Below are 57044 nucleotides of genomic sequence, written 5' to 3' on the forward strand. Positions count from 1 at the left end.
CGCCACCCCCCTCGAGGGGGCAACACCTGCGGCCCGGCAAAGCCGGTTCCGCGGTGAGTCCAGGTTCTCCCCCAGGCTTCGCGCACTTCGTGTCGCTTCGCCACCCCCCTCGAGGGGGCAACACCTGCGGCCCGGCAAAGCCGGTTCCGCGGTGTTCCTGGCGAAAACCGGCTACCCGCTGCGCTTCAGTCTGGCCGCGGGCGGCACCGCCCCCTGCTGCTTCGCCGCTTCGCGCAGCAGTGCGGCCATCGCGGCGCGCAATGCCGAGGGCTCGGCGTCGCTGCGCTGCAGCAGGCCGACCGGTTCTTCCGTGCCGGCCGTCTCGATGCGCAGCCGCACGAGGCGCCCTTCCGTCAGCTCGCCGCGCGCGGCGCCCAGCGGCGTGATCCACACCGCATCGGACACCGCCACCAACGCGCGCGCCACCGCCACGTCGAGCGTCTGCAGCGCGTTGGCCGGCAGCACGAGGCCGCGCGCCGAGAGGAAACTCTCGGTGTTGTGGCGGGGGATCGTGCCCTCGCCGTACACCACCAGCGGATAGGCCAGCACCGCCTGCACCGACGCCGCCTTGTGCGCCAGCGGATGGCCCGCGCGCACCGCGAACACCAGCGCCTCGGTGTGCAGCAGCTCGAAGCTCAGGCCGCCCATCAGGCGCGGATCGCTCATGCGGCCCACCACCAGGTCGAGCTCGCCGGCGCGCAGCTCGTCGAGCAGCGCGGCGTTGGCCGCGCTCTTCACCACGATCTGCACCGAGGGGCGGCTGTCGCGCAGCCGCGCGAGCGCTACCGGCAGCAGGGCCGGCGCCACGCTGGGCAGCGCGCCAATGCGCAGCCGCTCGATGCGCTCGCCCGCCACCGGCGCCACGGCCTGCGCGCTGGCGTCCAGCGCCTCGAGCACGCGCAGCGCATGCGCGAGCAGCTGTTCGCCGACGGCCGTGAGGCCCTGCACGCCGCGACGGCCGGCCTTGCTGCGCTCGACCAGCCGCGTGCCGGCGATGGCCTCGAGCTCGGAGAGCGTCTTCGACACTGCCGGCTGGCTCAGCGCCAGCCGCTCGGCGGCGCGCGCGAGGTGGCGTTCCTGCGCCACCGTGACGAAGCAGCGCAGGTGCCGCAACTGCACGTTGCGCACGAAGTCCTGGCGAAGATCGGTAAGGGGGTCTTTCAATTCCTGATGGTTATTGAAAACGTAGCAATCTTCAATTTACATCATCGGATGCCGCTTCTAAAGTGGCAGCTTCCGGATTCGTCCCACGACAGGAGACAACGTTGACCAAGAGCCAAGATCCCCGGGGCCCCTCGCCCACCCTCACGCCGCGCGACTGGGATGTCCACCCCAGCTACATCTACCCCGGCTACAAGTCGACCGTGAAGCGCGGCCCGCAGAAGCCGCTCATCCCGCTGAAGGCCTCGCTCGGCGAGCTGCAGCAGCCGGTGTACGGCCACGACAGCATCGGCGAGTTCGACCACGACCTCACGCGCAACGCGCGCAAGAACGGCGAGCCGCTGGGCGAGCGCATGATCCTCACCGGCCGCGTGCTCGACGACCGCCGCCGCCCGGTGGCCAACACGCTGGTCGAGCTCTGGCAGGCCAACGCCGCCGGCCGCTACGTGCACAAGGTCGACCAGCACGACGCGCCGCTGGACCCCAACTTCCTCGGCGCAGGCCGCTGCCTGACCGACAGCGAAGGCCGCTACCGCTTCCTCACCATCAAGCCCGGCGCCTATCCGTGGGGCAACCACCCCAACGCCTGGCGTCCGCAGCACATCCACCTGTCGCTGTTCGGCCAGAGCTTCGCGAGCCGCCTGGTCACGCAGATGTACTTCCCCGGCGACCCGCTGCACCAGTACGACCCGATGATCACAGGCACCCCCGAGCGCTATCGCAACCGCCTGATCGCCGACTTCAGCCTCGACATCACCGAAGAAGGCTACGCACTGGGCTACCAGTTCGACATGGTGCTGCGCGGCGCCGACGAAACGCCGTTCGAAAACCGCTGAGCCAGGAGACACACACCATGCTGATGACCGCACTGGAAGCCGACTTCGGCCAGACCCCTTCGCAGACCGTGGGCCCCTACTTCGCCTACGGCCTCACCGCCACGCAGTACGGCTATGACTTCGACCAGCCCTTCGACGCGGTGCTCGCGCTCGACAACGCCACGGGCCAGCGCATCCGCCTCGAAGGCCGCGTGCTCGACGGCGACGGCAACCCGATCAACGACGCGCTCGTCGAGATCAGCCAGCCCGACGGCGAAGGCCGCTATCCGCAGACACCCGAAGATGCGCGCGCCATCGGCTTTCGCGCCTTCGGCCGCGTCGGCACCGGCACCACCGAGGGCAACCGCTTCGTGTTCCACACGGTGAAGCCCGGTGCCGAGTCGCCCGGCGAGGCACCGCACATCAACGCGATCGTGCTGATGCGCGGCCTGCTGCTGCATGCCTTCACGCGCATCTACTTCAGCGACGAGGCCGAGGCCAACGCGAAGGACGCAGTGCTGCAGAGCGTGCCGGCCGAGCGCCGCCACACGCTGATCGCCCAGCGCGTGGAGCAAGGCGGCGCCATCACCTACCGCTTCGACATCCACATGCAGGGTGCGGACGAGACGGCTTTCTTCGACGTCTGATCCTCAGGGAAATCCCGGACACAAAAAAGCCCGCGTCGCGGGCTTTTTGTTTTCTGGAAGCGCTCGGCTTGCTTATTCAGCGCCGTGGTGAATGCGCGACTCGGGCACCGTCTTCAGTTCGCCCGGCAGCGAGCTGATGTAGCTGGCCAGCGTCTTGAGTTCGGCGTTGGTGAACTTCTTCTCCTCGACCTGCTGGCCCATCACCGCGTTCGAACGGCCCAGGTGCGGGTTGTTCTTCACGCGGTACGACTTCAGCGCGACGAACAGGTAGTCGGCATGCTGGCCGGCCAGCTTGGGCACCGTGCCATCGTTCGGCGTGTTGAAGTTGGCGCCGTGGCACTTGGTGCAGCTGTTGTCGGCGTTGCGGGTGATGAGCGCCTCGACGTTGGCCGGCGTGGGCTTGGCCAGCGTGGCGGGCGGTGCGCCGCCGTCCTTCAGGCCGAGTTGGCTGTAGTAGGCGGCGACGTCGGCGATGTCCTGGTCGGTGAGCGTGTCCGCGATGGCGCGCATGGTGGGATGCTTGCGGTCGCCGCCCTTGTATGCGGTGAGCGCTGCCGTGATGTAGGTGGCGCTCTGGCCAGCGATCATCGGCACCTTGTGAATCTCCGGGAAGCTGGCCTGGTAGCCGATGATGCCGTGGCAGCCCACGCACATCTGCACCTTCTTTGCTCCGTCCTGGGCCTTGCCAGTGACTTGTTGGGCTTCAGCCGAGACCGTCACGGAAGCGACAGCAAGGGCAAACATCGTGGTCAACAACTTGTTCATTTTGCGCGCACAATCTCGTGGAGAGTACAGTTTTTCGGATCAACATTCGATTATATGCAGGGGTCCCCTGGAACCCTGTGCAGGCCAACCCTGAGGCTGCACGACGCACATCGGGTGTGTTCTTTTCTCCACCCCCGTCCTCGTTCCATCCGTTCCATTCATCGCACTCATGAAATTCCAGGGCTCAGACAACTACGTCGCCACGCAGGACCTGATGCTCGCGGTCAACGCGGCCATCACGCTCAAGCGCCCGCTGCTCGTAAAGGGCGAACCCGGCACCGGCAAGACCATGCTCGCCGAGGAAGTGGCCCAGTCGCTGGGCCTGCCGCTGCTGCAGTGGCACATCAAGTCGACCACCAAGGCGCAGCAGGGCCTGTATGAATACGACGCCGTGAGCCGCCTGCGCGACTCGCAGCTCAAGGACCTCGACGGCGGCGAGCGCGTGAGCGACATCAACAACTACATCGTCAAGGGCGTGCTCTGGCAGGCCTTCACGGCCGACCAGCCGGTGGCGCTGCTGATCGACGAGATCGACAAGGCCGACATCGAATTCCCGAACGACCTGCTGCGCGAAATCGACCGCATGGAGTTCTACTGCTACGAGACGCGCGAACTCATTCGCGCCAAGCACCGGCCGGTGGTGTTCATCACCTCCAACAACGAGAAGGAACTGCCCGACGCATTCCTGCGCCGCTGCTTCTTCCACTACATCAAGTTCCCCGATGCCGAGACGATGAAGCACATCGTCGCCGTGCACTTCCCCGGCCTCAAGCAAGAGCTGCTCGCTGCCGCGATGAAGACCTTCTACGACGTGCGCAACCTGCCCGGCCTGAAGAAGAAGCCCTCCACCTCCGAGTTGCTCGACTGGCTCAAGCTGCTGGTGGCCGAAGACATCCCGCTCGAAGCACTGCAGAGCAAGGACGACAAGGTCGCCGTGCCGCCGCTGGTGGGCGCGCTGCTGAAGAACGAACAGGACGTGACGCTCTTCGAGAAGCTCGTCTTCATGCAGCGCAACAACCGCTGAACCCATGAGCGGCCAGAAACACTCCACCAGGCAGCTCATGAAGCTGGGCATCGCCCAGGCGGTGCTGTTCATGGTGGGCGCGATGCTCGGTCGCGGGCTCGGGCTGCTGCTGGGCCTCGACGCCTTCGGCAGCGGCGAATACAACAAGCGAGAGCTCTTCGGCATTGCGCTGATCGGCCTGGGCGGAGGTGCCGGTGCACAGGCCGCGCGCGTCTGGTACGTGCACAAGTACGGCGATCCGCGCGGCTGAAGAATCACGAAGAGAAGGTGCTGAAGATGGCGTTCGTCGAACCTGTCACGCTGAAGGCACGCGGCCTCGCGCTGGTGCCGCTCTCGCTCGCGCACGAAGAAGGCCTTCGCGCCGCGGCCGCCGACGGCGAGCTGTGGAAGCTGCGCGTGACCTCCGTGCCCGAGCCGCGGGACACCCGCGCCTACATCGACACCGCCCTCAAGACCGCCGACCGCTTCGCCTTCGCCGTCACCGACGAGGCCACCGGCACCGTGCTCGGCAGCACCAGCTTCCACGACATCCTGCCGGCCGTGAAGCGCGTGGAGATCGGCTACACGTGGTACGCCGCGCGCTGCCAGCGCACCCACGTCAACACCACCTGCAAGCTGCTGATGCTCACGCATGCCTTCGACGCGCTGGGCTGCAACACCGTGGGCTGGCGCACCGACAACTTCAACTTCGCCTCGCAGCGCGCCATCGAGCGCCTGGGCGCGAAAAAAGACGGCGTGATCCGCGGCCACGCGATGCGCCGCGACGGCACCATCCGCGACACCGTCATGTACAGCCTGCGCGCAGGTGAATGGCCCGAGGTGAAGGCGCAGCTGCTGTATCTGCTCGACAAGCCGCGCGGCTGAAAGAAACACAAGGAGCGCCCCATGCTCATCGACTTCTTCTACACCCTGCGCTCGGCCAAGCTGCCGGTGTCGGTCAAGGAATACCTCACGCTGCTGGAGGCCCTGCAGGCCGACGTGGTGGGCCCGAACTCCGACGGCGCCTACGGCATCGACGACTTCTACTACCTCTCGCGCACCGCGCTGGTGAAGGACGAGAAGCACTACGACAAGTTCGACCGCGCCTTCGCCGCCTACTTCAAGGGCGTGGAGATGCTGACCGACTTCACCAAGGAAGTGCCGCTCGACTGGCTCAGGAAGACGCTGGAGCGCGAGTTCACGGCCGAAGAAAAAGCCAAGATCGAGAAGATGGGCTGGGACGAGCTCATGGAAACGCTCAAGAAGCGCTTCGAGGAGCAGAAGGAGCGCCACGAGGGCGGCAGCAAGTGGATCGGCACCGGCGGCACCTCGCCCTTCGGCAACGGCGGCTACAACCCGCAGGGCATCCGCATCGGCGGCGCGGGCAAGAACAAGAGCGCGGTGAAGGTGTGGGACCAGCGCGCCTACAAGGACTACGACGACACGCAGGAACTGGGCACGCGCAACATCAAGGTCGCGCTGCGCCGGCTGCGCAAGTTCGCGCGCGAGGGCCATGAGGAAGAGCTGGACCTCGACGACACCATCCACTCCACCGCCGCCAACGCCGGCTTCCTCGACATCAAGATGCGGCCCGAGCGCCACAACAACGTCAAGGTGCTGCTGCTGATGGACGTGGGCGGCACCATGGACGAGCACATCCAGCGCGTGGAAGAACTGTTCTCGGCCGTGAAGACCGAGTTCAAGCACCTGGAGTTCTTCTACTTCCACAACTGCGTCTACGACTTCATGTGGAAGAACAACAAGCGCCGCTTCTCCGAGAAGTTCGCCACCTGGGACATCCTGCGCAAGTACAACAAGGACTACAAGCTCATCTTCGTCGGCGACGCGACCATGAGCCCCTACGAGATCCTGCAGCCCGGCGGCAGCGTCGAATACAACAACGAAGAAGCCGGCGCCGAGTGGATCCAGCGCCTCACGCACACCTTCCCGAAGTTCGCGTGGATCAACCCCGAGCCGCAGGGCGTGTGGCAGTACCGCCAGAGCATCGCGGTGATGCAGCAGCTGATGTCCAACCGCATGTACCCCCTCACCCTGCGCGGGCTCGAGGAGGCGATGCGCATGCTGTCCAAGTAGGACGATGCCGCCGATCCTGCGGGGCCTTCGGGAACCGGCCGGGCTTGCTGTCAGAATCCGCCCATGGTCAGGGCGGTTACTGTTTCCTCGCCGGCATGGTGGCCGGCTTTCCTTTTGTTCGGCGTCCTGCTCTTGCAAGGCTGCAGCCTGCTGCCGAAAAAGGAATCCGCCGACGAAAGCAAGCCCGTGTCGGGCCTCGTACGCAGCGGGGTGGCCGAGACCGGCACTGCAGGGCCGGAGAAGGACGGCAAGGATGACGGCAGGAAGGAAGCCCGCAAGCGCGACGCCTTCACCGTCGACGTGCGCGGCCCCGAGGCCGTGCGCGACTACCTCCGGCTGCACCTCGAGATCCAGCGCTACCGCGAGCTCGACGACCTGGGCGCCACCGAGATCTCCCGCCTCATGGTGGCCGCCGAGGCCAACGCCCGCGAGCTGCTCGGCACGCTCGGCTACTTCACTCCCACGCTGACGCTGGAGCTCAACGAGACGCCGCAGGGCGAGAAAGCCCCGCGCGAGGTCGTCATCAACGTCTCGCCCGGCGAGCTCACCAAAGTGAGCAACGTGCAGATCAGCTATGCCGGGCCCATCGCCGACGACCCGGCCGCCGAATCGCAGCGCGACACCATCCGCACCGCCTGGGCCCTGCGCGCCGGCCAGCCCTTCACCCAGCAGGCCTGGGACAATGCCAAGACCACCGCACTGCGCAGCCTCACGGCCAGGCGCTTTCCCACAGGCAGCATCGCGATCAGCCGCGCCGAAGTGGACGCCGACCGCAGCGAGGCGCGCCTGAGCGTCACCTACCAGTCGGGCCCGGCGTACAAGTTCGGCCCGCTGGTGCTGCGCGGCATCCAGCGCTACGACCCCGACGGCGCGCGCCGCATCGCGCGCCTGCCCAGCGGCCAGGACTACGACCAGCAGAAGCTGCTCGACGCCCAGCAGCGCCTGGCCAGCAGCGGCTACTACGACTCGGTGTTCCTCACGCTCGACACCGACAGCGGCAACCCGCTGGCCGCGCCCGTCATCGCGCAGCTGCGCGAGGCGCCGCTGCAGAAGGTGGTGCTGGGCGTGGGCTTCACCACCGACAACGGCCCGCGGCTTTCGATCGACCACGTCCACAACCAGGTGCCGCTGCTGGGCTGGCGCGCCGTCTCGCGGCTGTCGGTGGACAACGACATCAAGTCGCTGTCGACCGAGCTGAAGGCCATTCCCGACGACCGCGGCTGGCGCTGGTTCGCGGGCGCCGAGCTCAAGAGCGAGCAGTCGGGCAGCTACGTGGTCGACAGCGGCCGGCTGCGCGGCGGGCGCAGCAAGTCGGGCGACCACATCGACCGCAGCTACTTCCTGCAGTACGACTACGCGCAGAACCGCGGCACCAATGCACCGCCCTCGGCCTCGGCCGTGACCGCCAACTGGGGCTGGACCGGGCGCTATTTCGACGACAACTCCGCGCCCTCGCGCGGCTACGGCCTCGCGCTCGAAGTGGCCGCGGGCTACACGCTCACCGGCGAGCAGGTGCCCTTCACCCGCACCTACGCGCGCTGGCTCGGCGTGCTGCCGCTGGGCTCGGCGGAAGACAAGGAACTGCGCGCGCGCCGCAGCCGCCTGCAGCTGCGCTTGGAAGCCGGCGCGGTGTCGGCCAAGGACAGCGCGCAGATCCCCTCCACGCTGATGTTCCTGACCGGCGGCGACACCACCGTGCGCGGCTACAGCTACAAGCAGATCGGCACCGTGCGCGCCGACGGCACCACCGTGGCCGGCCGCTACCTCGGCGTGGCCAGCGTCGAGTGGCAGCGCCCCTTCGTCTACAACAACAAGCTCACCGAATGGGAGAGCGTGGTGTTCATGGACGCGGGCGCCGTGGCCGACAAGCCCGGCGAGCTCAAGCCGAAAGTCGGCGTGGGCGTGGGCGCGCGCTGGCGCAGCCCGGTGGGGCCTGTGCAGGCCGACCTGGCCTATGGCGTGGACTCGAAGAAGTTCCGCCTGCACTTCCGCCTCGGCTTCACCTTCTGACGGGACGCGAGCCAGATGCAGACCGACGTTCAGACTCCGCCGACGCCCCCTCGGAAGCCCCCGTCCGGCTCGCGCACGCGGCGCGCGATGCGCGCGCTGGCCTGGACCGTCGCCGGCCTGCTGCTGGCCGTGGTGCTGCTGGCCGCGGGCGCATGGTGGTGGCTGGGCTCGAACACCTCGCTGGCCTTCGCGCTCGCGCAGGCGGCACAGCGGCTGCCGGCCGGGCAGACGCTGGAGAGCCGCGACGTGAGCGGCTCGCTGCGCGCCGGCGGGCGCATCGGCTGGCTCAAGTACCAGAGCGAGAGCATCGCCGTGGAAGTGAACGACGCCACCATCGGCTGGCAGCTCGCGCCGCTGCTGCAGCGCAGGGTGCAGCTCGGCGAGGTGCATGCGAAGCTGGTGCTGATCGAGAAGCGCGGCCCGCCCAGCGACAAGCCCACCGAGCCGCTGGAGCAGCTCGCCCTGCCGGTGGAGGTCGAGCTGCCCTTCCGCATCGACGAGATCCGCTTCGCAGGCCCGCCCGCGCTGCAGGCACTCAACCTCGCGGGCAGCTACAGCTACAAGGCCGCCGAGCATGCGCTGGAGGTCAAGGGCGTGGACATCGCCGACGGCCACTACAGCGCCCGCGTGAAGCTGCAGGGCCCCGCGCCGATGGCCATCGACGCCGCCCTCGACGGCCGCGTGAAGGCACCTCTCGCCGAGGACCACGACATCGACGTGCTGGCCGCCGCCACCGTCAAGGGCACGCTCGCCGGCACCGGCGCACGGCTGCAGGCGGCGGCCGAACTGAAGCCGGCCGAGGAGAACGCCGAAGCGCCGATGGAGGCCAACCTGCGCGCGCAGATCGCGCCCTGGCTGCCCCAGCCGGTGATCGACGCCAAGGCCGACCTGCGCAACGTCGATGCTTCGAGCCTGTGGCCCGGCGCGCCTGAAACGCGGCTCACCGGCACCGTCGAGCTGCAACCCGATGCCGACACCGGCCCCGCAGCCTGGAAGGCCTCGGCCGACATCCGCAACGCCCTGCCCGGCCCGTGGGACAAAGAGAAACTGCCGCTCGACCAGTTGCTGGCCAGGGTCGGCTTCGACGGCACGAGCTGGACCATCTCCGAAGCCACCGTGCGCGCGGGCGGTGGGCGCATCGACGCGGYCGGCAAGTGGAGCCCGGCGCCCTCGCCCTGGCAGGCGCAGGCCACCGTGCGCGGCGTGCGGCCCGCCGCGCTCTACAGCGAGCTTTCGGGCGCGCCGGTCAGCGGCCAGCTCAAGGCCGAGCAGAAGGACAGCACCATCGCCTTCGACGCCAGCCTGCGCGCCGAGGGCGGCGGCGCGGGCAGCAAGGCCCTGCCCGGCTTCGCGCTCGACCGCGCGCTGGCGCAGGGCCAGTGGAAGGACCAGGTGCTCGACCTGCGCACGCTGCGCATCGAGGCGCAGCGCGCCAGCGTCGACGGCCGCCTGCAGGTGCGCGTGGCCGAGCAGGCCGCCAGCGGCAAGCTGGCCCTCGCCCTGCCCGGCGGCAGCGCGCAGGTCGAGGGCCGCATCGCGCCCGATTCGGGCAGCGGCGAATTCAAGGCCGCCATCGACGACGCCGACACCGTGCAGCGATGGGTTCAGGGCCTGCCCGGGCTGTCGAAGGTGTTCGCGAATGCGGGCGCCAAGGGCTCCGCGAAGCTCGATGCCGGCTGGCAGGGCGGCTGGCGCACCATCCAGCGCCGGCTCGAGAACCCCAACGCACCCGCCCCGCGCGGCATCGCCGAACCAAGCCTCAAGGCCGCACTCTCGGTGCCTCGCCTCGAACTCAACCTGCCCTCCGAGCAGCCCGGCGGAACAAGCACCGATATCCAGGTGCGCAACCTGCAGGCCGACCTTGCGGGCAGCCTTGCGCAGGCCACGCTCGCACTGAAGGGCGAGGCCGCCACCGGCACGCAGAAGTTCGACATCGACACCCGCGCCAGCGGTGGCATCGCGGGCGCCGGCCAGTGGCGCGCGGCGCTGGCCAGCCTGAAGCTGCAGGCGCAGGACAGCGCCCGCCCCGGCGCGCCATGGGTGCTGGAGCTGGGCCGCGAGGTCACCGCGACCATCCGGACCGCGAGCGGCACCGCGCCGCGCCTGGACGTGGAAGCCTCCGCCGCCTCGGCCACGCTGCGCGGCCCCGTGCCCGGCACAGTGCGCATCGACTGGCAGCCGCTGCGCTTCAGCCAGAGCGGCGCGGCGCCCAACCGCGTGTTCCGCGTGCAGTCCAAGGGCCAGTTGCAGGGCCTGCCGATGGCCTGGGCCGGTGCACTGGGTGCCAGCGCGGCGCTCAGCGACTACGGCATCAGCGGCGACCTGATGTTCAACGGCGACTGGGACATCGACGCCGGCGACACGCTGCACGCCAAGGCCCGCCTCGCGCGCCAGAGCGGCGACATCCGTGTGCAGGCCGGCGAGGCCGCGCTGGTCACGCGCATCACCAGCACCGGCACAGGCACCGCGAGCGAGCGCACGATGAACTCGGCCTCGGCCAGCGGCGACGCGCCCAGCACCCCGGCCGGCCTGCGCCAGGCCGAGCTGCGCCTGGATGCCGAAGGCGACGCGGTGCGCGCCGTTCTCGCATGGGACAGCGAGCGCGCCGGCAAGATCGACGCGCGGCTCGACACCCGCGTGCAGCAGCGCGCCGGAGGCTGGCAATGGGCGCCCGACGCGCCGCTGGGCGGCGACATCAAGGCGACGCTGCCGAACCTGGGCGTGTGGTCGATGCTCGCGCCGCCGGGCTGGCGCATCGCGGGCACGCTGGACGCCAACGCCACGCTCTCGGGCAACCGCGCCGCGCCGCGCTGGAATGGCACGCTGGGAGCCGACAAGCTCGCGCTGCGCGCGCCGGTCGAAGGGCTGGACCTGCGCGACGGCCGGCTGCGCGCCACGCTCACCGGCGAGCGCGTGGAGATCACCGAATTCACGCTCAAGGGCGGTGCCGGCAGCTCCGCGCGCATCGGCGGCCAGAGCGGCAACCGCAGCACCGCCGCCAGCGAGGCCCGCACCGACGGCGGCACCCTCTCGGCCAGCGGCGAACTCGCCTGGGGCCCGGCCAGCGGCTCGGCCTCCGGCATCCGCATGGCAGTACAGGGCCAGCTGCGCGCGCTGCGCGTGCTGGTGCGCACCGACCGGCAAGTCACGCTCTCGGGCGACCTGCAGGCGCGGCTGGACAACGGCCAGTTCACCGTGCGCGGCAAGCTCAGGACCGACCGTGCCGTCATCATCCTGCCCGACGAGACCGCGCCCAGCCTGGGCAGCGACGTCGTCGTGCGCTCCGCCGCCAAGGACCGCGAGGCCGCCGAGGCGGCGAAGCGCGAAGCCGCCCGCGCCGACGCGCAGGCCGCGAAGCCGCAGACCGCGAAACCGCCGGACATCACCGTCGAGTTCGACCTGGGCGACGACTTCGCGGTGCAGGGCCGCGGCATCACCACGCGCCTCGAAGGCAACCTGGAGATCCGCAGCACCCGGCTCGATGCGCCGCCGCGCATCACTGGCGAGGTGAAGACCGTGAAGGGCCAGTACCGCGCCTATGGCCAGCAGCTCGACGTGGAGACCGGCATCGCGCGCTTCAACGGCCCCTTCGACAACCCGGCGCTCGACATCCTCGCCATCCGCCCCAACCTCTCGCAGCGCGCTGGCGTGCAGATCACCGGCACCGCGCAGTCGCCGCGCGTGAAGCTGTATTCGGAGCCTGCCCTGTCCGATGCCGAAACGCTGTCGTGGGTCGTCCTGGGCCGCGCCTCGGCCACCAGCGGCGGCGAATCGGCGCTGCTGCAGCAGGCCGCGCTCTCGCTGCTCGGCAAGATCGGCGGCGCCTCCACCGGCGGCAGCCTTGCAAGCCGCTTCGGCCTCGACGAACTCGGCTTCAAGGGCCCGGGCGACGGCGGCGACCTGCGCGAATCGGCAGTGACGCTCGGCAAGCGCCTGTCGAAGGACTTCTACATCACCTACGAACGCAGCATCGGCGGCACCTTCGGCACCCTCTTCATCTTCTACGACCTCACGACGCGCCTCACCCTGCGCGGCCAGGCCGGCCAGACCAGCGGGCTCGACCTGATCTACACGGTCAAGTACGACTGAAGCCGGGGGCGGTCTCGCCGCCGACTTCGGCCTTGACCCGCCTCTCGCGCGCGTGATAAGAACCGTGCCTCGCCTTCACCGAGGAGCGACCACGATGAAAAGAGTTGGAGACAAGGGCGAGAGCCTTCGGAACTTTCCAGATGGCTCTCGGACATCCGCCCCGCCGGGGCTCTCGCGCATCGCCCTCACGCGCGGCGCATTGCGCGGCACGATCGCGCTGATCGCGGGCCTTGCGCTCGCGGCGTCCATTCCCTACTGGGGCGGCATGCACTTTCCCGTCACCAGCCTCGTGATCTACGTCGCGGGCATGGTGTTCATCGCGATGCCGCTGTGCCTTTACTACGAGTCGCTGCTCATGGCGCAGGCAGCAGCGTCGACCGATGGCTGCGAAGCGCCGATGCCACGATAGGCATCAACAGCGGCGTCTTGCCCGCATCGAAATCGCGCAGCAGCTGGATGCGCATGCTCGGTGCCCAGAACGACTTCAGGTGCGCGGCGATGGCCTGCGTGGCCGCGCCCGCGTCGCTGGGCGACTGCGCCTGGAAGAAGCTGCCGATCTGGTTGGCCATCTTGACCAGTTGCGCCGATTGATCGTGCTCCATTTGGCTTCCGGGAATTTGTTGGGTTGAAAAGGGAAAGGCTCAGCGCAGCCGCTGAGGGTGGCTGTACACGCCAAGATCCTGCTGCCGCACGAAGCCCACCAGCGTGAGCCCCGCGCGCTGCGCCGTGGTCACCGCGAACGAGGTCGGCGCCGACACCGCCGCAAGCAGCGGCGCCCCGGCCATCGCGGCCTTCTGCACCATCTCGAAACTCGCGCGGCTGGTAACGGCGATGAAGCCGCCGGATGCATCGACATCGTTGGCCGCGAGCGCGCCCACCAGCTTGTCGAGCGCGTTGTGGCGGCCCACGTCCTCGCGCAGCCACATCACCTCGCCGTCGGGCGAGCACCAAGCCGCCGCATGCACGGCGCCGGTGGCTTCCTGCAAGGTCTGCTGCGAGGGCAGCTGCGACATTGCGCGGCCGATGGCTTCGCGTTCGAAGCGCACGGCGGCATCGTCCTGCAGCATGGGCAGTTCGCGCGACACCTGCGTGAGGCTCTCGGTGCCGCACAGGCCGCAGCCGGTGCGCCCGGCCATCGATCGGCGGCGCTGCCTGAGGCGCGCGAAGGCGGCGCTCGACACCTGCATGTGCACCGTGAAGCCCAGCGCCGACTGCTCGGCCTCCACCGAATAGAGCTCGTGCGCCGCGCCGAGGATGCCCTCGCTCAGCGAGAAGCCGAGCGCGAAGTCTTCCAGGTCGAGCGGCGTCGCCAGCATCACCGCGTGCGAGATGCCGTTGTATTCGAGCGCGACCGGCACTTCCTCGGCCACCCAGTCCTGCACGTCGAAGGGCCGGCCGCCGCGCACGCCGTGCACGGGCAGCAACTGCGCGCCTTCGCAGAAGCGGACGGTGTCGGCGGCCTGCATGTTCATGCGGCGGGCACTCCGCTCTTTCCCTGGCTCTTCACTTGGCCGGCACCGTCTCGTTGCTCTGGTGCGAGGCGGCGGCGAGCAGGTCGTGCTGCGTCCGGTTGAAGCGGCTGTACTCCTGCTGCCAGGCCGAGGGCTGCATCACCGGCGCCACCTGCACCGCCGTGACCTTGTACTCGGGGCAGTTGGTGGCCCAGTCGGAGTTGTCGGTGGTGATCACGTTCGCGCCCGACTCGGGGAAGTGGAAGGTGGTGTAGACCACGCCCGGCTGCATGCGCTCCGACACCGTGGCGCGCAGCACCGTCTCGCCCGCGCGGCTCTGGATGCCGACCCAGTCGCCTTCCTTCACGCCGCGCTCCTCCGCGTCGTGCGGATGGATCTCCAGCCGGTCCTCGCTGTGCCACTGGTTGTTCTCGGTGCGCCGCGTCTGCGCGCCCACGTTGTACTGCGAGAGGATGCGCCCCGTGGTCAAGAGCAGCGGGAACCTGCGCGTGACCTTCTCGTCGCTCGCCACGTACTGCGTGACGATGAACTTGCCCTTGCCGCGCACGAAGCGGTCGATGTGCATGGTGGGCGTGCCCTCGGGCGCGTTCTCGTTGCAGGGCCACTGGATGCTGCCCAGTTCGTCGAGGCGCTTGTAGCTCACGCCGTGGAAGGTGGGCGTGAGCGCGGCGATCTCGTCCATGATTTCTTCCGGGCTCCTGTAGTCCATCGGATAGCCCAGCGCCTGCGCGAGCTTCACCGTCACCTCCCAGTCGGCATAGCCGGCCTTCGGCGGCATCACCTTGCGCACGCGCGAGATGCGGCGCTCGGCGTTGGTGAAGGTGCCGTCCTTCTCCAGGAAGGAGGAGCCCGGCAGGAACACGTGCGCGTACTTGGCGGTCTCGTTGAGGAAAATGTCCTGCACCACCACGCATTCCATGGCCATCATCGCGGCGGCCACGTGCTGGGTGTTCGGGTCGGACTGCACGATGTCCTCTCCCTCGCAGTACAGCCCCTTGAAGCTGCCGCCGATGGCGGCGTCGAACATGTTGGGAATGCGCAGGCCCGGCTCGGGGTCGATCGGCACGCCCCATGCGGCCTCGAACGCGGAGCGCGTGGTGCTGTCCGACACGTGGCGGTAGCCCGGCAGCTCGTGCGGAAAGGAGCCCATGTCGCAGGAGCCCTGCACGTTGTTCTGGCCGCGCAGCGGGTTCACGCCCACGCCCTCGCGGCCCACGTTGCCGGTGACCATCGCAAGGTTGGCGATACCCATCACCGTGGTCGAGCCCTGGCTGTGCTCGGTCACGCCCAGGCCGTAGTAGATGGCGGCATTGCCGCCCGTGGCGAAGAGCCGCGCGGCGGCGCGCATCTCGGCGGCTGGCACGCCGGTGACCGCCTCGGTGGCCTCGGGCGACTGCTCGGGGCGCTCGACGTACGACTTCCATTCCTTGAACGAGGCCGTGTCGCAGCGCTCGGCCACGAACTCGTCGGCCATCAGCCCCTCGGTCACGATGACGTGCGCCAGCGCCGTGACCACCGCCACGTTGGTGCCGGGGCGCAGCTGCAGGTGGTGCGCCGCCTGGATGTGCGGCGACTTCACGATGTCGATGCGGCGCGGGTCGACCACGATCAGCTTCGCGCCCTGGCGCAGCCGCTTCTTCATGCGCGACGCGAACACCGGGTGGCCGTCGGTCGGGTTGGCGCCGATCACCATGATCACGTCGGCCTTGTCCACCGAAGCGAAGGTCTGCGTGCCCGCCGATTCGCCCAGCGTCTGCTTCAGGCCGTAGCCCGTGGGCGAATGGCACACGCGCGCGCAGGTGTCGACGTTGTTGTTGCCGAAGGCGGCGCGCACCAGCTTCTGCACGAGGTAGGTTTCCTCGTTGGTGCAGCGCGAGGAAGTGATGCCGCCGATGGAGTCGCGGCCGTACTTGGCCTGCAGGCGCTTGAACTCGCTCGCGGCGTAGTTGAGCGCGGTCTCCCAGCTCACCTCCTGCCAAGGGTCGCTGATGTTCTTGCGGATCATCGGCTTGAGCATGCGGTCCTGGTGCGTGGCGTAGCCCCAGGCGAAGCGGCCCTTCACGCAGGAGTGGCCCTCGTTGGCCTTGCCGTCCTTCCACGGCACCATGCGCACGACCTCGTTGCCCTTCATCTCGGCCTTGAACGAGCAGCCCACGCCGCAGTAGGCGCAGGTGGTGATCACGCTGTGCTCGGGCTGGCCGAGCCAGATCACCGACTTCTCCTGCAGCGTGGCGGTGGGGCAGGCCTCGACGCAGGCGCCGCAGCTCACGCACTCCGAATCCATGAAGGCCTCGTCCTGGCCCGGCGACACGCGCGACTCGAAGCCGCGGCCGCTGATGGTCAGCGCGAAGGTGCCCTGCGTTTCCTCGCAGGCGCGCACGCAGCGGTTGCACACGATGCACTTCGAGGGGTCGTAGCTGAAGTACGGGTTCGACTCGTCCTTCTCGCTCTTGAGGTGGTTGGCGCCGTCGAAGCCGTAGCGCACGTTGCGCAGGCCGGTCACGCCCGCCATGTCCTGCAGCTCGCAGTTGCCGTTGGCCGAGCAGGTGAGGCAGTCGAGCGGATGGTCGGAGATGTAGAGCTCCATCACGCCCTTGCGCAGGTCCTGCAGCCTGGGCGTCTGCGTGCGCACCTTCATGCCCGCCTCGGCGGGCGTGGTGCACGAGGCCGGGAAGCCCCGGCGGCCCTCGATCTCGACCAGGCACAGCCGGCAGGAGCCGAAGGGCTCCAGGCTGTCGGTGGCGCAGAGCTTGGGCACCTGGATGCCCGCATCCACCGCCGCGCGCATCAGCGAAGTGCCCGCGGGCACCGTGACTTCGTTGCCGTCGATCTCCAGCGTCACCTCGCGCTCCGATTCGCGCCTGGGGGTGCCGTAGTCGATTTCCTTGAGATGGTCCAACATGTCCTTAGCTTTCTCTCTGGTCTGGCAAATTCACTACCGCCGTGCGAAGCGCGAACCGGCTTCGTCACACCTGCAGCTCTCGCACCTGGGTCGCGGAACACCGTGGAACCGGCTTTGCCGGGCCACCGATGTTGCCCCCTTGAGGGGGGAGGCGGCTACACGAAGTGAGCAAGCAACGGGGGTGGGCATATCACGCGGCCTTGCGGTCCGGCACGGTGATGCCGAAGTCCTGCGGGAAATGGTCGAGCGCCGAGAGCACCGGGAACGGCGTCATGCCGCCCATGGCGCACAGCGAGCCGTGGACCATCGTGTCGCACAGGTCGCGCAGCAGCATCACCTGCTGCGGTCGGTTCTGGTTGCCGCGGATCTTGTCGATCACCTCCACGCCGCGCGTCGAGCCGATGCGGCAGGGCGTGCACTTGCCGCAGGATTCGAGCGCGCAGAACTCCATGGCGTAGCGCGCGAGCTTCGAGAGGTCGGCCGTGTCGTCGTGCACCACGATGCCGCCATGGCCCACGGTGCCGCCGACGGCCGCATAGGCCTCGTAGTCCAGCGGCAGGTCCCACTTCGATTCGGGCAGGTAGGCGCCCAGGGGCCCGCCGACCTGCACCGCCTTGATGGGCCGGCCCGAGGCCGAGCCGCCGCCGTAGTCGTACAGCAGCTCGCGCAGCGTGACGCCGAAGGCCTTCTCGACCAGGCCGCCGTACTTGATATTGCCCGCCAGCTGCATCGGCAGCGTGCCGCGCGAGCGGCCCACGCCGTAGTCGCGGTAGAAGGCCGCGCCGCGCGCCAGGATCAGCGGCACGCTGGCCAGCGTGATGACGTTGTTGATGAGCGTGGGCTGCCCGAACAGCCCCTCGATGGCCGGCAGCGGCGGCTTGGCGCGCACGATGCCGCGCTTGCCCTCCAGGCTTTCAAGCAGCGCCGTCTCTTCACCGCACACGTACGAGCCCGCCCCCTTGCGCACTTCGAGCGAGAAGCGCTTGCCCGAACGCAGGATGTTGTCGCCCAGAAAGCCCGCAACCTCCGCGACGCTGATGGCCTCGTTCAGGGTCGCGATCGCATGCGGGTACTCGGAGCGCACGTAGATGTAGCCCTTCGTCGCGCCGGTGGCGAGGCCCGCGATGGTCATGCCCTCGATCAGCATGAAGGGGTCGCCCTCCATCGTCATGCGGTCGGAGAAAGTGCCCGAGTCGCCTTCGTCGGCGTTGCAGACGATGTACTTCTGCGCCGCAGCCGTGCCCAGCACCRTCTTCCACTTGATGCCCGCCGGAAAGGCCGCGCCGCCGCGTCCGCGCAGGCCCGAGTCGAGCACCTGCTGCACGATGTCCTCCGGCGCGAGCGCCAGCGCGCGGCGCAGTCCGGCGAAGCCCTCGCAGGCCTGGTAGTCGGTGAGCGACACCGGGTCGGTGATGCCCATGCGCGAGAAGGTCAGTCGCTCCTGCTTCTTCAGGTACGGGATCTCCTCGGTGAGACCGAGCGCCAGCGGATGCCTGCCGCCGGTGAGGAAGCCCGCATCGAACAGGCCCGCCACCTCGTCGGGCGTCACCGGCCCGTAGGCGATGCGGCCGGCGGGCGTGTTCACCTCCACCAGCGGCTCGAGCCAGAACATGCCGCGCGAACCGTTGCGCACGATCTCCAGCATCAGGCCGCGCGCGGCCGCTTCCTTGGCGATGCGCCGGGCCACGCTGTCGGCGCCGACAGCGAGCGCGGCCGAGTCGCGCGGAACGTAGACGGTGATGGTGCTCATGGGGCGACCTGGGCGAGAAGCGCGTCGAACGCGCGGGGCGTCATGCGCGCGTGCGGCTGCTCGTCCAGCGTCATCGCGGGAGAGGAGGCGCACAGGCCGAGGCAGAAGGCCGGCTCCAGCGTGAACGCGCCGTCCTTCGTGGTGCCGTGCGCGCTGCAGCCCAGGCGCAGCTCCGCGTGGGCCAGCAGGGCATCGGCGCCCATCGACTGGCAGGCCTCGGCGCGGCAGATCTGGATCACGTGGCGGCCCGCGGGCGCGCTGCGGAAGTGGTGGTAGTAGGTGACGACGCCGTGCACCTCGGCGCGCGAGAGGTTCTGCGCCTCGGCGATCACCGCCACCGTGTGCGCGGGGATGTAGCCGAGCGCGTCCTGCACGTCGTGCAATATCGGCAGCAGCGCGCCGGGCTCGTTCTCGTGCGCCTGCAGGATGCGCTGCACGGCGGCGAGTTCGTCTGCCTCGTGCCTTTGCTGCGCCTGCTGACCCTGTTCTTGTTTCATGGTCCGTCCGATCTGCTCCGTCGCTGCATGAAGCCTTCAAGGGCTTGCAAACGGAGCTGGTTTCATCGTGGTTCCGTCGCGGGTCCGGCGTCTCGAATTCGACGCGAATCCCGTGGTGGTCCGCTTGGGGATCAATGTCGATGAATCGGGCGTCGGGGGCCTTGACACAAGTCAATTTCCGCCGAAACAAGCACGGTGCCAATGCGCACAAACCCTGCGCGCGCAGGGTTTCGCAAGGACCGGAAGAACTGAGCGAAAGGCCCTATCGGGCGGAGGCTTCGCGCGCCCTGCGCAGCTGCGCTTCGGCCTCTTCGTCGCCCACCTCGCCAGTGACCTTCGCGGGGCGGCCCGCGATGCGCGAACGGTCGGGAAAGACCTTGCCTTCGGTCAGCAGCGAACCCGGCTCGACGACGCAGCCGCGGCCCACCACTGAGCCGTTGAGCGCGACGGTGTTCTCGCCGACGACGGCGCCGTCGCCCACGGTGCAGCCGTGCAGCATCACGTGCGGACCCACCGTCACGTCGGCGCCGATGGTGAGCGGAAAGCCGGGGTCGGCATGCAGCATCACGCCGGCCTGCACTTGGCTGCCGCGGCCGACAGTGATGGGCTCGTTGTCGCCGCGCAGCACCGAGTGCGCGCCGATGCGGCTGCCGGGCCCGAGCACGACCTGGCCGATCACGCTGGCGCTCTCGGCCACGCGGGCGCTGGCGTCGATGGCAGGTTCATGCGCGTCAAGTCGGTAGATCGTCACTGCGAAGGCTCCTGTTCATCGGCAAAAGGCCCCGCCATCTTCATGGCGGGGCCGTGTGGGGGAAGACGGCTTGCGCGAATGTTACCGGTGCAGGCGCCTCGCGTGGTGTCCAGGTGTTCTGTTCTCTAGTCGGCGCGGCTCGCTTCGATGTGCTTGCGGCGCATCGGCCGCAGTACGAACCAGGCCATCAGCGCCGCAAGCGCATTGACCGCGCTGGCCGCGATGAAGACGGCCTGCCAGCTGCCGGTGGCGGCCGCGAGCACGCTCGACAGCGGCACCAGCAGCGAGGCCGTGCCCTTGGCGGTGTAGAGCATGCCGGCGTTCGATGCGGCGTACTTGGAGCCGAAGGTGTCGGCGCAGGTCGAGGGGAACAGGCTGTAGATCTCGCCCCAGGCGAAGAACACGATGCCGGTCAGGATCACGAAGAGGATCGGGTTCTGGCCATAGTGGTAGAGCATCAGGATGCCGACCGACTCCATCGCGAAGGCGATGAACATGGTCTGCTCGCGACCGATCTTGTCGGACACCCAGCCGAAGAAGGGCCGCGTGAGGCCGTTGAGCACGCGGTCGATGGCCAGCGCGAAGGTCAGCGCGGGCAGCACGAGGCCCATGATGTTGACCGGCACGTCGATGATCTTGAAGTCCTTGGCGATGGGCGCGAGCTGCGCGGTGGCCATCAGGCCGCCGGCCGCCACCATCACGAACATCGCGTACATCACCCAGAACACGGGGGAGCGCAGCACTTCGGAGGGCGCATAGTCGCGGCGCGACTGCTGGACGCTTCGGCTTCCCGAAGCCTTGGCATGGTCGGGTGCGCGGGTCAGCATCCATGCGAGCAGGAACACGATCAGTCCCTGCCCGATCCCAAAATAGAGAAACGCCGATTCGTAGCCGCTCGACTTGATCATCGCGGAGATCGGGATGATCGTGAGCGCGGAACCCGCGCCGAAGCCCGCGGCGGTCATGCCAGCCGCGAGCCCCCGGCGGTCGGGGAACCACTTGAGCGCGTTGCCCACGCAGGTGCCATAGACCGCGCCGGCACCGACGCCGCCGATGGCCGCCGCGATGTACAGCAGCGCGAGCGAATCGGCGAACGAATTGAGCACCCAGCCCAGCCCGCACAGCACGCCGCCCACCAGCACCACAGGTCGCGGGCCGAAGCGGTCGACAAGGTAGCCCTCGATGGGCACGAGCCAGGTCTCGGTGAGGACGAAGATGGTGAACGCGACCTGGATCGCGGCGCGGCTCCAGCCATGCTTGTCGGCGATCGGATTGACGAAGAGCGTCCAGCCGTATTGCAGGTTGGCGATCATCGCCATGCAGACGATGCCGATGAGCAGCTGACCCCATCGATACGCCTCGGATCGGGTCGCGCTGGCGCCATAGGTTTCGGACGGTGGGTACATCGCGGCGTTGGAACCTGCGATCGTGGAGGTGGGCCGAGTCATGGAGTTGTCCTTGGTGTTTTCGTTGAAATCCGACAGGCTGCAAAGCTGAGCAATCAGTCGAGCGATCTGTGCGCATCGACGGGCGACGAGGCTTCGTTGACATCGATACACGGCATGGGAATCACCAGTTGTCTGCGCGTGGATGACTGTCGGACCGAGCGAGTCAAAAACTCTTGACCTCAGTCAAGTTCACACGAATCGCGCTCCCTCGAAACCCCCGTGATATCCCTAGCACAGGCAGTGCATCGAATCGCCGCGCGCATGAGGCGCGATCACGCCGACGAACGCAGGCGCAATGAGCAGTGGCATCGGCACGCATCACACGATGCGCGGTGCATGACGGATGAAGAATCGATGATGCGATTTCGATGATCCATGCGTGATGCATGGCATGGGCCTTCGATCGATCGCGCGATGCTGCATGGCGGTCTCGACCATGGCTTGTGGATGCTTTGCGCGATCTGCGCGCATGCATCCGAATGGCTCTGGCAGGGGAACTATTCGCACAGGAAGAGAACCTGTCCGACACCGGAAAAATTGACCTGGGTCAAGAAACACGAAAATCGCGTTTGCCCTCGTCTAGGGTAAACCCTAAAATTCAGGGTAATCCCTTCGGACTTTCCGATTCAGTTTCAGATTTCTTTCTTGGAGCAATCAAATGAGCCACACCACTCTCGATTCCAACGCGCTGCGCGCCCCCGCCTCTTCCTCGACCGCAAGCAACGTCATGCGCGAACTGTTCGCCGTGATGCCCATCGTGATCTTCTACAAGGCCGCACGCGCCGCGCTGATGCAGCGCCGCTCGTCGTTCGTGCAGCGCTGAGAAGCCCCACGCCGCAGCACAATCAAGCCCTGGCGAAGAGCGCGCGCGAGTCACTCGCCGCGCTCTTTTTCATTGGGTCCTTCGAAGGGAACGATCTGCGAGATCAGCGACGGTCCGTCGCTCAGCAGGAAATCCTTGAAGGCCTGCGCCACCGGCGGCAGCCGCTTGCCGCGGCGATGCACCACGTACCAGTTGAGCATCAGCGGAAAGCCTTCCACGTCGAGCACGCAGAGGCTGCCGGTGCGCAGTTCCTGGCTCACGGTATGGGCCGACACGAAGCTCACGCCCATGCCCGCGATCACCGCCTGCTTGATGGTCTCGGTGCTGCGTATCTCCATCGCGATGTTGATGCCGCTCAGGTCGCCGCCGAAGCCGTCCTCCATCGAGTGCCAGGTATCGGACGCCTTCTCGCGCACCACGAAGGGCTCGCGCATCAGCCGCGCCCGCGGGATGTTTCTCTCTCGCGCCAGCGGATGGCCCGGTGCCGCGACGATCACGTAGGGATGCGGCGCGAAGGGCTGGTTGACGGTGTCCAGATCGGTCGGCGGCCGCACCATGATCGCGAGGTCCGTGAGGTTCTCTGCGATGTGGGTCAGGAGACCCGCGCGGTTGTGCACGGTGAAGTTCAGCGTCACGCCCTGGTGGCGGCTCGCGAACTCCACCAGCAGGCGCGGAAAGAAGTAGTCGCCCGCGCTGATCACGCCCACGTTGAGCTTGCCGCCCGAGACGCCCTTGAACTGCATCATCGCGTTCTCGGCCGCCTCGAACTGCTGGATGATCGATCGGCTGATCTGCAGCAGCTCGGTGCCCGCTGGCGTGAGATAGATCTTCTTGCCGAACTGCTCGAACAGCGCGTTGTCCGCATGCTCCTCGAGCTTGCGAACCTGCGTGGAGACCGCGGGCTGCGTGAGGTGAAGCTCCTGCGCCGCGCGCGAGAAGCTCAGCAGCCGCGCCACCGCTTCGAAGACCTTCAGCTGGCGCAAAGTCGCATGCTTCATCGCAACCGCCTGCAGCAGCGCTCAGCGCGGTATCCGGGCCACGTGCAGCAGGTTGGTGGTGCCCGATTGCCCGAAGGGCAGGCCCGCCACCACCACCACGTCGTCGCCCTCTTTCGCGAAGCCCTCGGCGCGCGCCGTGCGGCAGGCGCATTCGATCATTTCCGCCACGTCGTGCACGTCGTCGACCAGCACGGCATGCACGCCCCACACCATCGCCATGCGCCGCGCGGCGGCAACGTCGGGCGTGAGGCTCAGGATGGGCACCGCCGGGCGCTCGCGCGCCGCGCGCAGGCTCGTGAAGCCCGACGACGTGTAGGTCACGGTGGCGGCCGGCGCGAGCAGCGACGCCACCTGGCGCATCGAAGCGCATACGGCATCGGCGGTGGTGGAAAGCGCCGCATCGTGCGTGGCATCGATGCCCGCGCGGTACGACGGGTCGGCCTCCACGCGCGCGATGATGCGGTCCATCATCGCGACCGCCTCCAGCGGATATTTGCCCGAGGCCGATTCGGCCGAGAGCATCACCGCGTCGACGCCGTCGTACACGGCGGTCGCCACATCCGACACCTCGGCGCGCGTGGGTACGGGCGAGAAGATCATCGATTCGAGCATCTGCGTGGCCACCACCACGGGCTTGCCGCGCTTGCGGCAGGTGCGCACGATCAGCCGCTGAAGCTCCGGTACCTGCTCGGGCGGCAACTCCACGCCGAGGTCGCCGCGCGCGACCATGATGCCGTCGCACAGCTCGACGATCGCATCCAGGTGCTCAATGGCCGCGGGCTTCTCCAGCTTGGCCATGATCCAGGCGCGCGAGCCGATGATGGCGCGTGCCTCCTCGATGTCCTCGGGCCGCTGCACGAAGGAGAGCGCGACCCAGTCCACGCCCATAGACAGGCCGAAGGCCAGGTCGTCGCGGTCCTTGGGCGTGAGCGGCGAGATCGGCAGCAGCACGCTGGGCACGTTGACACCCTTGCGGTCGGAGATCGGCCCGCCCACCAGCACCGTGGTCTCGGCGAAGTCGGTGCCGTGGCTGTCCACGCGCAGGCGCAGCTTGCCGTCGTCGAGCAGCAGCTCGGTGCCGTCCCGCAGCGCGGCGAAGATTTCCGGATGCGGCAGCGGCGCGCGGCGTTCGTTGCCTGCAGCCTCGTCCATGTCGAGCCGGAAGCGCGCGCCCGCGTCGAGATGCGCACGGCCGCCCTCGAAGCTGCCCAGCCGCAGCTTGGGCCCCTGCAGGTCGAGCAGGATGCCGATGGGCCGGCCGTATTCCTGCTCGAGACGGCGGATGCTCTCGATGCGGCGCGCGTGGTCGTGCTGCGTACCGTGGCTGAAGTTGAGCCGGAACACGTCCACGCCACGCTCGAACAGCGCGCGGATGGCCGGCTCGTCGGTGGTGGCCGGGCCGAGGGTGGCGACGATCCGGGCGCTGCGCGTGCGTCTCATCGAACGCCCCCGGTACCCAGGGCATTGCTCCCTCTCCCCTCGGGGAGAGGGTTGGGGTGAGGGCTTGCGGCGGTGGCCGAGGCAGGGCTTGCGCGAAGGCCGCCCCCCTCACCCCTGCCCTCTCCCCGAGGGGAGAGCGAGAAACACCGTCCGCTCATGCCGCGATCTCGTCGAGCTTCACCCGGCCGCGCTGGTCTTCCATCGTGCGCGCGAGCAACTTGACGAGGCTGTAGACGGTGTCGATGTGCGGCGTGGGTGTGTCGGTGAGCCGGGCCAGTTCGACCACGGCGCCGACCAGCGCGTCGATCTCGGGCGCGCGGCCTGCTTCCACGTCCTGCAGCATCGAAGTCTTGTGCTTGCCGACCTTCTCGGCGCCCGCGATGCGCTTTTCCAGCGTCACGCGGAATTCGATGCCGAGCTTGTGCGCGACGGCCTGCGCCTCGCGCATCATCGCGGCGGCCAGCTCGCGCGAGGGTGGGTACTGGCAGATGTCCACGAGCGTGGAATGCGCGAGGCTGCTGATCGGGTTGAAGGTGAGATTGCCCCACAGCTTGAGCCAGATCTCGGAGCGGATGTTGTCGAGCACCGGCGCCTTGAAGCCCGCGCCGGTGAAGCAGGCCGAAACGCGGTTCACGCGCTCGCTGGCCGAGCCGTCGAGCTCGCCCACCGGAAAGCGGTCGCCCTCGATGTGCCTGACCACGCCGGGCGCGATGAGCTCCGAGGCCGGATACACCACGCAGCCGATCACGCGCTGCGCGGGGATCTTCGCGGCGACGATTCCCGAAGGATCGACGCTGCGCACCGGCGTGCCTTCGAGCGCGCCGCCGTGCTTGTGGAAGTACCAGTACGGGATGCCGTTCTGCATGGTCACGATCACCGTGTCGGGCCCGAAGAGCCTGGGCACGTCGTTGGCGACGGCCTCGACCTGGTGGGCCTTCATCGCGAGCACCACGATGTCCTGCACTCCCGCCTCGTCGTAGCGGTCGGTGGCCCTGACGTTGCGCGCCACCTGTTCCTCGCCTTCGGCCGATACCAGCTTGATGCCGTTGCGGCCTATGGCTTCGAGGTTGGCGCCTCGCACGATGAACGTGACGTCCTCGCCGGCCAGCGCGAGCTTCGCGCCGACCAGCCCGCCGATGGCGCCGGCTCCGATGATTGCAATCTTCATGTCGTCTATCCCCAAGAGTTGAAATCCTTGCGCGACCCCTGCGCTGCGTTCAGCCGAAGCGGTTGCCGAGCTTTCCGATGCCGCCGATCTCGATCTCGACGAGGCTGCCGGGCTTCATGGAGCCGACGCCGACCGAGGTGCCGCAGAGGATCACGTCGCCGCGGTGCAGCGTCATGTCCTGCGAGATCAGGCTCACGAGCTGCTGTACCGAGAAGCGCATGTCGCTGATCGGGTAGTTCTGCCGCTGCTCGCCGTTGAGCGTGGTGGTCACGGTGAGCGTGGCGGGGTCGAGGCCGGTGGCCACCACCGGGCCCATGGGACAGAAGGTGTCGAAGCCCTTGGCGCGCACCCACTGCGCGAAGGAGGCATCGCGGTTGAGGATGTCGGCCACGGTGACGTCGTTGGCGCAGGTGTAGCCGAACACGTGGTCGAGCGCGTCGGCCTCCGGCACGGCGGTGGCGGTCTTGCCGATGACGATGCCGAGCTCGCCCTCGAACACCACCTTGCCGTCGCACAGCGGCTTGCGGATGGGCGCACCGGGCGCGAGGTACGAGTTGGGCGTCTTCAGCAGGTACAGCGGCTCGGCCGGCACCGGCAGGCTCAGCTTGGCGCCCAGCGCGTGGAAGTTGTTCCACAGCGCGATCACCTTGGTGGGCTCGGTGGGCGTGAGCAGCTGCAGCCCGGCCAGCGCGAACACGCGGCCCGTGGGCTCGGAGCCGCCGAACATGTCGCCCTGCCGCTCGTGCACCGCATCGCCTTCGAGCGTGCCGAAACCGATGCCGCCCGCGTGCTCGAAGCGGACCCATTTCCTTTGCTGCTGTTGCTCTTGCATGTTGTTATCTGCTTTCTGGATGTTGAGGATTCGGGTCCGCCGTCGATCAGCCGATGGGAGGCAGGTCAGTCGAACGGGAGGTAGTCGGGTATCACGAGCGAGGCGAGCAGCTTTCCCATGTCCGCCGGATTGCGCGTGACGTGGATGCCGCACTCCTTCATCACCGCGAGCTTTTCCTGCGCGGTGCCGCGGCCTCCGGAGACGATGGCGCCCGCATGACCCATGCGCTTGCCGGGCGGCGCGCTGGCACCGGCGATGAAGCCGACCACGGGCTTGGTCATGTGGTCGCGTATCCAGCGCGCGCATTGCTCCTCGGCGTCGCCGCCGATCTCGCCGACCATGATCACGGCGTCGGTGCGCGGGTCGTCGTTGAACATCTTCAGCACGTCGATGTGCCGCAGCCCGCCGACCGGATCGCCGCCGATGCCCACCACCGTCGACTGCCCGATGCCGAAGCTCGCGAGCTGGCTCGCGGCCTCGTAGGTCAGCGTGCCCGAGCGCGAGACCACGCCGATGCGCCCGCGCTGGTGGATGTGGCCGGGCATGATGCCGATCTTGATCTCGCCGGGCGTGATCAGCCCCGGGCAGTTGGGCCCCAGCAGCAGCGTCTTGCGGCCCTGCATGCGGTGGCGCGTGCGGATCATGTCGCGCACCGGGATGCCCTCGGTGATGCAGATGACCAGGTCGAGTTCGGCATCGACGGCCTCGTCGATGGCGGCTGCCGCGAAGGTCGGCGGCACGTAGATCACCGAGACCGTCGCGCCGGTTTCCGCCTTGGCCTCCTTCACCGTGCCGAAGATCGGAATGCCCGCCATCGACTGGCCGCCCTTCAGCGGATTCACTCCGGCCACGAAGCAATGCCTGCCGTTGCCGTATTCGAGGCAGGCCTGCGTGTGGAACTGGCCCGTCCTGCCGGTGATGCCCTGCGTGATGACGCGGGTGTGCTTGTCGATCAGGATGGACATGCGGCGAACTCCATCGACTGTTGCTGGAAACAGCAAGAGCGGCTCATCGCTGGCGCTCCCAGTTGCCGGCAGCGCCGATGGCCCGCTGCGCGGCCTCGGCCATGTCGTCGGCGTTGATGATCGACAGGCCCGACTGCGCGAGGATGGTCCGGCCCAGGTCCTCGTTGGTGCCCTTCATGCGCACGATCAGCGGCACCCTGAGGCCGGTCTCGCGCACCGCGTCGACCACGCCGTGCGCGATCACGTCGCACTTCATGATCCCGCCGAAGATGTTGACCAGCACGGCCTTGAGCCTCGGGTTGCGCAGCATCAGCCGCACGGCCTCGGCCACCTTGTCGGCCGTCGCGCCGCCGCCCACGTCGAGGAAGTTGGCGGGCGAGCCGCCGTAGAGCTTGATGGCGTCCATCGTCGCCATCGCGAGGCCCGCGCCGTTGACCAGGCAGCCGATGTCGCCGTCGAGCGCGATGTACGAGAGGCCGGCGTCCGAGGCCTCGATCTCCACCGGGTCTTCCTCGTCGAGGTCGCGCATCGCGGCGATGCCGGGTTGGCGGAAGAGCGCGTTGTCGTCGAAGTCGAACCTGGCGTCGAGCGCGATCACGCGGCCGTCGCGTGTGAGCACCAGCGGGTTGATCTCGGCCAGCGAGGCATCGCTGCCGTCGAAGGCCTGCCAGAGGTTCTGCATCAGCACGCGCGCCTGCACCACCGCGCGGTCGGCGATGCCGATGCGCCGCGCGATGCCGTCCGCCTCGGCCACGCCGAGGCCGGTGTCGGGGTTGATGAAGAGCCGGTGAATCTTCTCGGGCGTGCGCGCGGCCACCTCCTCGATGTCCATGCCGCCTTCGCTCGAAGCCATCAGCGCCACGCGCTGCGAGTTGCGGTCGACCACGAAGCCCAGGTAGAGCTCCTTGTCGATCTCCACGCTTTCTTCCACCAGCAGCTGCTTCACCACGCGGCCTTCGGGGCCGGTCTGCGGCGTCTTCAGCGTCATGCCGAGCATCTGGCCGGCGTGGCGCCGCACCTCGTCCACCGACCAGGCCGGCTTCACGCCGCCGCCCTTGCCGCGGCCGCCCGCGTGGATCTGCGCCTTGACCACCCAGGCGCGCCCGCCGATGCGGCTGGCGGCCTCGGCCGCCTCGTCAGGCGAGCGGCAGACGAAGCCGCGAGGCGTTGCCACGCCGTATTGGCGCAGCACCTCCTTGCCCTGGAATTCGTGGATGTTCATGGCCGCAATTACCTGAAATCGTTAATTGAAATTCAGGCGCCCAGCTCGACGCCGTGGCTTTCTGCCCAATTGAAATAGCTCGACGAAGCCATTTCGCGCTTGCGGTGGATTTCCTTTTTCTGCTCGATGGCCACGGCGAGGAATTCGGCGTCGTAGGCCTTCAACAGATGCGGCTGCTCGGTCTTCAGGTAATGGCCGATGCGCGTATTGGCGTCCTGGCCCAGGCCCATGAGGCGGTCGTAGGTCTCGCCGTCCCAGTGCCAGCGCAGCCCCAGCTCGAAGAAGGCGGCGTTGTAGGCATTGCGCTCGATTTCATCGCGCCAATATTGAACGGGCGAATGGCTTTCCATGATCTTCTCCTTGAATGAATGCCGAATAGATTGAATTGATCGAGAAATTCCGGCGAGTTCAAAATGTAGGATCGATGGACGATAAATAAAAATTAAATGAATTTATAAAATCCATTCACCAGGAGTTATGGATGGAGGGTGTGCAATTTCACGGGCGCAGCAATCCTCCGCGCCGCCCGCAGGCCGCGCTGTCGCAAGACTCGAAGATGAAAGGGAAGGCGGACCTGCGCCGCGCCTCAGATCACGCGCTCGGCCCGCAGGGTCGCCAGGTCGTCCGCGCCGTAGCCGAGCTGCCTCAGCACTTCCTCGGTGTGTTCGCCGAGCAGCGGCGAACGCGTCACCACCGTCGGGCTGTCGGACATCTTGATGGGGTTGCCCACCGTCAGGTACTTGCCGCGCACCGGGTGGTCGACCTCGACGATGGTGCCGGTCTCGCGCAGCGACTCATCCGCGGCGATCTCCTTCATCGAGAGGATCGGCCCGCACGGGATGTCGTATTCGTTGAGGATGTCCATGGCCTCGAACTTGGTCTTGGTCATGGTCCACTGCTCGATGCGCGCGAAGATCGGCTTCAGGTGCAGCAGGCGCGCCGCCGGCGTGGCGTAGGCCTCGTCGGTGATCCAGCCTTCCTCGCCGATGACCTTGCACACCGCCGGCCACACCGCCGCCTGCGTGATGAAGTAGATGTACGCGTTGGGGTCGGTTTCCCAGCCCTTGCACTTGAGGATGGAGCCGGGCTGGCCACCGCCCGACGCATTGCCCGCGCGCGGCACCGCGTCGCCGAACTTGCCGTCGGGGTACTGCGGGTACTCGTGCATGGTGCCGGTGCGCTCCAGCCGCTGCTGGTCGCGCATCTTCACGCGGCACAGGTTGAGCACCGCGTCCTGCATCGGCGCGAGCACCTGCTGGCCGCGCCCGGTGCTGTTGCGCTGGAACAGCGCCGCCAGGATGCCGAGCGCCAGGTGCAGGCCGGTGCCGCTGTCGCCGATCTGTGCGCCGGTGACCAGCGGCGGACCGTCCTCGAAGCCGGTGGTGGAGGCCGCGCCGCCCGCGCACTGGGCCACGTTCTCGTAGACCTTGCAGTGCTCGTACTTGCCGGGCCCGAAGCCCTTGACCGAGGCGACGATCATGCGCGGGTTGAGCTTCTGGATGTGGGCCCAGGTGATGCCCATGCGGTCGAGCGCGCCGGGCGCGAAGTTCTCGACCAGCACGTCGCAGGTCTTGATGAGGCTGTCGAGAACCTCCTTGCCCTTGGGGTTCTTGGTGTCCAGCGTGATCGAGCGCTTGTTGTGGTTCAGCATCGTGAAGTAGAGGCTGTCCGCGCCGGGAATGTCGCGCAGCTGGCCGCGCGTGGCGTCGCCTTCTTCCGCGCGCTCGACCTTGATCACATCGGCGCCGAACCACGCCAGAAGCTGGGTGCAGGTGGGGCCCGACTGCACGTGGGTGAAGTCGAGGATGCGCACGCCCTCGAGTGCTTGGCTCATTGACTGTCTCCTTCTCTGATCGTGTTGGCTTCGACTTCTACCAGACGGGCGCGAAGCTTGCGCTCCTCGGCGAAGCGGGCGGTCTCGTCGCGAACGATGGCGACGATGCCGGTGACCTCATGATCGGCGGAGAACAGCATCGACACGGTGAAGGCGACCGACAGGGTTCGGCCGTCCTTGTGCAGCGCCGGTACGCGCAGCAGGTCGGCGCCGTACTTGGTGACGCCGGTTTCCATCGTCTTGTGATAGCCGTCCCAGTGCCGCTGGCGTTGGCGCTGGGGGATGATCAGGTCGAGCGACTGGCCGAGCGCCTCGGCCTCGCTGAAGCCGAAGATGCGTTCGGCGGCACGGTTCCACAGCGTGATCGCGCCCTTCGCATCGCACACCATGATCGCATCGCCGGCGCCTTCGACGAGCTGCTTGAAATCGACATTCGCTTGCATGTTTGCCTCCGGCGCTTCATTCCAATCCAGCCCCCGCAGTGCCGCCTCCTTCCAGAGACACCGCGGAACCGGCTTTGCCGGGCCGCGGGTGTCGCCCCCTCGAAGGGGGTGGGCGCTGCCACACGAAGTGGGCAAGCCTGGGGGTGAGCCGATCACACGGCTTTTGCTTCCTTGAGATTGTCGATCTGCTGCTTGGTGTAGCCCAGTTCGGCCAGCACCTCTTCGGTGTGCTCGCCCAGCAGGGGCGAGGCGGTGACTTCGGGCTTGAGGTCCGAGAACTTGATCGGGCTGCCGATGGTCCAGTAGCTGCCGCGCTCCTTGTGCGGGACTTCGACGATCGAGCCGCTCTTGCGCAGCGACTCGTCGTGCAGCAGCTCCTTCATCGACAGCACCGGGGCGCAAGGAATGTCGTACTTGCGGAAGATGTCCACCGCCTCGAACTTGGTCTTGTCCTTGATGAAGTCCTCGATGGTCGCGAAGATCTGTTCGATATGCGGCTGGCGGGCCTTGGCCGTCATGTAGTCGGGGTCGGTCTTCCACTCGGGCTTGCCCAGCGCCTCGCAGATCGGCTCCCAGGCGTGGCCCTGCACCGTGAAGTAGATGTAGGCGTTGGGGTCGGTCTGCCAGCCCTTGCACTTCAGGATCCAGCCGGGCTGGCCGCCGCCGCCGGCATTGCCGCCGCGCGGCACGACCTTGTCGGCGAACGCGCTCATCTCGTGCGGGTACTGCGGGTATTCCTCGAGGTAGCCCACGCTGTCCAGGCGCTGCTGGTCGCGCATCTTCACGCGGCACAGGTTGAGCACCGCGTCCTGCATCGAGCAGGCCACCTTCTGGCCCTTGCCGGTCTGCTGGCGGCCGATGATGGCCGTCAGGATGCCGATGGCCAGGTGCATGCCGGTGTTGGAGTCGCCCAGAGCGGCCGCCGAGATCGTCGGCACCGAGTTCTCGCCCTTCCACCAGCCGGTGGTGGAGGCGGAGCCGCCGGCGCACTGCGCCACGTTCTCGTACACCTTCAGGTCCTCGTAGTGGTGGCCTTCGCTGAAGCCCTTGACCGAGGCGACGATCATCTTCGGGTTCAGCTCCTGCAGGCGTTCCCAGGTGAAGCCCATGCGGTCCAGCGCGCCGGGGCCGAAGTTTTCCACCAGCACGTCGGATTCGCGGATCAGCTTTTCCAGCACGATCTTGCCCTCGGGCTTCTTCGTGTCCAGCGTGATCGAGCGCTTGTTGCTGTTGAGCATGGTGAAGTACAGCGCGTCGACGTTCGGGATGTCGCGCAGCTGGCTGCGGGTGACGTCGCCGGCGCCCGGGCGCTCCACCTTGATCACGTCGGCGCCGAACCAGGCCAGCATCTGCGTGCAGGCCGGACCGGCTTGCACGTGCGTGAAGTCGATGATCTTGATGCCGTTGAGGGGCTTGATGCTGCTCATTTGGAAAATCTCCTTGGATGGGATTGAGTTACTTCTTCTTCGCCGTGCTGGGGTTCAGGCTCGTGATGCGGCCGCTCTCGGTGCCGGCGGTCTCGTCGATGACGGCATTGATCAGGGTCGGGCGGCCCGAGGCGACGGCCTCGGCCAGGGCCTTCTGCAGCTCGTCGGCGGTGGTTGCGTTCACGCCGACGCCGCCGAAGGCCTCCATCAGCTTGTCGTAGCGCGCGTTCTTGACGAACACGGTGGGCGCCACGTCGCTCGTGCCGCTGGCGTTCACGTCGGTGCCGCGGTAGACACCGTTGTTGTTGAAGACGATCACGCAGACCGGCAGGTTGTAGCGGCAGATGGTCTCCACCTCCATGCCGCTGAAGCCGAAGGCGCTGTCGCCCTCGATGGCGATCACCGGCTTGCCCGTGACCACGGCGGCGGCCACCGAGAAGCCCATGCCGATGCCCATGATCCCCCAGGTGCCCACGTCCAGGCGCTTGCGCGGCTCGTACATGTCGACGATGCTGCGCGCGAAGTCCAGCGTGTTGGCGCCCTCGTTGACGACGATGGCGTCGGGCCGCGCCTTCACCTGGTCGCGGATCACGCTGAGCGCGCTGTGGAAGTTCATCGGCGAGGGCCGCGCGGCCAGCGTGGCGGCCATCTTCGACAGGTTCTTGTCCTTGCGCTCGGCGATGGCGCCGGTCCACTCGGCCGGCGGCCTGGCCCACCTGGCGTCGATGCCGGCCAGCAGCGCAGCCACGCACGAGCCGATGTCGCCGATCACCGGCGCCTCGATGGCGACGTTGCTGTCGATCTCGGTCGGCGCGATGTCGATCTGGATGAAGCGCTTCGCGCCTTTCTCCTGCGCCCAGGTCTTGCCCTTGCCGTGCGAGAGCAGCCAGTTCAGGCGCGCGCCGACCAGCAGCACCACGTCGGCTTCCTGCAGCACGTAGGAGCGTGCCGCTGCCGCCGACTGCGCGTGCGTGTCGGGCAGCAGGCCCTTGGCCATGGACATCGGCAGGTAGGGAATACCCGTCTTCTCGACCAGCGCGCGGATGTCGGCGTCGGCCTGCGCGTAGGCGGCGCCCTTGCCCAGCAGGATCAGCGGACGCTTCGCGCCCTTGAGGATGTCGAGGGCGCGGTTCACCGCGTCGGGCGCCGGAATCTGGCGCGGCGCGGCGTCCACCACCTTGATGAGCGAAGCCTTGCCCGCAGCCGCGTCCATGGTCTGCGCGAAGAGCTTGGCCGGCAGGTCGAGATACACGCCGCCCGGGCGGCCCGAGAGCGCGGCGCGGATGGCGCGCGCGATGCCCACGCCGATGTCCTGCGCGTGCAGCACGCGGAAGGCGGCCTTGCACAGCGGCTTGGCGATGGCCAGCTGGTCCATCTCCTCGTAGTCGCCCTGCTGCAGGTCGACGATCTCGCGCTCGCTGGAGCCGCTGATGAGGATCATCGGGAAGCAGTTGGTGGTGGCGTTGGCCAGCGCGGTCAGGCCGTTGAGGAAGCCGGGGGCCGACACGGTCAGGCAGATGCCGGGCTTCTGCGTGAGGAAGCCGGCGGCGGCTGCCGCGTTGCCGGCGTGCTGCTCGTGGCGGAAGGAGATCACGCGCAGCCCTTCGGCCTGGGCCATGCGCGTGAGGTCGGTGATCGGGATGCCGGGCAGGCCGAAGATGGTGTCGATGTCGTTGAGCTTGAGCGCATCGATGACGAGGTGGAAGCCGTCGATGGTCTCGGCCGCCGGCGTGTCTTCCGCCATGTTCTTGATGGCGCGGACCACCGGTTCGCCGTCGGCATCACGGTTTTTTGCGGGCTTGAGGGCTTCGTCCAGCGTGGTGGTCGCCTCTTTCTCTGTTCTGACTGAAGACATGTCTCTCCTTCTGCATGGGTGAATGGCCGAGGCCCGAGCCGCGACTATGATTCGGGCCAAACTTTCGGCCGTTGACCTCGGTCAACTTTCCCGAAAACGGCGCAGCCCCCGATGAGCAGCGCCGGCAGCGAACTCGAGCAAGACGGTGACCATGACGACGTTGGAAAACCATCCGGAGAAGAACATCATTCGCGCCCAGCTGCGGCAGAACGTGCTTCTCAAGGACCTGAGCGAAGCCGACCGCGCCGAGCTCGAGGCGCACCTGGTCATCGTGGACGGCAACAAGGGCGAGTTCCTGCTGCACCAGGGCGTGCGGGAGATGGAGCAGTACTTCATCCTCGACGGCATCCTCAAGCGGGTGGTGAGCAACCCGGAGGGCAAGGAAATGATCCTTCGCTTCGCCGACGAGAACGACATGGAGACGAGCTACGCCGCGCTGCGGCTGGGCACGCCCACGCCCTACGGCATCGTCTGCGTGACCAAGGCGCGGGTGGCGAGCCTGCCGCTGAAGGAGTGGATCGCCTTCCTGAACAAGCACCCGCAGACGAAGGAGCTGTTCGAGTTCCTCGTGATGCGCGGCATGAGCGAGATCATGGCGCACACGATCACGCTGCACCTGCTCGACGCCGCCGGGCGCGTGCATCGGTTCCTGCGCAAGCATCCGGAACTGGTGGACCGGATTCCGAGCAAGGAATTGGCTTCGTATCTGAATCTGTCGGCGGAGACGCTCAGTCGGTTGCGCAAGCGCGGGAAGATCTGAGCCGGTCTTGCTCCCTCCCCCTCTGGGGGAGGGCTGGGGTGGGGGCACGGGGTGCATCAAGGGCCGCCAGCGTGTCTACCGCCGACTGCCCCCATCCCGACCTTCCCCCAGAGGGGGAAGGAGCAAAGCCTAAGTCTGCTTCGCCGAAGCAAAGCGCCGCGTACTCGCCATCAGCCTCAGCTGGTTGTGCACCCCGCTGACGCCCGAGACTTCAGCCGCGACCGCCTCGGCCTGCGCCCTTTCATCCGAGTCCAGCACGATCCCGCGCAGCATCACCTCACCCTGGTTCGCGGCAATGGTCACGTTGATGTCGCGCGTGGCCTCGTGCTCCTTCAGCGCCGCGCGCACGCGCGCCTCCAGCGCCATGTTGGCGAGCAGCGCGCGCGATGCCGGCGTTTCCGCGAACTCGGGGCGATTCACCATCAGCCCGATCTGCTCGACGCAGCTTTCCACCGAAAGCCGGTCGGTGTTGAGCACCAGGTCGTAGAGCACCGGGTCGCCCCAGGCCACGCCGAATTGCGCGTGCATGCGAGCGGCATGCGCCTGGTCGCTGCGGCGGATCTCGGCTTCGGCGAACTCGGCGTCGTCGGTCTCGAGGTCGCCCATCAGCCACTCGACGCGCTTCTTCATCGAGCGCGTGATGCGCACGCACACCACATGCGGCACCGGCCGCAGCAGGCAGGTGGCGCCCCAGCCGCGCAGCACCACGTTGCCGCGATCGGCAAGCGCGAAGAGCTCTTCGGCGGTGTAGAGCGCCACGCTGCGCCTGTCGGTGGTCAGGCGTTCCACCAGCCCGGCCTTGCCGCTGCGCAGCCGGCCGATGAGGCTGGTGGAGACCTGCATCCGGTCCGCGACGTGCTCGATGACCTCGTGGCGCATCACGGCGAGGCCGAGCGTCTCGGCAAGCTTGAGCGAAACGTCTTTCGCGAGGGAACCCATCTCCTGGGTCAGTGCGATCACTGGCATGTGCTGGCCTCCTTCATTCAATCCACCGGCCGTTCGACGGCGAACTCGTCGGGCTTCTTTGGCTTCCTGACGAACGCCAGCGCCTTGGAGATCAGCGGCCAGAACAGCAGCACCAGCGCGAGCGTGGTGATGGTGCCGACCAGCGGGTTGGAGAACATGATCATCACGTCGCCCTGCGAGACCAGCATGGCCTGGCGGAACGAGTCCTCGGCCTTGTCGCCGAGTACCAGCGCCAGCACCAGCGGCGCGAGCGGGAAGTCGAGCTTCTTGAAGAGATAGCCCAGCACGCCGAAGCCGAGCATGAACCAGATGTCGAGCATCGCGTTGTGCACGGTGTAGGCGCCGATCGCGCAGATCACGATGATCACCGGCGCGATGATCGAGAACGGAATTCGCAGGATCGACGCGAAGAGCGGCACGGTGCTGAGCACCACGATCAGGCCGACGATGTTGCCGAGGTACATGCTGGCGATGAGGCCCCAGACGAAGTCCTTCTGCTCGACGAAGAGCAGCGGCCCCGGCTGCAGGCCCCAGATCAGCAGGCCGCCCAGCAGCACCGCGGCAGTGGGCGAACCGGGAATGCCCAGCGCCAGCATCGGCAGCAGCGCGCTGGTGCCGGCGGCATGCGCGGCGGTCTCGGGCGCGACCACGCCTTCGGTCTCGCCGGTGCCGAACTTGGCGCCCCTCTTCGACATCTTCTTGGCCAGGCCGTAGGCCATGAACGAGGCCGGGGTGGCGCCGCCGGGCGTGATGCCCATCCAGATGCCGATGAGCGAACTGCGGATGGAGGTCATCCAGTACTTTGGCAGCTGCTTCCAGGTTTGCCACACCACCTTCGGATCGATCTTCGCGCTCTTGCCCGAGAACTTCAGGCCCTCTTCCATCGACAGCAGGATCTCGCCGATGCCGAACAGGCCGATCACCGCGATCAGGAAGTCGAAGCCGCGCATCAGCTCGGGCTGGCCGAAGGTCAGGCGCAGCTGGCCGGTGACGGTGTCCATGCCCACGCTGGCGAGCGCGAAGCCCAGCGCCATCGACGCGAGGATCTTGAAGGGCGAGCCCTTGCCCATGCCCACGAAGCTGCAAAAGGTGAGCAGGTACACCGCGAAGAACTCGGGCGAGCCGAACTTGAGCGCGAACTTGGCGACCAGCGGCGCGAGGAAGGTGATCATCACCACCGCGAGGAAGGCGCCCACGAAGGACGACGTGAACGCGGTGGTGAGCGCCGCGCCGGCATGCCCGTTCTGCGCCATCGGGTAGCCGTCGAAGGTGGTGGCTACCGACCAGGGCTCGCCCGGTATGTTGAACAGGATCGAAGTGATGGCCCCGCCGAACAGCGCCCCCCAGTAGATGCACGACAGCATGATGATGGCCGAGGTCGGCGACATCGTGAAGGTGAGCGGCAGCAGGATCGCCACGCCGTTGGCGCCGCCGAGCCCCGGCAGCACGCCGATCAGCACGCCGAGGATGATGCCCACGAACATCAGGCCGATGTTCATCGGCGAGAGGATCACGTAGAAGCCCTGCATCAGGGCACTGATTTCTTCCATTTCGCTTGTGCTCCGTGAGTGTGGGGTTCGGTCAGTAGCCGAGGAACCGAAGCGGATCGAGCGCGCCCTTGAACAGCGGCACCTTGAACCAGACCTCGAACATGCAGAAGAAGAGCGTGTTCACGGCCAGCGCGGCGAACACGCTCTTGAACCACGCGTACTTGCCCAGCACCATCATGAAGAGCGCGATGTAGATCGCCGACGCCACGTAGATGCCGAGGAGGGAGATCGCCAGCACGTAGACCGTGGCCGGCACCAGCACCGACAGCACGCGCTTGAGCTGCACCGGGTCGACGAAGACCGTGGTGTTGCGGTTCTTGCCGAGCAGCGACTGGTAGAGGATGCCGGCGCCCGATATCGTGATGATCACGCCGATGAAGAACGGGAAGTAGCCGGCGCCCGGGCCGTCGGTGGTCCAGCCGGCGCCGAGCTTGCGCGCCTCGAAGACCACCACCAGGCCGATGACCAGCAGCGCCACGGCCACCGCCGCTTCTACGAGGTGGGTGGAGATGCCCGTGCGCGCCGGGCCCTCGGATGATTCGTCGTGCTCCATGGAGCCCCCATCGTGGTTGTTTGAAGGAAGGAAAGAACGAAGAAAGGAAACCGGCGTGCGCTCGCGGCGCACGCACCCGCTGCCGCAGGGCGCGGCAGTCGTCGCGGCCGACCTGTGCCGGCCTACTTGTTGCTCGCGAGGAAGCCCGCGTCGGACATCAGCGTGCGGTGCGTCGCCTCGGCCTCGGTGAGCCACTTCGCGAAGGCGTCGCCGGTCATGAAGGTCGGGTTGAAGGCGCCCTTCTCCATATATTCCTTCCAGTCCGGCGTGGCCGCCACCTTGGTCAGCAGGTCCTTGTAGAAGGCGAGCTGGTCGGGCGTGACGCCGGGCGGCATGAAGATGCCGCGCAGCATCGTGTACCTGGTGGGCACGCCCGCTTCCTTGCAGGTGGGGATGTCGTTCCACGACTGCGTGTCGGTGACCTTGGCCTTGAAGGGCATGCGCTCGTCGTCGAACACGCACAGCGCGCGCAGCTTGCCCGCGCGCCATTGCGCCACCGCCTCGATCGGGTTGTTCACCGTCGACTGCACATGCMCGCCCACCAGCTGCACCGCCACCTCGCCGCCGCCCTTGAACGGCACGTAGATGAACTTGGTGCCGGTGGCCTTCTCGAGCGCGACCGTGATGATCTGGTCTTCCTGCTTCGAGCCGGTGCCGGCCATCTTGAACTTGTTGGGCCCCGCGGTCTTCACCGCCGCGACGTACTCACCCGCGCTCTTGTAGGGTTCGGAGGCATTGGTCCACAGCACGAACTGGTCGAGCGCCAGCATCGCGACCGGCGTCATGTCCTTCCAGTTGAAGGGCACGCCCGTGGCCATCGGCGTGGTGAACAGGTTCGACAGCGAGATGACGATCTTGTGCGGATCGCCCTTCGCTTCCTTCACCGCCAGGAAGCCCTCGGCGCCCGCGCCGCCGGACTTGTTGACGACGATCAGCGGCTCCTTCATCAGCTTGTACTTGATGACGATGCCCTGCAGCAGCCGCCCCATCTGGTCGGCGCCCCCGCCGGTGCCGGCGGGAATCACGAACTCCACCGGCTTGGTGGGTTCCCATGCGAAGGCGGGCGCGGCACCGGTCGCCAGCGCCGCCGCGGCGGCAGTGGCAGCAAGAACGGCAGTCGCGCGGCTCAGAACATTCGAGGCGATCTTCTTCATCAGGTTGTCTCCTGTGTAGTGATTTCGCTCTTTTTTGTTCTTGAATCTGAGCAGAGATGCGAACGGGCACGATGGTGCGCGCCGCCGTTTCGCGGCGGCTTGATCGCGGTCAACTTTTTGCAGATTTCGTATCGGGGTAAGCCCGCGCAGGCGATGCGCGAGGGGCCGGACACGCCCCCGGCCGGGACTGTCATCGCGAACCCTATAAAATCGCGGGCGCGCACCGGGCTCACCGCTTCGCGCATCCCCATCCGGTCTTCGTAGTTCAATGGATAGAACGGGGTCCTCCTAAGACTCAGATACAGGTTCGATTCCTGTCGAAGGCACCAAAAAAGCAAAAAAGCCGTTGAGTTCATCAACGGCTTTTTTCATTCAGGGGCCTGGCAGCATCGCTCAATAGGAACCCTCCCGCCCGAGCCTGACCGGATGCAACTCCATATCTCCGAACCGGTCGATCACGACGGCTCTCATCTCCGCGACAGGAAGAGTGTCGCCATTGGCCTCGATGACCCCGGGCCACTGCTTGCCGGCGATGCACCGTCTGCTCGCTCCGGAACCAGCCCACCTGAAGCTGATCCGTTCCCTTTCGCTGATGGAACCCCCATCGGCCCACAACAGAACTGCTCGCTGGAGGCTTTCGTCCAGCTCCGTGTCCGTTACGGGCGCGACGTGTAGCAACGCTACGTAACAAGCGCCAAAACGCGCTTGCCGCAAGCCCTCTGCCGAAGTATCTGTTTGGCAAAAATCTTCATTTAAATCAACGGCTTGCGCGTACCCAGCCGCAGTGCCAGCACCTGCGGGAAAAAGCGGCACACAAGTTGCCCCCTCAGTCAGTCCCACCACCGAGGAGGCTGCAATGACGGATGCCAATACAACGATTTCTTCGATCGCCGCAGGCGCCGACAGCAATGCCGGCGCCCCGGTGATCCTCGCGCAATCGACGGTCCGGCCGATCGCGCCGATGGGTGCGGCGAGCACCGCCACGGCAGCAACACCGGCCGCCGCACCTGCCGGCCTCGGCTCGCTGTCCAACGCCACGCCGGGCACGGTCGTCATGCGCGACGGCGTGGCGATTCCCGTATCCGGCAGCCAGACGCTGATGGCCGGCGACCGCGTGATCGTTCCGCAGGACGGTCACGCCGACGTTCTCTTTCCCGGATCGGCCACCAACAAGGCGCCGCTGGCCGGCGTGTTCACCGGCGGCACCGACGCCACCATCAGCTCGACCAAGCTCGCCAGCGGCCTGGAGCAGGTGAACGTGGACGTGGCCTCCGGCGACCTGGAAGTGACCGCGCCTGACAGCGATGCGGAAGCGGCCGCGCTCGCGGTGAGCAAGAAGACCGCCGCCGGCAGCGGCATCGGGCTGGGCGAATTCGCGCTCGKCGCCCTGGGCGCGGTCGGCCTCGCCGCCGCGCTGGGTGGCGGCGGCAGCGATGGCGGCGGGGTTCCCTTCTTCGCTCCCGGCGTCGGCGAAAGCGATGCAGACGCGGACGCGGACGCCGATGCCGACGCGGACGCGGACGGCGACTCGGATGCAGACGCCGATGCGGATGCCGACGCCGACGCTGACGCCGATTCGGATGCCGATGCCGATTCCGACGCGGACTCCGATGCGGACGCGGACGCCGACTCCGATGCCGACGCCGACGCCGACGCCGACCACCTGCTCGACCCGGGCGACGGCGCCGCCGGACATCTGCTCGGCGCGCTCGACAACCTGCTGGGCCTGGGTGGAGGCGGCACGGCGGCGGCCGCGCGCAGCGCCGCGGTCGCGAGCACCGCGCCCACGCTCTCGTCGCTGATGCCCACGGTCGACGGCCTCACCGACCTGGTGGACAACGTGCTCTCGCCGATCGCGGGCAACGAGTTCAGGCCCGACGATCCGAACGCATTCGATCCGCTGGACGACGCCGTCGGCGGCATCACCGCCGACCTCGGCGGCGTGCTCACCCCCGTGGTCGACGGCCTGCTGGGCGCCGGCCTGACCGGCGCGCTCATCGGCTCGCTGAACGGCCAGGTCGACTACCTGACCGACGCGCTCGACAACATCCTCGAAAACCTGCTCGGCGGCAACGGCCTGCTCGGCGGCGTGACCACCGGCCTGGGCATCGACGGCCTCGTGGACCAGCTCATCGGCGACAACGGCGTGGTCGGTCAGGTGCTCGACGGCCTGCTGGGCGACGGCAGCCTCGTGGGCAGCGTGCTCGGCGAAGGCGGTCTGGTCGGACAGCTGCTGGGCGACGGAGGGCTGCTCGGCGGCGTGCTGGGAGACGATGGCCTGCTGGGCGGTCTGCTCGGTGGCGACGGAGGCCTGCTCGGCGGCGTTCTGGGCGACGGCGGCCTGCTGGGCGGCGTGCTCGGCGGTGAAGGCGGCCTGCTCGGCGGTGTGCTGGGCGACGGCGGCCTGCTGGGTGGTGTTCTGGGCGGTGAGGGCGGCCTGCTCGGCGGTGTGCTGGGCGATGGCGGCCTGCTCGGCGGTGTGCTGGGCGGTGAGGGCGGCCTGCTCGGCGGTGTGCTGGGCGATGGCGGCCTGCTGGGTGGCGTGCTCGGCGGCGACGGCGTTCTCGCCGGCCTGCTTGGCAGCGAAGGCCTCACCGGCGGCCTGCTCGGCAACGACGGCTTGGTCGACGGCCTGCTCGGACCCGACGGCGCGGTCGGCGAGTTGCTCGGTGCAACGCCGCTGGGTGGCTTGCTCGGCGGCGAAAGCGGTCTGCTCAGCGGCGTATTGGGCGACAACGGGCTGGTCGGCGGACTCCTCGGAGGAGACGGCCTGCTGGGCGGTGTTCTCGGCAACGACGGCCTCCTGGGCGCCGAAGGCCCGCTGGGCGGTCTGCTTGGCGGCGACGGCGGCCTCCTGGGTGGCGTGCTCGGCGGTGAAGGCGGGCTGCTCGGCGGTGTGCTCGGCAACGACGGACTGCTGGGCGGTGTGCTCGGCGGCGATGGCGGCCTGCTCGGCGGTGTGCTGGGCAACGACGGACTGCTGGGCGGTGTGCTCGGCGGCGATGGCGGCCTGCTCGGCGGTGTGCTGGGCAACGACGGACTGCTGGGCGGTGTGCTCGGCGGCGATGGCGGCCTGCTCGGCGGTGTGCTGGGCGAGGGCGGTCTCGTCGGCGGCGTCCTCGGCGCTGTCACCAACGGCGATGCCGGTGGCCTGGTCGGCGGTCTGCTCGGCGAGGACGGTCTCGTCGGCGGCGTCCTCGGCGCTGTCACCAACGGCGATGCCGGCGGCCTGGTCGGCGGCCTGCTCGGCGAGGACGGCCTCGTCGGCGGCCTGCTCGGCGGCGTGACCGGCGGCGGCGCCTCGGGCGACCTGCTGGGTGGCGTGCTCGGCGAGCACGGCCTGGTGAACAACCTGCTTGGCGACGACGGACTCGCAGGCAGCGTGCTGGGTGCCGATGGACTGGTAGGCCACCTGATCGGCTCGCTCGGCGGCGATGCTGCCCCCGTGGCCAACGTGCTGCAGTCGGCGACCAGCGAAGCGGCCGCTCCGACGACCCATGCGGCCTCCAGCGCTGCAGCGCCGGCGACCGACATCCTGGCCGGTGCTTCCGGCACCGTGGCGCCGGTGGTCGAGACGGTGGCACATGTGGCAGAAGGCGCGGCCGGTACCGTCGCTTCCGGCGTGGCCGAGGTGGTGGCGCCGATCACCAGCCAGGTCGAGCAGACGGTGAGCCATGTGGTGAGCCCGGTCACGAACATCCTGCACGGCCTGCTGGGCTGAGCGGACCATCCGCTCGGTCCGCCACGGGCGCGGGTACGGCGATGTAGGCAAGGACTCACGTGCTTGCCTTGCGCCGTCCCGCATGGGCGGGCCGTGCGCAGAGTCAATGTGGAGGTTCCGTGTATCCCGGTTCCTCCTCACGGCGCATCCGTGCGTCGTTAAGCGCTCCCCCGAGGAGCGCTTTTTTTTGCGTGGGTACAGGCCGGAAGGCCCGCGGCCTTCAGCGGATCGCGCCCATCGGCACGACTTGCGGCGTCACCCTCGCTTCGGTCGCCGTCAGCAGCTGGCCGTTCGATTCCTTCCAGCACATGAGGTTGGTGCGGCCCGAGCCCGCCGGGCCGGGCGCCTGGATCGACACTGCCTTCCACCCCCTGCATGCGCCGCCGACGGTCGTGGGCCGGTCGAGGAACACGTAGTCGGTGCCGGCGTCGATGCGCATCACGCCGGCCACACCGGGCGGCAATGGCTTACGCGTCTGGGCAGGCGCCGCGCAGGCTGCGGCGGCCATGACGATGCCCAGGAAGAAGATGCGAGTGCGCTCCATGCGTGCCTGTTCGGTGTCGAGGAACGCCGATGTTAGGGCTGGAGTGCCGTCGGCCTACACCACCCGGTGCTCATACACCACGAAGGCCGTGATCTCCGCCAGGAAGGTGAGCGCATGCGCCATCGTCACTTGCCCCTGCGGCGAGGAGAAGGCGGCATCCAGCGTGTCGGTGTCCTCGAACCACAGCTCGACGATGCCGTCGATCGGCAGCTCGGCATAGCCGCAGGGCGCGCCCTTCACGAACTCGCGCGCGGTGACCACGTTCTGGCGGTAGCCGCTCACGCCGGGCATGCGGCGCACGTGGTCGGCGTGCACCTTCCATTCGCGGCGGAAGTCGTCCTCCGACTGTTCGGATGGCCGGCGCAGCAGCGATATGCGCTTGAGCAGCCCCCGTGGATTCGGCGGCAGCGCGACCACCTCGGTCTGCGCGACGGTCACGATGTGCAGGCCGCCGAGGAAGCGCTCCTCGTCGGCTCGGATGGCGGCTGCGAGTTCGCCGCGATTGAAGGCCGCGTCAGCCTGCGCGCCCTCGTCGAAGCCCAGCTGCGAGAAGCCATCGAAATCCCACGGCCCGCGCGCGAAGTCGATGCCGCGCTGCAGCCGGTCGAGCACGAGGTTCTGGCGGTAGCTGCGCAGCGTGGGCAGCTGAGCCACCAGCGGGCCGTGCCTGTCGCGCCAGTGGCTGCGGAAGGCTTCGTCGGTCCATTCGGCCTTCTTGCGGATCAGGCCCATGCGCAGGGTCGTCGGTTCGGTCATCTGCCTGTCTCCTTGTCTTCGAATTGCATGGCGGCTTCGGCCTCGGCGCGCGCACGCGCGAGGCCGGGCGCGCGCTTGGCCAGCCACACGCCATGGCGCACCGGCCAGCGCCCGAAGCCGGGGTCCGCGCCGAGGGCGGCGGCCGCGTGGTGCGCCCAGTAAGGGTCGAACAGCGCCTCGCGGCCGAGTGCGATCAGGTCGGCATCGCCCGCTGCGAGCACGGCCTCGGCCTGATGCGCGTCGACGATCATCCCGACGGCCTGCGTGGGCACCTGCGCCTCGCGCCGGATGCGCGCGGAGAACGGCACCTGGAAGCCCAGCCCGCGCGGCACCGGCAGCGCGCGCGTCTCCTCGGTGAGCCCGCCCGATGAGCAGTCGATCACGTCGACGCCGCAGCGCTTGAGCTCGCGCGCGAGCACCACCGAGTCGTCGAGGTCCCAGCCGTCGAGCGTGCCGTCGACCGCGGAGAGCCGGCAGAACAGCGGCTTCTCCGCCGGCCATGCGGCGCGCACGCGCTGCGCGATCTCCAGCGCGAGCCACATGCGGTTGGCGCGGCTGCCGCCCAGTGCGTCATCGCGATGGTTGGCGTTGGGCGACAGGAAGCTCGCCACCAGGTAGCCGTGCCCGAAATGCAGCTCGACCACGTCGAAGCCCGCCTTGTCCGCGCGCAGCGTGGCATCGACGAAGCGCTGCACAACCGCGGCGACGCCGTCGGCGTCGAGCACGCGCGGCACCGACCAGCCCGGCCCTGCCGCAATGGCGCTCGGGCCCAGGCGCTCCCACGGCTCCTCGTCGGCCGCCATGCGCGCGTCGCCGAGTGCGGCACCGCCCTCCCACAGCGGCTCGCTGCCGGCCTTGCGGCCTGCATGCGCAAGCTGCACGCCGATGGCGCTGCCCTGCGCGTGCACGAAGTCGACCACCGCCTTCAGCGGCGCGATCTGGCTGTCGTTCCACAAGCCGAGGTCGGCCGTGCCGATGCGTCCGCGCGGATCGACCGAGGTGCTCTCGGTGAGGATCAGCCCCGCGCCGCCGAGCGCGAACTTGCCCAGGTGCACCATGTGCCACGGCGTGGCATGGCCGCGCTCGGCGGCGTGCTGGCACATCGGCGAGATCACGACGCGGTTGGCCAATGTGAGGCCGCGCAGTTGCAGGGGCTGGAAAAGCAGAGGAAGGGAGTCGGTGGACATGAATCGAAGAAATCAGGGTGCAGACTTGGGCACTGCGGCAGCTGCAGGCCGCGTGCCCAGCCAGGTGCCGCTCATCACCGCGGCAAAGCCGAACAGGTGCCACCAGGTCAGCACCTCGCCCAGCAGCAGCGCCGCGACCGCGACGCCGAACACCGGCACCCAGTAGAGAAAGACAGCGGTGCGCGCCACGCCGATGACGGAGATCGCGCGGTTCCAGATCAGGTTGCCGGCGGCGGTGGCGGCCACGCCCGAGAACAGCACCAGCGTCCACGGCCACGCCCCCGGGAAGAGCTGCGCCGCACCCAGCGGCGACGGCCCGAGCAGCGCGTGCAGCACCAGCATCGCGGTGCCCATCACGTAGATGCCCCAGCTCATCGACAGCGGATCGATCTGCCGCGCCAGGCGCTGCACGCCCACGCCGCCGACCGCGAAGCTCACCACCGAGAGCGCTAGCATCAGGTCGCCCAGCCCCGCATGCGAGAGGCTCGCGCCCGGATGGCTCAGCACCACCGCCGCCACGCCCGTGAAGCCCAGCGCCACGCCGCACAGCCGCCGCGCCGTCAGCGCCTCGCGGAACACCAGCGCCGCCATCAGCGCCGACACCAGCGGGCTCAACGCCATGATCAGCGCGCCGTTGGTCGCCGTCGAACGCTGCAGCCCGAGCGCGAACAGGATCTGGTTGGCGTACACCATCAGGAAGCCGCAGCCAGTCAGCGCCGCGAGACGGCGCCAGCCGAACGCCGGCAGCCCGCCGCGCCGCCACAGCACGATCGCGCTCAGCGCCGCGCAGGCCACCGCCATGCGCAGCGCCGCCAGCGGCAGCGCCTCGAAGTAGCCCGTCAGCACCTTCACGGCCGACACGTTCACGCCCCACACCAGCATCCCCGCCAGCAGCCAGCCCTGCACGGCGGCGGGTGTGGCGTCGGGTGCGCGCGCGGCGCGGGTGGGAGTCACCTCAGCCTTCGAGTTCGTTCCACATCTCGATGTCGCGCTCGGCGGTCCAGATGCGCGGATGCGCATGGCCCGTCGCCTCGTCGTAGGCGCGCGTCACGTCGAAAGGCATGCAGTGGTCGAAGATGACCCAGTGGCCGTACGTGGGGCGCAGCGCCGCCACTGTTTCCTTGTAGATCGCATTCAGCGTCTTGCCCTGCGCCACGCCGCTGTTGACCAGCGTGTACACGTCGGAGATGAACGCGCGCGTGGAGGCGATGGCACGGCGCACGTCGGCGGCGTTCTCCAGCGCGGCACCACGGCCGGGCACCAGCTTCTCGAAGCCGAAGCCCGCGAGGCGGTCGAGCGTGGCGGGCCAGTCGCGGAAGTAGCAGTCGCCGGCGTAGGCGGTGCTCTGGTATTCGACGAGGTCGCCGGCAAAGCAGATCTTCTGGTCTTCGAGGTAGGCGATGGTGTCGCCCTTGGTGTGGCCGCGGCCCACCTGCGCGATCTTCACTTCGAGCTTCTTGCCCAGCCACACGCTCATGGTGCCGTCGAAGGTCATGGTGGGCCAGGTCAGGCCCGGCGGCACCGACTCGACGTTGCGGAACAGGCGCGGGAAGCGGCCGATCTCGCTGGCCTTGTCCTGCTCGCCGCGCTCGACGATCAGGTCATAGGTGTCGCGGCTGGCGATGATCTGCTCGGCGCCTTCCTTGAAGTAGGCCGACGCGCCCAGCACGCGCACAGCGTGGTAGTGGCTCAGCAGCACGTACTTGATAGGCAGCGGCGTGACTTCGCGGATGCGGCGGATCACGTCCTGCGCCATCGCGGGCGTGGCCTGGGTGTCGACCACCATCACGGCCTCGTCGCCGATGAAGATGCCGGTGTTGGGGTCGCCTTCGGCGGTGTAAGCGTAGGCGTTCTCCGAGAGGCGGGTGAACGAAACCTTCTTTTCTTCGAGGTCGGCCTGGCTGGCGAATTTCTTGGTGGTGGCGGTCATTGGGTGTCCTTTGAAGTGAGCGATGAAATCAGTGCGTGCCGAGGTACGCGGACTTCACCTTGGGGTTGTCGAGCAGCTCGCGGCCGGAGCCTTCGAGCGTGATGCAGCCGGTTTCGAGCACATAGGCGCGGTCGGCCACGCCCAGCGCCTGCTTGGCCATCTGCTCGACCAGCAGGATGGTCAGGCCCGAGCTGCGCAGCTGGCGGATGGCGCCGAAGATGTCCTTGATGATGAGCGGCGCCAGCCCCAGCGAGGGTTCGTCGAGCAGCAGCAGGCGCGGCTCGCTCATGAGCGCGCGGGCAATGGCCAGCATCTGCTGCTCGCCGCCCGACAGCGTGCCCGAGGGCTGGTGCTGGCGCTCCTTCAGCCGCGGGAATCGCGCGAACTCGCGCTCGATGGCGCGCTCGACGAAAGCCTTGTCGTTGCGGCGCGAGTAGGCGCCGAGCATCAGGTTCTCGCGCACCGTCTGGTCGGGGAACACGCCCCGGCCTTCGGGCGACAGCGCCACGCCCAGGCCCACGCGCTTGTGCGATGGCACGTGGGTGCAGTCGTTGCCGTCGATCAGCACGCGGCCTTCTGCCACGGGCTCCAGCCCGACGATGCTCTTGAGCAGCGTGCTCTTGCCGGCGCCGTTGGCGCCGATGATGGTGACGACCTCGCCCGCGCGCACTTCCAGGCTCACGCCCTTGACGGCCTCGATGGCGCCGTACGAGACCTTCACCGATTCGATTTTCAGCATGATGGTTTCGGTCTTTCTGCTCAGGCGGGCATGGCCGTGGCCAGTGCCTCTTCTTCTTCGTCGTCCACGCCCAGGTAGGCCTCGACCACGCGCGGGTTGGCCTGCACCTCGGCGGGCTTGCCCTCGGCGATCTTGATGCCGTAGTCGAGCACGATCACGTGGTCGGAGATCGACATCACCAGGTCCATGTGGTGCTCCACCATCAGGATCGACACGCCGCACTTGCCGATGCGCAGCAGCAGTTCGCCGAGCTCGGCGGTCTCCTGCGGGTTCAGGCCGGCGGCGGGCTCGTCGAGCAGCAGCAGTTGCGGCTCGGTGGCCAGCGCGCGCGCCAGTTCCACGCGGCGCTGCAGGCCGTAGGGCAGGCTGCCGGCGGGCCAGTGCGCCAGATGGCCGAGGCCGACCAGGTCGAGCAGCTGCAGGGCGCGTTCGCGCGTGGCGCGCTCCTGCTTGCCGGCGGTGGGCCACGCCACCAGCGACGACAGGAAGCCATTGCTCATGCGGCTGTGGCGGCCCAGCATGACGTTGTCGAGCACCGACAGGTCTGCGAACAGGCGCAGGTTCTGGAAGGTGCGGCCCATGCCCAGGCAGCAGATGGTGTGCGCCGGCTGGCCCACGATGTTCTGGCCCAGGAAGCGGATCACGCCCGCGTCGGGTTCGATCACGCCGGTGAGCATGTTGATCATGGTGCTCTTGCCCGCGCCGTTCGGCCCGATCAGCGCATGGATGTGGCCGCGCTGCAGGCGGAAGGACACGTCCTGCGCCGGCTTCACGCCGCCATACGACTTGGTCACGCCCTGCACCACCAGCAGCTCGCCTTCCCCGCCCGGGCCGATCTGCCCTGGCACGCCGCTGCCGCCCGCGCCTTCGCCGCGATGGCGCGACTTCAGGAACCACTTGTTGAACAGGCCCACCACGCCGCCGGGCATGACGTACAGCGCGAACAGCAGCAGGAAGCCATACAGGAAGTGCTGCGCCGAGGGCCAGCGCGCGAGCAGCGCGTCGGTCAGCGTGAGCAGCACCGCGCCCACCAGCGGCCCGTACATCGAGCCCGCGCCGCCGAACAGCACCAGCAGCAGGATGAAGATCGACAGGTGGAAGGTGATGAAGTCGGAGTTGATGTACTGGTTCTGCTGCGCCACCAGCGCGCCCGCGATGCCGCAGGTGACGGCCGCGACCACGAAGGCCATGACCTTGGCGCGGTACACGCGCACGCCGACGGAGGACGATGCGATCTCGTCCGCCTGCAGCGACAGCAGCGCACGGCCGAAGCGGCCATTCAGCAGGTTGCGCAGCAGCAGGTGCAGCGCCGCGCACAGCACGATGCAGAGGATGACCCACTGCGTGGTGTCCAGCGGCGCGCCCTTCCAGGTGAGCGGACGGATGCCGTAGATGCCCTGCGCGCCGCCGAACACATCGGTCCATTCGCCCACGAGCTTTTCCACGACGATGCCGAAGGCCAGCGTGACCATGGCCAGGTACGGCCCCTTCACGCGCAGCGAAGGCAGCGCGATGAGCACGCCGCACAGGCCCGAGATGACGGCGGCCAGCGCGAGCGCGAGCCACGGGTCCATGTCGGTGCGCGAAGTCAGCAGCGCCACGGCGTAGGCGCCGGCCGCGAACAGCCCGGCCTGGCCCAGCGATTTCTGCCCCGCGTAGCCGACCAGCACGTTCATGCCGGCGGCGCAGAGGTAATAGACGCACATCATGAAGGCGATGCGCAGGTAGTAGTCGTTGCCGGACATCGAGACGATGCCGCAGAGCACCGCCGCGACCAGCACCACGCTGGCGGGATGGGCGAGGCGCTTCATACCTTCTCCACCGTCGAGCGGCCGAACAGGCCCGTGGGCCGGAAAGCCAGCACCAGGATGACGAGCGCGAACACCGCCACCTCGCGCCACTGTGCCTGCCAGAGGTTGACCATCGACTCGAGCACGCCGAGCAGGAAGCCGCCGATCACACAGCCGCGCGGGTTGCTCAGGCCGCCGATCATCGCGCCCGAGAAGCCCTTGAGGCCCACGGTGAGCCCCATGAAGAGCGAGGCCTGCGCGATCGGCGCGAGCAGGAAGCCCGAGAGCCCCGCCAGCGCCGAACTGACGACGAAGGCGCCGATCATCATCGCGTTGGTGTTGATGCCCATCAGGCTGGCCACGTTGCCGTTCTGCGCGACCGCGCGCATCGCCTTGCCGACCATGGTGCGGTTCATGACGCGGTCGAAGCCGAGCATGACCACCACGGCAACGCCCAGCGTGAGCAGCTCCTGCGGGCGAACGCCCACACCGAACATGCGGATCACGGTGTCGCCCACGGGCGCGGGCACCACCACCGGCTTCGGGCCCCAGATGGCAAGCCCCACGCTCTGCAGGATCACGCCGAAGCCCAGCGTGCTCATCACCCAGGCCATGCCCGGGCGGCCCGCGAACGGACGCACGCCCAGCACGTAGAGCAGCCAGCCCAGCAGGCCCATCACGCCGAGCGCGGCCAGCAGCGCGAACAGCTGCGCGCCCGCGCCTGGCACGGCATCGCCGAAGGTGGTGGAACTCAGCGGCTTGCCCAGTACCAGGAACAGGGCGCTCATGCCGATGAAGGCGCCGGCCGAGACGAACTCGCCGTGCGAGAAGTTCAGCGTCTTGGTGGTCGTGAACGTGATGCTGAATCCCAGCGCCACCAGCGCATAGGCACCGCCGACGGCGAGCCCGCTGATGAGCGCCTGCAGGAGCGCTTCAACCATGGTGTGTATCTCCGTTGCGAGACGGTGCCGGCTGCCGCGCGGGCACGCCGGTCGCGTCTCTTCTTTCTGTCTTGCTTACTGCTTGAAGTCGGCCGGCTTGAGGCCCTGGATCAGCGCGTCGGTGTAGGGCATCAGCTTGCCGTCCTTCCAGCGGATCCAGACCAGGTCCTTGGCGGTCAGCGCCTCGTGGTTGGTCTTGCTGAAGGGCTTGTCGTAGGTCTTCAGCACGCCCTGCACCGGCGTCTTCAGGTCTTCGAGCGCCGCGCGCACCGCCGCGCCGTCGGTGCTGTTGGCCTGCTTCATGGCCTGGGCCAGCAGCTGCATGGAGTCGTAGCCGTGCAGCGCGAACGAGAAAGAGCCCGGCGCCTTCAGCTTGCTGCCGATGCGGTCGAACAGCTTCTGCTGCGCGGGCGTGCGGGTCTCGCTCACGGTGCGCATGAAGATCGGTTTCTCGGCCAGTGCCTTGCCGGCCGCGTCGTAGAAGGTGATGTTGTCGGCGGCCCAGGAGGTGAGCATCAACGGGAAGTAGTTGATCTTCTCCATGCTGCGCACCAGCTGCGCGATGGGCGTGCCCTGCGCCCACACCACCACGGTGTCGACGTTGGCGGCCTTCATCTTGCTGAGCTGCGAGGTCATGTCGGTGTCGCCGACGCCGAAGCGCTCGGTGGCCGCGATCTTGATGTCCTGCAGCTTGGCGATCTCTTCCATGTCCTTCAGGCCGCCCTGGCCGTAGCCGGTGGTCTCGGCCATCAGGCCCACCACCTTCGAGCCGGCGGTGTTCTTCTTCACGTAGGCCATGAGCGCGGCGACCTGCTCGCGGTCGACCATCGAGACGCGGAACATGTAGTTGTCGGCGCCGGGGCTCATCGGCTTGGTGATGTCGGTGCCCGAGCCCACGTTGCCCAGCACCGGAATCTTCTTCTGGTTGGCGATGTGCTTCCACGCCATCGCGTTGCCCGAGTTGGTGGGGCCGAACACGGCGACCACCTTCTCGTTGTCGATCAGGTCGCTCATGTTCTGGATCGACTTGGGCGGCGCCGACACGTCGTCGCGCGTGACCAGCGCCAGCTTCCTGCCCAGCACGCCGCCGGCGGCGTTGATGTCGGCGATGGCCGCTTCCATGCCCAGCACCGCGGCCTGGCCGCTCTGCGCCGAGGGCGACGCGGAGAGGTCGCCGTTGTAGCCGACCTTGATGTCCTGCGCCATGGCGCCAGCCGTGAAGGCGGCGAACGCGGCCGCGGCGAGCAGCGTCTTGTACGGACGGATGATTTTCATTTTTTGTCTCCTGAGGTTGATGGACGGGAAAGCGGGAAGAAACCGGAAAGCGCCTCAGACGGCGAGGAAGCCGCCATCCACCGGCAGCACGATGCCGGTGACGTAGCGCGACATGTCGCTGGCCAGGAAGATCACCGGGCCGACGAGGTCTTCGGTCTGGCCGACGCGGCCCATGGGGATGCGCGTCATGAACGATTCGAGGCGCTGCGGGTTCTCGCGGGTGGCGGCGGTCATGGGCGTCTCGATCACGCCGGGGGCCAGCGCGTTGACGCGCACGCCGGCCGGCGCGAGTTCCTGCGCGAGCGACTGCGTGAGCATCTTGATCGCGCCCTTCGACGGCGAGTAGCCCAGGCTAGCGCCCTGCCCCGCGTAGGCGGCGATGGAAGCGATGTTGATGATCGAGCCCTTCGTCTGCCTGAGCACCGGAATGAAGGCCAGCGTGGTGTTGAAGGTGCCGTGCACGTTCACGTCGATGGTCTTCTTCCAGTTGGCCGCGGCGTTCGGGCTGCTGGTGTTCTCGCGGATGATGATGCCGGCGTTGTTGACCAGCAGGTCGACGTTGCCGATCTCCTTGCCCACGCGCTCGGCCAGCGCCTGGCAGGCCTCGGGCGCGGTCACGTCGAGCACGAACGGCCAGGCCTCGCCGCCCGCGTCGCGCACCAGCTGCGTGGTCTCGCGCACGGTGGCGTCGTTCATGTCGGTGACGACGACGCGCGCGCCGGCCTGCGCCAGGCCCAGCGCGAGCGCGCGGCCGTTGCCCTGGCCCGCGCCGGTGATGAAGGCCAGGCGGCCTTCGAGCAGGCGGGGTGCGACGGTGGATGGAAAGGCCATCGGTGTCTCCTTCTCTCTATATATATGTGTGGGTGTATGACGCTCAGGCGGCGCGGCCGACCGGCACGGCCTCGCGCTGCTCCACCTTCAGCTGCGCCGTGGCCTTGGCTTCGGCCTGCGCGACCTGCAGGCCCGCGACGTAGCCGAAGGTCAGCGCCGGGCCGAGCGTGATGCCGGCGCCGGGGTAGTTGCCGCCCATCACGCTGGCAGCGTCGTTGCCCACCGCGTAGAGGCCCTTGATCGGCTGGCGGTTGGCGTCGAGCACGCGGGTCTTCTCGTCGGTGACGAGGCCGGCAAAGGTGCCGATGTCGCCGACCACCAGCCTGATGGCGTAGTAAGGGCCGTTCTCCAGCGGCGCCACGCAGGGGTTGGGCGTGATGTTGGCGTCACCCTGGTAGCGGTTGTAGGCCTTGCTGCCCTTGCCGAAGGCGGGGTCGTCGCCGTTGCGCGCGCCCTTGTTGAACTCCTGCACGGTGGCCTCGAGCGTGGCGGGCGCGATGCCGAGTTCCCTGGCCAGCTCGCCGACGGTGGCGCCGCGCTTGAGGTAGCCGCTCTTGAGGTGCCGGCCGATGGGCAGCGGCGCGGGCGCGACGCAGCCCAGGCCGTAGTCGCGCAGCGCCTTGTGGTCGCACAGCAGCCAGGCCGAGACCTCGGGCTCGCCCTTGCAGGCCTTGACCATCGCCTGCACGAAGTCGTGGTACGAGTTGCCTTCGTTGGTGAAGCGGCGGCCCTTGGCGGTGACCGCGATCACGCCGGGCTTGGCGCGGTCGATGAAGTGCGGCATCACGCCCTTGCTGCCGTCCGGGCGCGTGGTGACCGACGCGGGCACCCAGGCCGCGGCGTGCGGGATGGTGCCGTCGACGCGGCCGCCCACCGCTTCGGCCAGGCGCAGGCCGTCGCCGGTGTTGGTCGAAGGCGATGGCGAGTAGTGCTCGCGGCCGGTGGGCGCGTGCGGGAAGAGCTGCTTGCGGCGCTCCACGTCGTAGGGGAAGCCGCCGCAGGCCAGCACCACGCCGCGCTTCGCGACCACGCGCACGTTCTGGCCTTCGTGCTGCACCACGGCTCCAGCGACGCCGTCGTACTCCACCACCAGCTTCTTCACCGGCGACGAGAGCCACACAGGAATGTTCTTGTCCATCGCGGCCTTGGCCAGGCGGCCGGCCAGCGCGTTGCCGTTGGTCAGTGTCATGCCGCGGCCATGGCGCAGCACGTCGAGGAAGTGGCGGCTCAGGCGCTTGGTCACGTACCAGAACGAGGTCGGCGACTTGAAGGCCCGCATGAAGTGTTTGATCTCGGGGCCCGAGCCCAACATCATCCCGAACACGGTGAGCTCGGGCAGCGGCGGCGCCAGCTGCTTGATGCGCTTGCCCAGCTCGCGTCCGTCGAACGGGCGCGTGACCATCGAGCGGCCGCCCTGCTGGCCGCCGGGTGCCTCGGCGTGGTAGTCGGGGAAGACGGCCGGCATGTCGAACTGCACGCAGGTGTTGCGCGTGAAGAAGTCGATGGCCTTGGGGCCCATGTCCAGGAAGGCGCCGACGCGCGCGGCGTCGAAGTGCGTGGTGGCCTCGTGCTTCATGTATTCGAGCGCGGCGCCCTCGGGCTCGTGGATGCCCTGCTCCGTGGCCAGGCGCGTGCCCGGAATCCACAGCCAGCCGCCCGAGCGCGCGGTGGTGCCGCCGAAGCGCGGCTCTTTCTCGACCACCAGCACCTTGAGTCCCTGCGAAGCCGCCGTGACCGCGGTGGCCATGCCCGATGCGCCGCTTCCGACGACGAGCACGTCGCATTCAAAAGTGTTCTGTTCCATGTCTCTGTCTGTTCGCGAGTTTGTGTAAGACCAAAGTTGCGCCGCAGTTTAGGCAGCGATATTGATATGGTCAAGCCTCTTCGTTACTATCAGATGATCAATCATCATCGATTGAGCACGACAATATCAGTAGAAACCCTGATGGCTATACTCGCCCCCACTCTCACTCCCCACGCCGGGCGCCCCATGGAAAAGCCAAGACGTGGCATTCAGTCGGTCGAAATCGGAACGCAACTGCTGGTGGCGCTCGGGCGCCACGTGGCGCCCATGGCGCTGCGCGACCTGGGCAAGGCTGCGGGCGTTCCGGTCGGCAAGGCGCACCCCTATCTGGTCAGCTTCCTGAAGGTCGGCTTCGTCGTGCAGGACAGCGCGGGCCGCTACGAGCTGGGCCCGCTGGCCCTGCAGCTGGGGCTGGCCAAGCTGCAGCGGCTCGACCCGATCAAGGAGGCTTCTCCGCTGATCGAACAGCTCGCGTCGGAAACCGAACAGAGCATCGCGGTGGCGGTCTGGGGCAATTTCGGGCCGACCGTGGTGCGGCTGGAAGAGCCGATCCATCCGCTGCACGTGAACCTGCGCACCGGCACCGTCATGTCGCTGGCCTACACCGCGACGGGCCGCCTCTTCGCGGCCTACCTGCCGCCCAAGGTGGTCGAGAAGATGATGCTGGACGACCTCGCGCGCACCCGCCCCGCGGACGGCCGCGGCGCCACCGCCGAGCTGTCGCGCGCCGAGATCGAGGCGCTTCTGGTCGAGACGCGCCTGCACGGCATGTCGCGCACGCTGGGCCAGCCGATCCCGGGCATCGACGCCTTTTGCGCGCCGGTGTTCGACTCGACCAACAACCTGGTGCTGGGCATCACCGCCATGGGCCCCGAAGCCACCTTCGACCGCGACTGGGAAGGCCGCGTGGCCGTGCCGCTGAGGGCCTGCGCGCTGGAAATCTCTCGCCGTCTGGGCTTCGTGCCGACGGGCGAGCAGGCCTGAGCACGGTTCGTCACCGGCTCCTCGACAAACAAGAAAGGCGCTTCAACGAAGCGCCCTTTGCTTTGGTTCCGGGCCGGTCAGTGCGTCTCGCGGCGCAGCTGCTGCACGTCTTCGTGCAGCGAATGCGCCCACTCGCGCCGGTCGCGCCCGTGCGGGTCCTGCGGCTCGCCGAAGCGCACGATGGCCAGCAGCGGCGGCGCGCGCAGCGTGTTCCACAGCGAGACGACAAGGTTGTCGTCGTCGATGTAGCGCGGCGCCTGGCTGGTCTCGCCGGTGGCGGCGTCGGCGAAGCGCAGCGCGGCGGGCAGCACCGGCGCGCCCGAGGAGATCGACGCCTGCAGCAGGTTGGCGTGAAAGGGCAGCAGGCCCCGGCCGTCGCTGGTCGTGCCCTCGGGAAACACGCCGATCAGGTCGCCGTTGCGCAATGCCTCGGTCATGTGGTGCACCACGCGCAGCGCGTCGCGGCGGCGTTCACGCTCGATGTAGAGCGTGCCCGAGCCGTTGGACAGCGTGCCGATCAGCGGCCAGCCCTTCACGTCCGACTTCGACACGAAGCGCACATGCCGCGCGGCATGGATGGTGGTGATGTCCAGCCACGAGAGGTGGTTGCAGATCAGCAGCACCGGCCCCGCGGGCGGCGGCGTGCCCTGCACCACCAGCGTGATGCCCATGAGCTCCAGCATGCGCCGCGACCACGCCTGCACGCGTGCATTGCGCTCGGCCTGCGTGAGATTCGGGAAGGTGAAGCGGATCGTCCACCAGCCCGAGGCCGCGTGCGCCACCGCGCGCGTCAGGCGCCAGCAGGCTTTCAGCGAATGCAACATCAGACGGGCGCCCTCTCAGTTGCTTCAATGCATGGTCGCGAAACACCGCGGAACCGGCTCTGCCGGGGCGCTGGTGTTGCCCCCTGCAAGGGGGTTGGCGTAGCGACACGAAGTGCGCGAAGACTGGGGGTGAGCTTCATTTCTAGCCGTGGACCACGCGACCGGCCACCAGCGTGTGGCGCGCGCGGCCCTGCATCGGATAGCTGGCGAAGGGCGTGTGCTTGCCCTGGCTCCTGAGCGCGTCGGGCAGCACCTGCCATTCGAGCGCGGGATCGGCGATGCACAGGTCGGCCACGCCGCCCTCCTGCAGACGGCCGATGCCGG

At 68.1% G+C, this 57044-nt stretch carries 51 protein-coding genes and 1 tRNA gene (1 of these 52 running past the window's edge); 14 read left to right on the top strand and 38 right to left on the bottom strand.

Annotated features, from left to right (window positions below):
- Window positions 1-171: 171 nt before the first annotated feature.
- Window positions 172-1164, bottom strand: coding sequence for a LysR substrate-binding domain-containing protein (locus tag QMO14_RS08590; protein ID WP_301506035.1), 993 nt, complete (start codon window positions 1162-1164; stop codon window positions 172-174).
- Between the two features lie 101 nt (window positions 1165-1265).
- On the opposite strand from QMO14_RS08590, the gene pcaH reads away from it, so the two are divergent.
- A complete protein-coding gene (pcaH, locus tag QMO14_RS08595; RefSeq protein ID WP_301506037.1) occupies window positions 1266-1997 on the top strand; it encodes a protocatechuate 3,4-dioxygenase subunit beta in 732 nt (243 codons plus the stop codon).
- Window positions 1998-2014: 17 nt separating this feature from the next.
- The gene (gene pcaG / locus QMO14_RS08600; protein ID WP_301506039.1) at window positions 2015-2623 is read left to right on the top strand and encodes a protocatechuate 3,4-dioxygenase subunit alpha; all 609 of its coding nucleotides are present in this window, start codon (window positions 2015-2017) and stop codon (window positions 2621-2623) included.
- 72 nt (window positions 2624-2695) lie between these two features.
- Here pcaG and QMO14_RS08605 read toward each other — a convergent pair whose 3' ends face one another.
- Window positions 2696-3388, bottom strand: a complete 693-nt coding sequence (locus QMO14_RS08605) for a cytochrome c (RefSeq protein ID WP_301506041.1) — start codon at window positions 3386-3388, stop codon at window positions 2696-2698.
- Between the two features lie 169 nt (window positions 3389-3557).
- Between QMO14_RS08605 and QMO14_RS08610 the strand changes: the two genes are divergently transcribed.
- From QMO14_RS08610 to QMO14_RS08640, 7 genes are all read left to right on the top strand, one after another.
- Window positions 3558-4412: a MoxR family ATPase gene (locus QMO14_RS08610; RefSeq protein ID WP_126023576.1), complete on the top strand. Its 855-nt coding sequence runs from the start codon at window positions 3558-3560 to the stop codon at window positions 4410-4412.
- A 4-nt stretch (window positions 4413-4416) separates the two neighbouring features.
- Window positions 4417-4662: a hypothetical protein gene (locus QMO14_RS08615; RefSeq protein WP_081268832.1), complete on the top strand. Its 246-nt coding sequence runs from the start codon at window positions 4417-4419 to the stop codon at window positions 4660-4662.
- A 26-nt stretch (window positions 4663-4688) separates the two neighbouring features.
- Window positions 4689-5276, top strand: a complete 588-nt coding sequence (locus QMO14_RS08620) for a GNAT family N-acetyltransferase (RefSeq protein ID WP_301506047.1) — start codon at window positions 4689-4691, stop codon at window positions 5274-5276.
- Window positions 5277-5297: 21 nt separating this feature from the next.
- Window positions 5298-6485 (top strand): VWA domain-containing protein, encoded by a 1188-nt coding sequence (locus tag QMO14_RS08625; RefSeq protein ID WP_301506049.1) that lies wholly within the window; start codon window positions 5298-5300, stop codon window positions 6483-6485.
- Window positions 6486-6548: 63 nt separating this feature from the next.
- Window positions 6549-8495, top strand: a complete 1947-nt coding sequence (locus tag QMO14_RS08630; protein ID WP_301506050.1) for an autotransporter assembly complex family protein — start codon at window positions 6549-6551, stop codon at window positions 8493-8495.
- A 15-nt stretch (window positions 8496-8510) separates the two neighbouring features.
- On the top strand, window positions 8511-12584 hold the full coding sequence (locus tag QMO14_RS08635; RefSeq protein WP_301506053.1) for a translocation/assembly module TamB domain-containing protein: 4074 nt from the start codon (window positions 8511-8513) through the stop codon (window positions 12582-12584).
- A gap of 94 nt (window positions 12585-12678) precedes the next feature.
- A complete protein-coding gene (locus tag QMO14_RS08640; protein ID WP_301506055.1) occupies window positions 12679-12993 on the top strand; it encodes a hypothetical protein in 315 nt (104 codons plus the stop codon).
- Here QMO14_RS08640 and QMO14_RS08645 read toward each other — a convergent pair.
- From QMO14_RS08645 to oxlT, 7 genes are all read right to left on the bottom strand, one after another.
- Window positions 12938-13186 carry a formate dehydrogenase subunit delta gene (locus QMO14_RS08645; RefSeq protein ID WP_301506057.1) on the bottom strand — a complete coding sequence of 83 codons (249 nt, stop codon included), beginning with the start codon at window positions 13184-13186 and terminating at the stop codon, window positions 12938-12940. The genes QMO14_RS08640 and QMO14_RS08645 overlap by 56 nt on opposite strands.
- A 39-nt stretch (window positions 13187-13225) precedes the next feature.
- Window positions 13226-14050 (bottom strand): formate dehydrogenase accessory sulfurtransferase FdhD, encoded by an 825-nt coding sequence (gene fdhD / locus QMO14_RS08650; RefSeq protein ID WP_301506314.1) that lies wholly within the window; start codon window positions 14048-14050, stop codon window positions 13226-13228.
- 37 nt (window positions 14051-14087) lie between these two features.
- On the bottom strand, window positions 14088-16958 hold the full coding sequence (gene fdhF / locus QMO14_RS08655; protein WP_301506059.1) for a formate dehydrogenase subunit alpha: 2871 nt from the start codon (window positions 16956-16958) through the stop codon (window positions 14088-14090).
- A gap of 190 nt (window positions 16959-17148) precedes the next feature.
- Window positions 17149-18708, bottom strand: a complete 1560-nt coding sequence (locus tag QMO14_RS08660; protein ID WP_301506061.1) for an NADH-quinone oxidoreductase subunit NuoF — start codon at window positions 18706-18708, stop codon at window positions 17149-17151.
- On the bottom strand, window positions 18705-19205 hold the full coding sequence (locus QMO14_RS08665) for a formate dehydrogenase subunit gamma (RefSeq protein ID WP_301506063.1): 501 nt from the start codon (window positions 19203-19205) through the stop codon (window positions 18705-18707). Before QMO14_RS08665 ends, QMO14_RS08660 begins: the two co-directional genes overlap by 4 nt.
- A 262-nt stretch (window positions 19206-19467) precedes the next feature.
- Entirely contained in the window at window positions 19468-19956 is a 489-nt protein-coding gene (locus QMO14_RS08670) for a gamma carbonic anhydrase family protein (protein ID WP_301506065.1), read from the bottom strand.
- A gap of 125 nt (window positions 19957-20081) precedes the next feature.
- A complete protein-coding gene (gene oxlT / locus QMO14_RS08675) occupies window positions 20082-21404 on the bottom strand; it encodes an oxalate/formate MFS antiporter (RefSeq protein ID WP_301506067.1) in 1323 nt (440 codons plus the stop codon).
- A 658-nt stretch (window positions 21405-22062) separates the two neighbouring features.
- Between oxlT and QMO14_RS08680 the strand changes: the two genes are divergently transcribed.
- Window positions 22063-22227, top strand: a complete 165-nt coding sequence (locus QMO14_RS08680) for a hypothetical protein (RefSeq protein ID WP_301506069.1) — start codon at window positions 22063-22065, stop codon at window positions 22225-22227.
- 50 nt (window positions 22228-22277) lie between these two features.
- On the opposite strand, the gene QMO14_RS08685 is transcribed toward QMO14_RS08680, so the two are convergent.
- The 11 genes from QMO14_RS08685 to oxc all read right to left on the bottom strand — a co-directional run bounded on the left by QMO14_RS08685 (window position 22278) and on the right by oxc (window position 34411).
- A complete protein-coding gene (locus QMO14_RS08685) occupies window positions 22278-23225 on the bottom strand; it encodes a LysR family transcriptional regulator (protein WP_301506071.1) in 948 nt (315 codons plus the stop codon).
- Window positions 23226-23246: 21 nt separating this feature from the next.
- A complete protein-coding gene (gene pyk / locus QMO14_RS08690) occupies window positions 23247-24665 on the bottom strand; it encodes a pyruvate kinase (RefSeq protein ID WP_301506073.1) in 1419 nt (472 codons plus the stop codon).
- Window positions 24666-24819: 154 nt separating this feature from the next.
- A complete protein-coding gene (locus QMO14_RS08695) occupies window positions 24820-25833 on the bottom strand; it encodes a 2-dehydropantoate 2-reductase (RefSeq protein WP_301506075.1) in 1014 nt (337 codons plus the stop codon).
- A 49-nt stretch (window positions 25834-25882) separates the two neighbouring features.
- A complete protein-coding gene (locus tag QMO14_RS08700) occupies window positions 25883-26665 on the bottom strand; it encodes a fumarylacetoacetate hydrolase family protein (RefSeq protein WP_301506077.1) in 783 nt (260 codons plus the stop codon).
- A gap of 65 nt (window positions 26666-26730) precedes the next feature.
- Entirely contained in the window at window positions 26731-27630 is a 900-nt protein-coding gene (gene sucD / locus QMO14_RS08705) for a succinate--CoA ligase subunit alpha (RefSeq protein WP_301506079.1), read from the bottom strand.
- 43 nt (window positions 27631-27673) lie between these two features.
- Window positions 27674-28852, bottom strand: a complete 1179-nt coding sequence (sucC, locus tag QMO14_RS08710) for an ADP-forming succinate--CoA ligase subunit beta (protein ID WP_301506080.1) — start codon at window positions 28850-28852, stop codon at window positions 27674-27676.
- A gap of 32 nt (window positions 28853-28884) precedes the next feature.
- On the bottom strand, window positions 28885-29202 hold the full coding sequence (locus tag QMO14_RS08715) for a hypothetical protein (RefSeq protein ID WP_301506082.1): 318 nt from the start codon (window positions 29200-29202) through the stop codon (window positions 28885-28887).
- A gap of 236 nt (window positions 29203-29438) precedes the next feature.
- Window positions 29439-30686 (bottom strand): formyl-CoA transferase, encoded by a 1248-nt coding sequence (gene frc, locus QMO14_RS08720; protein WP_301506084.1) that lies wholly within the window; start codon window positions 30684-30686, stop codon window positions 29439-29441.
- On the bottom strand, window positions 30683-31129 hold the full coding sequence (locus QMO14_RS08725; protein WP_301506086.1) for a PAS domain S-box protein: 447 nt from the start codon (window positions 31127-31129) through the stop codon (window positions 30683-30685). The genes frc (QMO14_RS08720) and QMO14_RS08725 overlap by 4 nt, the downstream gene beginning before the upstream one ends.
- Window positions 31130-31281: 152 nt before the next feature.
- Window positions 31282-32556 carry a formyl-CoA transferase gene (gene frc, locus QMO14_RS08730; RefSeq protein WP_301506088.1) on the bottom strand — a complete coding sequence of 425 codons (1275 nt, stop codon included), beginning with the start codon at window positions 32554-32556 and terminating at the stop codon, window positions 31282-31284.
- 28 nt (window positions 32557-32584) lie between these two features.
- Complete coding sequence (oxc, locus tag QMO14_RS08735) at window positions 32585-34411, bottom strand: oxalyl-CoA decarboxylase (RefSeq protein ID WP_301506090.1); 1827 nt, start codon at window positions 34409-34411, stop codon at window positions 32585-32587.
- A 151-nt stretch (window positions 34412-34562) separates the two neighbouring features.
- Here oxc and QMO14_RS08740 point away from each other — a divergent pair, with 151 nt between their 5' ends.
- On the top strand, window positions 34563-35171 hold the full coding sequence (locus tag QMO14_RS08740) for a Crp/Fnr family transcriptional regulator (protein WP_301506092.1): 609 nt from the start codon (window positions 34563-34565) through the stop codon (window positions 35169-35171).
- Window positions 35172-35300: 129 nt separating this feature from the next.
- On the opposite strand, the gene QMO14_RS08745 is transcribed toward QMO14_RS08740, so the two are convergent.
- The 5 genes from QMO14_RS08745 to QMO14_RS08765 form a co-directional block, all read right to left on the bottom strand.
- Window positions 35301-36137 (bottom strand): cytidylate kinase family protein, encoded by an 837-nt coding sequence (locus QMO14_RS08745; RefSeq protein ID WP_301506094.1) that lies wholly within the window; start codon window positions 36135-36137, stop codon window positions 35301-35303.
- 17 nt (window positions 36138-36154) lie between these two features.
- Complete coding sequence (locus tag QMO14_RS08750; protein ID WP_301506096.1) at window positions 36155-37687, bottom strand: tripartite tricarboxylate transporter permease; 1533 nt, start codon at window positions 37685-37687, stop codon at window positions 36155-36157.
- A gap of 31 nt (window positions 37688-37718) precedes the next feature.
- A complete protein-coding gene (locus tag QMO14_RS08755; RefSeq protein ID WP_301506098.1) occupies window positions 37719-38240 on the bottom strand; it encodes a tripartite tricarboxylate transporter TctB family protein in 522 nt (173 codons plus the stop codon).
- A gap of 122 nt (window positions 38241-38362) precedes the next feature.
- Window positions 38363-39394, bottom strand: coding sequence for a tripartite tricarboxylate transporter substrate binding protein (locus QMO14_RS08760; protein WP_301506099.1), 1032 nt, complete (start codon window positions 39392-39394; stop codon window positions 38363-38365).
- Window positions 39394-39663: a hypothetical protein gene (locus QMO14_RS08765; RefSeq protein WP_301506101.1), complete on the bottom strand. Its 270-nt coding sequence runs from the start codon at window positions 39661-39663 to the stop codon at window positions 39394-39396. The genes QMO14_RS08760 and QMO14_RS08765 overlap by 1 nt, the downstream gene beginning before the upstream one ends.
- On the opposite strand from QMO14_RS08765, the gene QMO14_RS08770 reads away from it, so the two are divergent.
- Window positions 39649-39723, top strand: a tRNA-Arg gene (locus QMO14_RS08770). The genes QMO14_RS08765 and QMO14_RS08770 overlap by 15 nt on opposite strands.
- A gap of 527 nt (window positions 39724-40250) precedes the next feature.
- Window positions 40251-43115 carry a hypothetical protein gene (locus QMO14_RS08775; protein WP_301506103.1) on the top strand — a complete coding sequence of 955 codons (2865 nt, stop codon included), beginning with the start codon at window positions 40251-40253 and terminating at the stop codon, window positions 43113-43115.
- A 220-nt stretch (window positions 43116-43335) separates the two neighbouring features.
- Here the strand turns inward: QMO14_RS08775 and QMO14_RS08780 are convergent, their stop codons facing one another.
- From QMO14_RS08780 to QMO14_RS08830, 11 genes are all read right to left on the bottom strand, one after another.
- Entirely contained in the window at window positions 43336-43659 is a 324-nt protein-coding gene (locus tag QMO14_RS08780; RefSeq protein ID WP_301506105.1) for a hypothetical protein, read from the bottom strand.
- A 54-nt stretch (window positions 43660-43713) separates the two neighbouring features.
- Window positions 43714-44415 (bottom strand): EthD domain-containing protein, encoded by a 702-nt coding sequence (locus QMO14_RS08785; RefSeq protein WP_301506107.1) that lies wholly within the window; start codon window positions 44413-44415, stop codon window positions 43714-43716.
- Window positions 44412-45602, bottom strand: coding sequence for an NADH:flavin oxidoreductase/NADH oxidase (locus QMO14_RS08790; protein WP_301506109.1), 1191 nt, complete (start codon window positions 45600-45602; stop codon window positions 44412-44414). Before QMO14_RS08790 ends, QMO14_RS08785 begins: the two co-directional genes overlap by 4 nt.
- A gap of 12 nt (window positions 45603-45614) precedes the next feature.
- Entirely contained in the window at window positions 45615-46556 is a 942-nt protein-coding gene (locus tag QMO14_RS08795) for a DMT family transporter (RefSeq protein ID WP_301506111.1), read from the bottom strand.
- 1 nt (window position 46557) lies between these two features.
- Window positions 46558-47532, bottom strand: a complete 975-nt coding sequence (locus QMO14_RS08800; RefSeq protein WP_301506113.1) for an MBL fold metallo-hydrolase — start codon at window positions 47530-47532, stop codon at window positions 46558-46560.
- A gap of 28 nt (window positions 47533-47560) precedes the next feature.
- Window positions 47561-48271, bottom strand: a complete 711-nt coding sequence (locus QMO14_RS08805) for an ABC transporter ATP-binding protein (RefSeq protein WP_301506115.1) — start codon at window positions 48269-48271, stop codon at window positions 47561-47563.
- 20 nt (window positions 48272-48291) lie between these two features.
- Window positions 48292-50082: a branched-chain amino acid ABC transporter ATP-binding protein/permease gene (locus QMO14_RS08810; protein ID WP_301506117.1), complete on the bottom strand. Its 1791-nt coding sequence runs from the start codon at window positions 50080-50082 to the stop codon at window positions 48292-48294.
- Window positions 50079-51002, bottom strand: coding sequence for a branched-chain amino acid ABC transporter permease (locus QMO14_RS08815; RefSeq protein WP_301506119.1), 924 nt, complete (start codon window positions 51000-51002; stop codon window positions 50079-50081). The genes QMO14_RS08810 and QMO14_RS08815 overlap by 4 nt, the downstream gene beginning before the upstream one ends.
- 75 nt (window positions 51003-51077) lie before the next feature.
- Window positions 51078-52277: an ABC transporter substrate-binding protein gene (locus tag QMO14_RS08820; RefSeq protein WP_301506121.1), complete on the bottom strand. Its 1200-nt coding sequence runs from the start codon at window positions 52275-52277 to the stop codon at window positions 51078-51080.
- A gap of 54 nt (window positions 52278-52331) precedes the next feature.
- Window positions 52332-53108 (bottom strand): SDR family NAD(P)-dependent oxidoreductase, encoded by a 777-nt coding sequence (locus QMO14_RS08825; RefSeq protein WP_301506123.1) that lies wholly within the window; start codon window positions 53106-53108, stop codon window positions 52332-52334.
- Window positions 53109-53151: 43 nt separating this feature from the next.
- Complete coding sequence (locus QMO14_RS08830) at window positions 53152-54912, bottom strand: FAD-dependent oxidoreductase (protein ID WP_301506125.1); 1761 nt, start codon at window positions 54910-54912, stop codon at window positions 53152-53154.
- Window positions 54913-55098: 186 nt separating this feature from the next.
- Between QMO14_RS08830 and QMO14_RS08835 the strand changes: the two genes are divergently transcribed.
- Window positions 55099-55896, top strand: coding sequence for an IclR family transcriptional regulator (locus tag QMO14_RS08835; protein WP_301506127.1), 798 nt, complete (start codon window positions 55099-55101; stop codon window positions 55894-55896).
- Between the two features lie 77 nt (window positions 55897-55973).
- Here QMO14_RS08835 and QMO14_RS08840 read toward each other — a convergent pair whose 3' ends face one another.
- Together QMO14_RS08840 and QMO14_RS08845 are read right to left on the bottom strand one after the other, a co-directional pair.
- Window positions 55974-56720 carry a 1-acyl-sn-glycerol-3-phosphate acyltransferase gene (locus QMO14_RS08840; RefSeq protein ID WP_301506129.1) on the bottom strand — a complete coding sequence of 249 codons (747 nt, stop codon included), beginning with the start codon at window positions 56718-56720 and terminating at the stop codon, window positions 55974-55976.
- Window positions 56721-56862: 142 nt separating this feature from the next.
- On the bottom strand, window positions 56863-57044 hold the 3' end of the coding sequence (locus tag QMO14_RS08845) for a dihydroorotase (protein WP_301506131.1). 1105 nt of this gene lie beyond the right edge of the window; only the last 182 of its 1287 coding nucleotides appear in the window; its start codon lies off the right edge, out of view — the gene reads right to left on this strand; the stop codon is at window positions 56863-56865.

The organism is Variovorax sp. CAN15 (assembly GCF_030462475.1).
GTDB lineage: Bacteria > Pseudomonadota > Gammaproteobacteria > Burkholderiales > Burkholderiaceae_C > Variovorax.

Bases quoted from the DNA above. Each gene is read 5' to 3' on its own strand.
- QMO14_RS08790 (WP_301506109.1), bottom strand. From the start codon at position 45,602: ATGTCCACCGACTCCCTTCCTCTGCTTTTCCAGCCCCTGCAACTGCGC.
- QMO14_RS08840 (WP_301506129.1), bottom strand. From the start codon at position 56,720: ATGTTGCATTCGCTGAAAGCCTGCTGGCGCCTGACGCGCGCGGTGGCG.
- pcaG (WP_301506039.1), top strand. From the start codon at position 2,015: ATGCTGATGACCGCACTGGAAGCCGACTTCGGCCAGACCCCTTCGCAG.
- QMO14_RS08630 (WP_301506050.1), top strand. From the start codon at position 6,549: ATGGTCAGGGCGGTTACTGTTTCCTCGCCGGCATGGTGGCCGGCTTTC.
- QMO14_RS08715 (WP_301506082.1), bottom strand. From the start codon at position 29,202: ATGGAAAGCCATTCGCCCGTTCAATATTGGCGCGATGAAATCGAGCGC.
- QMO14_RS08700 (WP_301506077.1), bottom strand. From the start codon at position 26,665: ATGCAAGAGCAACAGCAGCAAAGGAAATGGGTCCGCTTCGAGCACGCG.
- QMO14_RS08620 (WP_301506047.1), top strand. From the start codon at position 4,689: ATGGCGTTCGTCGAACCTGTCACGCTGAAGGCACGCGGCCTCGCGCTG.
- QMO14_RS08695 (WP_301506075.1), bottom strand. From the start codon at position 25,833: ATGAAGATTGCAATCATCGGAGCCGGCGCCATCGGCGGGCTGGTCGGC.
- frc (WP_301506088.1), bottom strand. From the start codon at position 32,556: ATGAGCAGCATCAAGCCCCTCAACGGCATCAAGATCATCGACTTCACG.
- frc (WP_301506084.1), bottom strand. From the start codon at position 30,686: ATGAGCCAAGCACTCGAGGGCGTGCGCATCCTCGACTTCACCCACGTG.
- QMO14_RS08825 (WP_301506123.1), bottom strand. From the start codon at position 53,108: ATGGCCTTTCCATCCACCGTCGCACCCCGCCTGCTCGAAGGCCGCCTG.
- fdhF (WP_301506059.1), bottom strand. From the start codon at position 16,958: ATGTTGGACCATCTCAAGGAAATCGACTACGGCACCCCCAGGCGCGAA.
- QMO14_RS08750 (WP_301506096.1), bottom strand. From the start codon at position 37,687: ATGGAAGAAATCAGTGCCCTGATGCAGGGCTTCTACGTGATCCTCTCG.
- QMO14_RS08625 (WP_301506049.1), top strand. From the start codon at position 5,298: ATGCTCATCGACTTCTTCTACACCCTGCGCTCGGCCAAGCTGCCGGTG.
- QMO14_RS08805 (WP_301506115.1), bottom strand. From the start codon at position 48,271: ATGCTGAAAATCGAATCGGTGAAGGTCTCGTACGGCGCCATCGAGGCC.
- sucC (WP_301506080.1), bottom strand. From the start codon at position 28,852: ATGAACATCCACGAATTCCAGGGCAAGGAGGTGCTGCGCCAATACGGC.
- QMO14_RS08645 (WP_301506057.1), bottom strand. From the start codon at position 13,186: ATGGAGCACGATCAATCGGCGCAACTGGTCAAGATGGCCAACCAGATC.
- QMO14_RS08740 (WP_301506092.1), top strand. From the start codon at position 34,563: ATGACGACGTTGGAAAACCATCCGGAGAAGAACATCATTCGCGCCCAG.
- QMO14_RS08800 (WP_301506113.1), bottom strand. From the start codon at position 47,532: ATGACCGCCACCACCAAGAAATTCGCCAGCCAGGCCGACCTCGAAGAA.
- QMO14_RS08820 (WP_301506121.1), bottom strand. From the start codon at position 52,277: ATGAAAATCATCCGTCCGTACAAGACGCTGCTCGCCGCGGCCGCGTTC.
- QMO14_RS08815 (WP_301506119.1), bottom strand. From the start codon at position 51,002: ATGGTTGAAGCGCTCCTGCAGGCGCTCATCAGCGGGCTCGCCGTCGGC.
- QMO14_RS08835 (WP_301506127.1), top strand. From the start codon at position 55,099: ATGGAAAAGCCAAGACGTGGCATTCAGTCGGTCGAAATCGGAACGCAA.
- QMO14_RS08605 (WP_301506041.1), bottom strand. From the start codon at position 3,388: ATGAACAAGTTGTTGACCACGATGTTTGCCCTTGCTGTCGCTTCCGTG.
- QMO14_RS08785 (WP_301506107.1), bottom strand. From the start codon at position 44,415: ATGACCGAACCGACGACCCTGCGCATGGGCCTGATCCGCAAGAAGGCC.
- QMO14_RS08610 (WP_126023576.1), top strand. From the start codon at position 3,558: ATGAAATTCCAGGGCTCAGACAACTACGTCGCCACGCAGGACCTGATG.
- oxc (WP_301506090.1), bottom strand. From the start codon at position 34,411: ATGTCTTCAGTCAGAACAGAGAAAGAGGCGACCACCACGCTGGACGAA.
- sucD (WP_301506079.1), bottom strand. From the start codon at position 27,630: ATGTCCATCCTGATCGACAAGCACACCCGCGTCATCACGCAGGGCATC.
- QMO14_RS08755 (WP_301506098.1), bottom strand. From the start codon at position 38,240: ATGGAGCACGACGAATCATCCGAGGGCCCGGCGCGCACGGGCATCTCC.
- QMO14_RS08685 (WP_301506071.1), bottom strand. From the start codon at position 23,225: ATGAAGCATGCGACTTTGCGCCAGCTGAAGGTCTTCGAAGCGGTGGCG.
- QMO14_RS08745 (WP_301506094.1), bottom strand. From the start codon at position 36,137: ATGCCAGTGATCGCACTGACCCAGGAGATGGGTTCCCTCGCGAAAGAC.
- fdhD (WP_301506314.1), bottom strand. From the start codon at position 14,050: ATGCAGGCCGCCGACACCGTCCGCTTCTGCGAAGGCGCGCAGTTGCTG.
- pyk (WP_301506073.1), bottom strand. From the start codon at position 24,665: ATGAGACGCACGCGCAGCGCCCGGATCGTCGCCACCCTCGGCCCGGCC.
- QMO14_RS08830 (WP_301506125.1), bottom strand. From the start codon at position 54,912: ATGGAACAGAACACTTTTGAATGCGACGTGCTCGTCGTCGGAAGCGGC.
- QMO14_RS08725 (WP_301506086.1), bottom strand. From the start codon at position 31,129: ATGCAAGCGAATGTCGATTTCAAGCAGCTCGTCGAAGGCGCCGGCGAT.
- QMO14_RS08680 (WP_301506069.1), top strand. From the start codon at position 22,063: ATGAGCCACACCACTCTCGATTCCAACGCGCTGCGCGCCCCCGCCTCT.
- QMO14_RS08665 (WP_301506063.1), bottom strand. From the start codon at position 19,205: ATGAAACAAGAACAGGGTCAGCAGGCGCAGCAAAGGCACGAGGCAGAC.
- QMO14_RS08615 (WP_081268832.1), top strand. From the start codon at position 4,417: ATGAGCGGCCAGAAACACTCCACCAGGCAGCTCATGAAGCTGGGCATC.
- oxlT (WP_301506067.1), bottom strand. From the start codon at position 21,404: ATGACTCGGCCCACCTCCACGATCGCAGGTTCCAACGCCGCGATGTAC.
- QMO14_RS08640 (WP_301506055.1), top strand. From the start codon at position 12,679: ATGAAAAGAGTTGGAGACAAGGGCGAGAGCCTTCGGAACTTTCCAGAT.
- QMO14_RS08780 (WP_301506105.1), bottom strand. From the start codon at position 43,659: ATGGAGCGCACTCGCATCTTCTTCCTGGGCATCGTCATGGCCGCCGCA.
- QMO14_RS08810 (WP_301506117.1), bottom strand. From the start codon at position 50,082: ATGAAGCGCCTCGCCCATCCCGCCAGCGTGGTGCTGGTCGCGGCGGTG.